Origin of the sequence: Clostridium sp. (assembly GCF_051650885.1) — a bacterium.
Lineage (GTDB): Bacteria > Bacillota > Clostridia > Clostridiales > Clostridiaceae > Clostridium.
Genome location: NZ_JBOFRG010000141.1, coordinates 1 through 46969 on the forward strand (window position 1 = coordinate 1; position 46969 = coordinate 46969).

Annotated in this window: 42 protein-coding genes, 2 pseudogenes and 1 riboswitch; of the genes and pseudogenes, 4 read left to right on the forward strand and 40 right to left on the reverse strand. The window is 30.1% G+C overall.

The window, feature by feature from the left end; all coding sequences use genetic code 11:
* Positions 1-321: 321 nt before the first annotated feature.
* From ACRC28_RS06770 to malQ, 9 genes are all read right to left on the reverse strand, one after another.
* A complete protein-coding gene (locus ACRC28_RS06770; protein ID WP_438542689.1) occupies positions 322-1890 on the reverse strand; it encodes a nitrite/sulfite reductase in 1569 nt (522 codons plus the stop codon).
* 258 nt (positions 1891-2148) lie between these two features.
* Entirely contained in the window at positions 2149-3282 is a 1134-nt protein-coding gene (locus tag ACRC28_RS06775; RefSeq protein ID WP_438542690.1) for a trans-sulfuration enzyme family protein, read from the reverse strand.
* A gap of 12 nt (positions 3283-3294) precedes the next feature.
* The gene (locus tag ACRC28_RS06780; protein ID WP_438542691.1) at positions 3295-4431 is read right to left on the reverse strand and encodes a trans-sulfuration enzyme family protein; all 1137 of its coding nucleotides are present in this window, start codon (positions 4429-4431) and stop codon (positions 3295-3297) included.
* A gap of 149 nt (positions 4432-4580) precedes the next feature.
* Positions 4581-5411 carry a cysteine ABC transporter substrate-binding protein gene (locus tag ACRC28_RS06785; protein ID WP_438542692.1) on the reverse strand — a complete coding sequence of 277 codons (831 nt, stop codon included), beginning with the start codon at positions 5409-5411 and terminating at the stop codon, positions 4581-4583.
* A 21-nt stretch (positions 5412-5432) separates the two neighbouring features.
* The gene (locus ACRC28_RS06790; protein WP_438542693.1) at positions 5433-6170 is read right to left on the reverse strand and encodes an amino acid ABC transporter ATP-binding protein; all 738 of its coding nucleotides are present in this window, start codon (positions 6168-6170) and stop codon (positions 5433-5435) included.
* 13 nt (positions 6171-6183) lie between these two features.
* Positions 6184-6861: an amino acid ABC transporter permease gene (locus ACRC28_RS06795; RefSeq protein ID WP_438542694.1), complete on the reverse strand. Its 678-nt coding sequence runs from the start codon at positions 6859-6861 to the stop codon at positions 6184-6186.
* Complete coding sequence (locus ACRC28_RS06800) at positions 6854-7501, reverse strand: amino acid ABC transporter permease (RefSeq protein WP_438542695.1); 648 nt, start codon at positions 7499-7501, stop codon at positions 6854-6856. The genes ACRC28_RS06795 and ACRC28_RS06800 overlap by 8 nt, the downstream gene beginning before the upstream one ends.
* 315 nt (positions 7502-7816) lie before the next feature.
* A complete protein-coding gene (locus ACRC28_RS06805; protein ID WP_438542696.1) occupies positions 7817-8791 on the reverse strand; it encodes an ROK family protein in 975 nt (324 codons plus the stop codon).
* A gap of 140 nt (positions 8792-8931) precedes the next feature.
* Positions 8932-10383, reverse strand: coding sequence for a 4-alpha-glucanotransferase (gene malQ, locus ACRC28_RS06810; protein ID WP_438542697.1), 1452 nt, complete (start codon positions 10381-10383; stop codon positions 8932-8934).
* A gap of 158 nt (positions 10384-10541) precedes the next feature.
* On the opposite strand from malQ, the gene ACRC28_RS06815 reads away from it, so the two are divergent.
* Entirely contained in the window at positions 10542-11498 is a 957-nt protein-coding gene (locus ACRC28_RS06815) for a DUF4003 family protein (protein WP_438542698.1), read from the forward strand.
* A 41-nt stretch (positions 11499-11539) separates the two neighbouring features.
* Here the strand turns inward: ACRC28_RS06815 and iadA are convergent, their stop codons facing one another.
* The 5 genes from iadA to ptsP form a co-directional block, all read right to left on the reverse strand.
* Positions 11540-12712: a beta-aspartyl-peptidase gene (iadA, locus tag ACRC28_RS06820; RefSeq protein WP_438542699.1), complete on the reverse strand. Its 1173-nt coding sequence runs from the start codon at positions 12710-12712 to the stop codon at positions 11540-11542.
* A gap of 18 nt (positions 12713-12730) precedes the next feature.
* Positions 12731-13933 carry a tetratricopeptide repeat protein gene (locus ACRC28_RS06825; RefSeq protein ID WP_438542700.1) on the reverse strand — a complete coding sequence of 401 codons (1203 nt, stop codon included), beginning with the start codon at positions 13931-13933 and terminating at the stop codon, positions 12731-12733.
* Between the two features lie 5 nt (positions 13934-13938).
* Positions 13939-14469: a chromate transporter gene (locus tag ACRC28_RS06830; RefSeq protein ID WP_438542701.1), complete on the reverse strand. Its 531-nt coding sequence runs from the start codon at positions 14467-14469 to the stop codon at positions 13939-13941.
* Between the two features lie 3 nt (positions 14470-14472).
* Positions 14473-15003, reverse strand: a complete 531-nt coding sequence (locus ACRC28_RS06835) for a chromate transporter (protein ID WP_438542702.1) — start codon at positions 15001-15003, stop codon at positions 14473-14475.
* 119 nt (positions 15004-15122) lie between these two features.
* Positions 15123-16739: a phosphoenolpyruvate--protein phosphotransferase gene (ptsP, locus tag ACRC28_RS06840; protein ID WP_438542703.1), complete on the reverse strand. Its 1617-nt coding sequence runs from the start codon at positions 16737-16739 to the stop codon at positions 15123-15125.
* Positions 16740-17258: 519 nt separating this feature from the next.
* On the opposite strand from ptsP, the gene nadA reads away from it, so the two are divergent.
* Genes nadA through nadC form a run of 3 tightly spaced genes read left to right on the forward strand, consistent with a single transcriptional unit; the run spans position 17259 to position 20279 of the window.
* Positions 17259-18167, forward strand: a complete 909-nt coding sequence (gene nadA / locus ACRC28_RS06845) for a quinolinate synthase NadA (RefSeq protein WP_438542704.1) — start codon at positions 17259-17261, stop codon at positions 18165-18167.
* 8 nt (positions 18168-18175) lie between these two features.
* Positions 18176-19450, forward strand: coding sequence for an L-aspartate oxidase (locus ACRC28_RS06850; protein WP_438542705.1), 1275 nt, complete (start codon positions 18176-18178; stop codon positions 19448-19450).
* Positions 19428-20279 (forward strand): carboxylating nicotinate-nucleotide diphosphorylase, encoded by an 852-nt coding sequence (gene nadC, locus ACRC28_RS06855; RefSeq protein ID WP_438542706.1) that lies wholly within the window; start codon positions 19428-19430, stop codon positions 20277-20279. Before ACRC28_RS06850 ends, nadC begins: the two co-directional genes overlap by 23 nt.
* Positions 20280-20310: 31 nt before the next feature.
* Here the strand turns inward: nadC and ACRC28_RS06860 are convergent.
* From ACRC28_RS06860 to ACRC28_RS06985, 26 genes and pseudogenes are all read right to left on the reverse strand, one after another.
* A pseudogene (locus ACRC28_RS06860) lies at positions 20311-20754 on the reverse strand (ribonucleotide-diphosphate reductase subunit beta); the annotation flags it as partial.
* A 29-nt stretch (positions 20755-20783) separates the two neighbouring features.
* Entirely contained in the window at positions 20784-21473 is a 690-nt protein-coding gene (locus tag ACRC28_RS06865; RefSeq protein WP_438542707.1) for an ECF transporter S component, read from the reverse strand.
* Positions 21452-23137: an ABC transporter ATP-binding protein gene (locus ACRC28_RS06870; protein WP_438542708.1), complete on the reverse strand. Its 1686-nt coding sequence runs from the start codon at positions 23135-23137 to the stop codon at positions 21452-21454. The genes ACRC28_RS06865 and ACRC28_RS06870 overlap by 22 nt, the downstream gene beginning before the upstream one ends.
* A gap of 1 nt (position 23138) precedes the next feature.
* Positions 23139-23999 carry an energy-coupling factor transporter transmembrane component T gene (locus ACRC28_RS06875; RefSeq protein ID WP_438542730.1) on the reverse strand — a complete coding sequence of 287 codons (861 nt, stop codon included), beginning with the start codon at positions 23997-23999 and terminating at the stop codon, positions 23139-23141.
* Positions 24000-24129: 130 nt separating this feature from the next.
* Positions 24130-24888, reverse strand: coding sequence for a DUF4430 domain-containing protein (locus ACRC28_RS06880; protein ID WP_438542709.1), 759 nt, complete (start codon positions 24886-24888; stop codon positions 24130-24132).
* A 3-nt stretch (positions 24889-24891) separates the two neighbouring features.
* Positions 24892-29862, reverse strand: a complete 4971-nt coding sequence (locus ACRC28_RS06885) for a DUF4430 domain-containing protein (protein ID WP_438542710.1) — start codon at positions 29860-29862, stop codon at positions 24892-24894.
* A 167-nt stretch (positions 29863-30029) separates the two neighbouring features.
* Positions 30030-30207: riboswitch (cobalamin riboswitch) on the reverse strand.
* A gap of 7 nt (positions 30208-30214) precedes the next feature.
* Entirely contained in the window at positions 30215-30688 is a 474-nt protein-coding gene (locus tag ACRC28_RS06890) for a cupin domain-containing protein (protein ID WP_438542711.1), read from the reverse strand.
* A gap of 2 nt (positions 30689-30690) precedes the next feature.
* The gene (gene eutH / locus ACRC28_RS06895) at positions 30691-31785 is read right to left on the reverse strand and encodes an ethanolamine utilization protein EutH (RefSeq protein ID WP_438542712.1); all 1095 of its coding nucleotides are present in this window, start codon (positions 31783-31785) and stop codon (positions 30691-30693) included.
* Between the two features lie 13 nt (positions 31786-31798).
* Positions 31799-32365, reverse strand: a complete 567-nt coding sequence (locus ACRC28_RS06900; protein WP_438542713.1) for a BMC domain-containing protein — start codon at positions 32363-32365, stop codon at positions 31799-31801.
* Entirely contained in the window at positions 32358-32621 is a 264-nt protein-coding gene (locus ACRC28_RS06905; RefSeq protein WP_438542714.1) for a EutN/CcmL family microcompartment protein, read from the reverse strand. The genes ACRC28_RS06900 and ACRC28_RS06905 overlap by 8 nt, the downstream gene beginning before the upstream one ends.
* 9 nt (positions 32622-32630) lie before the next feature.
* Positions 32631-33260, reverse strand: a complete 630-nt coding sequence (locus ACRC28_RS06910; RefSeq protein ID WP_438542715.1) for a TIGR02536 family ethanolamine utilization protein — start codon at positions 33258-33260, stop codon at positions 32631-32633.
* Between the two features lie 13 nt (positions 33261-33273).
* Positions 33274-33906, reverse strand: a complete 633-nt coding sequence (gene eutD, locus ACRC28_RS06915; RefSeq protein ID WP_438542716.1) for an ethanolamine utilization phosphate acetyltransferase EutD — start codon at positions 33904-33906, stop codon at positions 33274-33276.
* Positions 33907-33919: 13 nt separating this feature from the next.
* Complete coding sequence (locus tag ACRC28_RS06920) at positions 33920-34690, reverse strand: cobalamin adenosyltransferase (RefSeq protein WP_438542717.1); 771 nt, start codon at positions 34688-34690, stop codon at positions 33920-33922.
* 70 nt (positions 34691-34760) lie between these two features.
* Positions 34761-35048, reverse strand: a complete 288-nt coding sequence (gene eutM, locus ACRC28_RS06925; protein WP_438542718.1) for an ethanolamine utilization microcompartment protein EutM — start codon at positions 35046-35048, stop codon at positions 34761-34763.
* 59 nt (positions 35049-35107) lie between these two features.
* The gene (locus ACRC28_RS06930; protein ID WP_438542719.1) at positions 35108-36583 is read right to left on the reverse strand and encodes an acetaldehyde dehydrogenase (acetylating); all 1476 of its coding nucleotides are present in this window, start codon (positions 36581-36583) and stop codon (positions 35108-35110) included.
* The gene (locus tag ACRC28_RS06935; protein WP_438542720.1) at positions 36583-37164 is read right to left on the reverse strand and encodes a BMC domain-containing protein; all 582 of its coding nucleotides are present in this window, start codon (positions 37162-37164) and stop codon (positions 36583-36585) included. Before ACRC28_RS06935 ends, ACRC28_RS06930 begins: the two co-directional genes overlap by 1 nt.
* A gap of 6 nt (positions 37165-37170) precedes the next feature.
* On the reverse strand, positions 37171-37824 hold the full coding sequence (eutL, locus tag ACRC28_RS06940) for an ethanolamine utilization microcompartment protein EutL (protein ID WP_438542721.1): 654 nt from the start codon (positions 37822-37824) through the stop codon (positions 37171-37173).
* Positions 37825-37843: 19 nt separating this feature from the next.
* Complete coding sequence (gene eutC / locus ACRC28_RS06945) at positions 37844-38731, reverse strand: ethanolamine ammonia-lyase subunit EutC (protein ID WP_438542722.1); 888 nt, start codon at positions 38729-38731, stop codon at positions 37844-37846.
* 15 nt (positions 38732-38746) lie between these two features.
* Entirely contained in the window at positions 38747-40114 is a 1368-nt protein-coding gene (locus tag ACRC28_RS06950) for an ethanolamine ammonia-lyase subunit EutB (RefSeq protein WP_438542723.1), read from the reverse strand.
* Positions 40115-40131: 17 nt separating this feature from the next.
* Positions 40132-41565: an ethanolamine ammonia-lyase reactivating factor EutA gene (eutA, locus tag ACRC28_RS06955; RefSeq protein ID WP_438542724.1), complete on the reverse strand. Its 1434-nt coding sequence runs from the start codon at positions 41563-41565 to the stop codon at positions 40132-40134.
* A gap of 139 nt (positions 41566-41704) precedes the next feature.
* A complete protein-coding gene (locus tag ACRC28_RS06960) occupies positions 41705-43093 on the reverse strand; it encodes a histidine kinase N-terminal domain-containing protein (protein ID WP_438542725.1) in 1389 nt (462 codons plus the stop codon).
* A gap of 4 nt (positions 43094-43097) precedes the next feature.
* Entirely contained in the window at positions 43098-43673 is a 576-nt protein-coding gene (locus tag ACRC28_RS06965; protein WP_438542726.1) for an ANTAR domain-containing response regulator, read from the reverse strand.
* Positions 43674-43687: 14 nt separating this feature from the next.
* The gene (locus ACRC28_RS06970) at positions 43688-44122 is read right to left on the reverse strand and encodes a EutP/PduV family microcompartment system protein (protein WP_438542727.1); all 435 of its coding nucleotides are present in this window, start codon (positions 44120-44122) and stop codon (positions 43688-43690) included.
* A gap of 2 nt (positions 44123-44124) precedes the next feature.
* Positions 44125-44475, reverse strand: a complete 351-nt coding sequence (gene eutS / locus ACRC28_RS06975; RefSeq protein WP_438542728.1) for an ethanolamine utilization microcompartment protein EutS — start codon at positions 44473-44475, stop codon at positions 44125-44127.
* A 186-nt stretch (positions 44476-44661) separates the two neighbouring features.
* On the reverse strand, positions 44662-45792 hold the full coding sequence (locus tag ACRC28_RS06980; protein ID WP_438542729.1) for a 1-propanol dehydrogenase PduQ: 1131 nt from the start codon (positions 45790-45792) through the stop codon (positions 44662-44664).
* Between the two features lie 124 nt (positions 45793-45916).
* Positions 45917-46831: pseudogene (locus ACRC28_RS06985) on the reverse strand (ribonucleotide-diphosphate reductase subunit beta); the annotation flags it as partial.
* Positions 46832-46969: the final 138 nt, after the last annotated feature.

Below are 46969 nucleotides of genomic sequence, written 5' to 3' on the forward strand. Positions count from 1 at the left end.
CTCACCATTTATTGGTGATTTTATATCTATTAAATTTTCTTTGCTTATAATCCATTCTCCATCTAAAAGGTTTCCATAAACCTTTTCATCAGTACAAAACATCTCTACACCTCCGACATTAATTATTATTTAATTATTATTATACACTAATATTAAAAAAAATCCACACAATTCTGATAATTTAACTCAACTTTAATTTTTTATATCTAAACTTATCTTTTATCATTTTTATTTATATATACGCTTATTCAAAAAAAAAGTTATCTATCATTCTTAAATATATAAAATAAGTGATTGCCGTACAGACAATCACTTATTATTTTAAACTAAATATTTATTTGCTACTTCAGCAAATTTTTCTTTGTTATTTGCATACCATACTTTAAATGTTTCATTTACAGCTTCTAATTCTTTGTATAAATCAAATATGAAGTTTGGTATTTCCTCTTCTAACATATCTCCATATACTGTTCCTAATGCTGTATTTTCAACTTCAAATTTTCCACCAACATGTAATTCAAAACATTTTCTTGGTGCATCATTAACTCTTTTTGTTTTTCCAGTATAACCAATTTCACCTATTTCATGTACTCCACATGAGTTTCCACATCCTGATACATGTACTTTTGGTAATAAATCTTTAGTTATTCCTTCTTCTTTTAACTTTTTGATTATCATTTCTACTAATCCTTGGCTGTTTCCAATTCCTAATTGACATATTGGAACTCCAATACAAGAAACACTTTGCATAACTTCAAGTTCTCCACCTTTACCTTTAGTAAATGCTAAAACTTTATCTGCTTCTTCTCCATTTAAGTTTAAGATATATAATCCTTCATTCATTGTTATTCTGAATGATACTTCTTCCATTGGGTTAGTTAATTTTAATAACTCTCCTAAAACTTCAGTATCTAACATTCCTCTTTCAGGGTGGAAGTATACTGCATATAATCCATCCTGTTTTTGTTCTACTAATCTGCTATCTACAGTTGTAGTTTTAACTCCAGCCTTATTAACTTTTTTCTCTTCTATTGTTATGTCTAAGTTTAAGTTAGCTTTTACATCTGCAAAATGTTTTTTATAACATTCTATAAATGCTTCTTCTCCCATTCTTTCAACAATGTATCTTATTCTAGCTTTGTTATGATTTTCGTAATCACCTTCGGCTATAAACATTCTTGTAAGTCCTTCAACATGATAAACTACATCCATAGGGTCTACTAACTCTGGAAATTCAACTCCAACTCTTGGATTTCTTCCAAGTCCCCCTCCTATGAATAATCTAAACATATCTTTACCATTTTCTTTTACTGCAACAAATCCTAAATCAGTTGTTGTACAGTGTGGCTCATCATTAAAATCTGATGCCATAGCTATTTTTATTTTTCTTGGTAACTTGTATTGATTAACTTTTGCCATTATGTGCTCATTTACTTTTTCTGCATAAGGTCTTACGTCAAAAGCTTCATTTTTACTTACTCCTGCAAGTGGTGACATTGCAACGTTTCTTGGATAGTTTCCACCTGAACCTCTTGAATATATTCCGTAATCTAAAGCTTCTTCCATTAAATCACAAACCTCATCAATAGTCATTCCATGGAATTGTATTGCTTCTCTTGTTGTTGGATGAATCCATTCTCTTTTGTATTTTACTGCCCAGTCATATATTTGATTGAAATCTTCCTTTGATATAACTCCTGATGGTGTTTTTAATCTTATCATGAATTCTTTTCCGCCTCTGTGTGCATATGAACCCATTCCACCTGATAGCTTTTTAAATTGTGGTACTGTTAATTCTTTATTTAAGAATTTATGCCCATTTTCTCTGTACTCTCTTATTTCTTCTCTTAATACTTCTTTAAGCTCTTTGCTTACTAATTCTTTTTTCAAAACAATCACCTCTATATAAAATTTTATCCTTTTGGTTTTTATTAGTAAAATATATATCCCTTATATTAACAATATCTATTTACCTATTGATTTATCTTTCGTCTTTCTATAATTTTACCTATTCGTATTCTTAGATTATATAACATTTATCACACTATTATTTTTCAGAATTTTAAATCTTTTATAAAATAAGGAAATATTTTTATAGTTTTATAACATTCTTCTTTATTTTCTCTTCTGACTTAGCATTTTATCCCTTTAATTTATCGCTTTCTCAAAATTTTCAATTATATCATTAATATCTTCAAGCCCTAAAGAAACTCTAATTAAAGTATCTTTTATTCCAAGCTTTTCTCTTTCTTCTTTAGGAATTGCTGCATGGCTCATTTTTGCTGGATATGAAACTATTGTTTCAACACCACCAAGGCTTACCGCTACTACTATCTCCTCTATTGAGCTTAAAAACTTCTTTGTCTTTTCTATACTTTTAAATTCAAATGATAAAACAGCTCCTCCACCTGTTGCTTGTTCTATATGAATTTCTCTTCCATTATGTCCTTTTAAGGTTGGATAATAAACTTTTTCCACCTCTTCATTTTTTGATAACCATTCAGCTAATATATTTGCATTCTTTTGACTTTCTTCCATTCTTACCTTTAACGTCTTTATCCCTCTAATTACTAAAAAACAATCTTGTGGTCCAAGCACTGCTCCAAAAGTATTTTGTATTCCATAAATCTCTTTAGCTAAAGCTTCATCATTTGTTACAGCAAAGCCTGCAATAACATCACTATGTCCATTTAAAAATTTAGTTCCACTATGAACTACTATATCAATTCCAAGCTCTAAAGGTCTTTGAAAATATGGCGACATAAATGTATTATCTACTATACTTATTAAATTATTTTCTTTTGCAATTTTAACGCCTTCTTTTAAGTCAGTTATTTTTAAAAGTGGATTAGACGGTGTTTCTAAATATATTCCCTTTGTATTTTCTTTTATCGCTTCTCTTATTTTTTCACTATCTTCTTCATCTACAAAGGTAAACTCAATATTATATCTTGAAAATAATTTTGTAACTGCTCTATAAGTTCCACCATAAACATCTGCTGCAACTATAATATGGTCTCCACTTTTAAAAATACTTAGTACAGAACTTATTGCTGCCATTCCTGATGAAAAAGCATATCCATATTTTCCTCCCTCTATTTCTGCAATTAAACTTTCTAATGCCTTTCTTGTTGGATTTCCTGACCTTGCATAATCATATTCTCCAAAGTTTTCTATATCAAACTGATGAAATGTTGATGTTTGATATATTGGTGTATTTATTGCACCTGTTTCTTTGTCTAACAATCCATCTCCATGTAATAATTTACTTCCAAATCTCATAATTTTCTCCTCCTACAACACTCTTTTTAAATCATTTATTAAATCATTTATATCTTCAATTCCTATAGAAAGTCTTAAAAGACTTTCATCTACCCCAACTCTATTTTTTATATCTTCTGGAATATCTGTATGAGTTTGAGTAAATGGATAAGTTATTAAACTTTCAGTTCCTCCTAAGCTTTCTGCAAAAGATATTACTTTTAACTCTTCTAATATTTTAGGTACTAATCCTTTATCTACCTTAAATGAAATCATTGAACCAAAGCCTCTGCTTTGACTTTTATTTATCCCATATCCCTTATGACTTTCTAATCCTACATAATATACCTTCTCTACATTTTCATTATTTTGTAGCCATTTTGCTATTTCAAGAGCATTTTCCTGTGCTTTTAAAACTCTTATATGAAGAGTTTTTAAGCTTCTTAATAAAAGCCACGAATCCATAGGTGATAAAATTGCACCTGTCGACATTTGTATCATCCTTAAAGCTTCTTCTAATTTCTCATCTTTAACTATAATGAACCCTGCAAGAACATCATTATGCCCTCCTATAAACTTTGTACCACTATGAACTACTATATCTGCTCCAAGCTCTAATGGGTTTTGAAAATATGGTGTTAAAAATGTATTATCTACTATTAAAAGAATCCCCTTCTCTTTACATATCTCACTTATCTTTCTTATATCTGCCACTCTCATAAGAGGATTAGATGGTGTTTCTATAAAAATCGCCTTTGTATTTTCTTTTATATTTTTCTTAATAAGATTTATATCACAAGTATCTAAAAATGTGCTTTGAATATTAAAACCTTTAAAAGTATCATTAAATAATCTAAAAGTTCCTCCATATAAATCCTCTGAAATAATAAAATGGTCATTAGCTTTAAATAAATTTATACAGGCTGTTATTGCTGCAACTCCACTTGAAAAAGCTAAACTTCCACAACCTTTTTCTAATATTGCAATTGTTTTTTCTAATTCCTCTCTTGTAGGATTTTGTGCTCTAGAATACTCATATCCTGTACTCTTATATAATCCTGGATGCTTAAAGGTTGCACTTTGGTATATTGGATAACTTATTGCCCCTGTCCTTTCATCACCTAAGCTTGCACCTCTCACTAAATATGTTTCAATATTAAACTTTTCCATAATATTTTCCCCCTTATATAAAAATAAAGCATTGTCTCTTTTTAGGTCTTTGACAATGCTTTTATATTAATTATTTTCTCCATAGCAAACAAAACCTTTGTGTGCATATAGATTCTTCAGGCTAGTCCCTCATCTATTTAAAGTTTTATTTACTTATATATAACATCTTCTGGTTTTACATCATCACCATAAGCAGGCTTTAATGTTTTATCATAAGCTTCATTTAAGAATCCTTCTTTTGTTAACTTATCTAAATCTTCATTTATCCATTTTAAAAGTTCTTCATTACCTTTTTTAACTGCTGGTGCTATAGTATCTTGTCCTCCGAGCTCTTTTACTCCAACTTGGAATCCTTTATTTTCTCTTGCCCATGCAAATAATAATGTATTATCATGTGCAAGTGCATCACCTCTACCATCTTTTAATGCTTCAAAAGCTTCTGTATTATGGTCAAATTTTAAAAGTTCTATTTCTGGATAATTCTTAGTTAAGAAAGCATCTGCTGTTGTTCCTTTATTTACAATTACTTTCTTTCCTTTTAACTGCTCTACATCTGTAACCTTACCATCTTTTGACACAATTCCTAAAGAAACCTTCATATATGGATTTGTAAAATCTACTTTTTCTTTTCTTTCATCTGTTACTGTAAAGTTTGCTAATATAACGTCCACCTTATCTGATTGTAAATATTCAACTCTACTTGCTGCATCCACTAAAACAAATTCAACCTTTTCTTCATCTCCTAAAAGGTCTTTTGCAAGTCTTTTTCCTAAATAAACATCAAAGCCATCATTTTCACCTTTTTCATTTACATATCCAAAAGGTGGCTTATCACTAAACACTCCTATTTTTATTTTTCCATTTTCTTCTATCTTATCAATTGTGGACATCTCCTTGCTTTCACTTCCACATCCTGCAAACATTGCTGCTCCTAATAGAACTGTTGCTCCAATTGCCACTAATTTTTTTAACCTCTTCATTTTTAAATTCCCCCTTTTATTTTAAAATTTAAATATATTAAGAAACTCCCTTGCCCTTTCAGTTTTAGGATTTTCAAAAAATTCTTTCCCAGTTCCCTCTTCTGTTATCTTACCTTCATCAATAAATATTATTTTATCTCCCACAGCCTTTGCAAAATCCATTTCATGAGTAACTATAACCATAGTCATTCCTTCCTTTGCAAGCTCTAAAATAACATCTAAAACCTCTCTAACCATTTCAGGGTCAAGTGCCGCTGTTACTTCATCAAATAACATTAACTTAGGCTTCATACATAAAGCCCTAACTATTGCAACTCTTTGCTTTTGCCCTCCTGATAACTCTCTTGGCATACTATCTCTTTTTTCATAAAGACCAATTCTCTTTAATAATTCGTCAGCCTCCTTAATTACCTCAACTTTATCTCTTCCCTGTCCTTTAACTGGTCCTAAAATAATATTATCAATAACCTTCATATGAGGAAAAAGCTCATAACTTTGAAAAACCATACCTATTTTCCCTCTTATTTTAGCCCAATTTTCTATTTTCTCTAGTCCATTATCATCATCAAAAAAGATTTCTCCTTCCTGTATCTCCTCTAATCCATTTAAACATCTTAAAAAAGTACTCTTTCCACATCCTGAAGGACCCAGTATAACTACTACTTCACCTTTATTAACCTCTAAATCAATACCCTTTAAAACTTCAAGATTTTTAAAACTCTTCTTTAAGCCTTTTACCTTTAAAATCAGTTTACTCATACTCAATCTCCTATTAATAACTTAACTTTTTACTTACTTTCTTTGCTATTATGGATAATGGATAACAAACAATAAAATATAGAATAAATATAAATCCATATACAAAGAAGGATGCCGTTGGTGCATTTAAAAGTGATACTTCAATTATTTGTTGTCCCACTTTAACAACCTCCACTACACCTATCAAAACTACTAAGGAAGTTGTCTTAATCATTCTTGTAGATAAATTTATTCCTCCTGGTATTACAACTCTTATTGCTTGTGGAATCAAAATATATCTATAAATTTTAGCCTTACTTAACCCTAAGCTAACTCCTGCTTCTAATTGATTTTTAGGAATAGACTCTATTGCACCACGAACCAAATCACCCATTTCTGCTATTCCCCAAAGTGAAAATATAATTATTGAAACTGTCTTCGCTTCAAAATGAACATTTAATATATTAGCTACTCCAAAGTACCCAATAAAAAGCCATACTAAAATAGGGATTATTCTCATAGCCTCTAAATAAATTCGCCCTATCCCTCTTATTATTTTTGATTTAAGAGTTAATAAGCATCCAAATAAAGTTCCAATTATAATTGCTATTATTACAGAAACAAAAGCAATCTGTATAGTTACAAGTAGCCCTTCAAAAATTCTTTCTAAATTATTCCCTGCAAATAAAACCTTATAATCATCATTAAACATACTTCATCCTCCTTTCAATCAAGCTTGCTCCTATTGAAATTGGAAGAAGAATTATAAGATAAAAGAAAACTAACATTGTTAATGCTTCACTTGTCTTATAGTACATTCCAATAATATCCTTTGTTAAAAACATTAAATCTGCAACTGCAATACATCCAACAATAGATGTCTCTTTAATTAAAAATAATATATTTGCAAGAAGACCTGGTATTGCTAAAGATAAAGCTTGTGGAAAAACAATATATCTATATATTTTAAACTTACTCAAACCTATACTTAAACCAGCTTCCTCCTGTTCCTTTCTAACTCCCTCCAAAGCTCCTCTAAAAACTTCAGTCATATAACTTCCCCCTAAAAAAGTTAATCCAATCACTCCACACATAAATCCACTAATAGTTAAGCCAACCTTAGTCAATCCATAGTAAAGAAAAAATAGCTGAATCAACAAAGGTGTGTTTCTTGAAACTTCTACATACATCTTTACAACTCTGCTAAATCCCTTAACCTTAAAAAATAAAATATTACTAAATATAATTCCTATAACAACAGAAAATATAATTCCTAAAACACCAAGCTCCAAGGTTATAACAGTTGCATCAATAAACTTCGGTATCTGCTCAACCATAAAATCAATATCCAAAACCTCACCCTCCTTATCCGACTATTCTGATAAACTTTCTTTAGATAATTATATTTATATCCTACAAAACAACCAATTTCCATTTAATACCATTAAAAAGAAATGTAATTATTTTCTTTCCAAAATCCTCTCACTACCTTTCATTTACTCACTTTCTAAAACTTACAAAATAAAAACAATTTTAAAAATTTGTCTCTGAAACTCCCACGCCTTTTAGCGATGGGCTTTCCGCACACTTCTGTAAAATTGAATATAAAAAAACTGGCCTAAGCCAGTTTCTACTAAAATTTTCAATTCTTAATTTTTCATTATTAATTAATTATAAATTCTTCCTTCTCTTTCAAAATGCTCAAGCTCTGTTATTGCAAGTGCAGCTGCTCCAAGCACTCCTGCTCTTCCTCCAAGCTCTGCTTTCTTTACAACGCAGTGCTCTCTTACAGGTTTTAATGCTCTTCTTTGAATTTCTTCGTTTATTTTTTCAAATACGATGTCTCCACCATTTGAAACTCCTCCACCTAATATTAAAACATCTGGGTCATATGAGTTTGCTAAGTTTGCGAAAAGAATTCCTAAGTATGATAAAGCTTCATCTAAAATTTCTTTTGAAACCTTGTCCCCTTTAGCTGCTTCTTCAAATACTTCTTTAGCTGTTACAACTTCATGATTTTTAAGTGATGTTATTGCATTACTTTTTATTGCTTCATTTGCAGTTCTTGCTATAGCAGTTCCTGATGAAAGACCTTCTACACATCCTCTGTTTCCACATCCACATCTTCTTCCATGAATGTTTACAGTAGTATGTCCTATTTCTACTGCATTTGATGTGCTTCCTCTAAATATTCTTCCATTTAGAACAGCTCCACCACCAACACCAGTACTTGCTGTTACATATACCATATTAGTTGTTAATTTTCCTGCTCCAAATAAGAACTCTCCAAGTGTTGCTGCATTTGCATCATTATCTAAAAATACATTTGTATCATACACATCTTTTACGGCTTTAACTATATTAAAGTTCTTAAATGGTAAATTTGGTGTCTCAACAATAAGTCCATTTTTAACATCTAATGGTCCTGGTGAACCTATTCCAATTGCTAATATATCTTTTATATCCATATCTCCTAAAACTGCACTTATAGTTCCATTTATATTTTCAACTATTTTATCTACACCTTTTTCGGCTTCTGTTTTAACTTCTTTTTCTTTAAATATTTTTCCTTCTTCATTCACTAATGCAGTGTAAATTTTAGTTCCCCCTAAATCTACTCCAATATAGTATCCTTTTTTCATTACTTTCACCTCATATAATAGAATTTATTTTTTAATTTTTAAAACGACTACATACCTTTACTTATTTATTATAAACTACAATTTGACTTTTAAAAACATACTTCTATTAATTTCTGAAATCTTTATAATTTTCAAACATTTTATTCCACTCTTATTCTTCCATATAACTTTGTTAATAGATAAATTTCTTCACTTAATTCTTCAGTTAAGCTTCCTTTCTCTATTCTCCATTTCCAATTTCCTTCTGCCTTTGCTGGTGTATTCATTCTTCCTTCAGCTCCAACTTCTAAAAAATCTTGCATCATCCCTATTACTAAATCACATTTCGAGCTCCATAATCCTTTTACAAATCCCTTAACATCTCCATTTTTTATATTAAAATAATTACAAGCTTTATTTACTTCATCTTTATTCCATGTATCAAACCATTCTTTTGTAGTTCCGTTATCATGTGTGCCTATATAACCAACACTATTTTTCTCATGATTATATGGTAAATAAACATTATCCTCTCCTCCAAAGGCAAACTGTAAAACCTTCATTCCTGGAAATCCTGATTCTTCTAAAAGTATTCTAACCTCATCAGTTAACGTTCCTAAATCTTCTGCAATAATATTAACCTCTCCAAGCTCTTCTCTTATCGCCTTAAATAATTCTATTCCTGGTCCCTTTCTCCATACTCCATTTACTGCACTCTTTTCCTCTTCTAATATTTCATAATAACTTTCAAAGCCTCTAAAATGGTCTATTCTTACTATGTCATACATTTTAAAGCTTCTTTTTATTCTATTTATCCACCACTTAAACTTATCCCGCTTCATTTCTTCCCAATCATAAATAGGATTGCCCCAAAGTTGTCCTAGCTCTGAAAATGCATCTGGTGGACATCCTGCTACTACGCCCTTTTTGAACATATTAACATTACTCCACATATCAGCACTATCACTTGCTACATATATAGGCAAATCCCCCATTATTTCAATGCCTCTTGCATTTGCATATTCCTTTAACTCCATCCATTGCTCAAAAAATTTATATTGTAGAAAAATATAATATTCTATATCTTCCTTTAATTTTTCTTTATAAAATTTCATCTCTTCTTTTTCACGCTTCTTTATCCCTTCATCCCATTCTTTCCATCCCTTTAAATTAAAATGTTTTTTTACTGCCATATATAAGCTATATTCTTCTATCCAATCTTTATTTTCTTCTTTAAATTCTATTAGTTTATCTCTATCTTTAAAGCCTTTAAAAGCCTTCCTCAATAGCTTTTCTCTCTCTACAAATATTTTCCCATAATCTATAGATTCTTCATCCTGTCCAAAATCTATACCTATAAAATCACTTTGCTTTAATAGTTTTTCTTCTTGTAATCTTTCTAAACTTATTAAATTAGGATTACCTGCAAAGGCTGAAAAACATTGATATGGTGAATCTCCATACCCTGTATGCCCTAAGGGTAATATTTGCCAAACCTTTTGCCCACTATCTGCTAAAAAATCTATAAAGCCAAAAGCCTCATCTCCCATAGACCCTATTCCAAAATTATTTTGTAATGAAGATATGTGCATTAGTATTCCACTTCTTCTCATAAATCTTCTCCTTTTATCTTTTCTTTTACTTTATTAATATTCATTGACTATATATAATTTCATAAATTCCCCATTCTAATATTTTATTTTTAAAATGGATATAATATTTCTTACAGAAACTTTTATTTCTTAAATTTTATTTATACAGGAGTGATTTTATGATAACTAATAACTTTGTAGATTTATTTTTAAAAAACATGTTCACACTTGATGATGCCTACGGCTTTGCAAGTCATAATACTACTATTAAATTTTCTGCTTTAATCTCTACATTAAAAAATGTAACTTTATCACAATCTACTATTGATAAAAATCTTCATTCTATAAAAACATCCTTTGATATTGATTCACCTTTCCAAAAGGAACACGCTTTAATTTTAGCTACTCTTTTAAATATAAACTCTAACCTTTCATTGGAAAATGTTAATACTACCTTTAATCAACTAGAATCAACTTTTTCAACAAACAACTTTTTAGCTCTTTCCTCTGAAATTTTAAATTTTTATTGTGACAATTCAAAAATATCAAATTCAATTCCTAAAATAAAATCTACCTATGATTTATTTAAAAAGAGACATTGGTTTATAACAGGCCCTGAAGATATTAGCATCTGCACCCTATTTTCAATAACCTTTGATGACACACTTCCTAAAATTACTGAAACTGAAAAATGTTATAACTATCTAGAAAAAGTAAAATATTTTCCTAGCAGTTACGTTCAATCCCTTTCCCAAGCACTTGTCTTTAGTAATTCAGACATAGATACTCGTTGTCTTTCTGCAATCAAGCTTCAAGGGCTTTTTGAAAGGCAAAATTATATTATACGAAATGAAGCACTACCTATCTTAGGCTTTGCCTCAATTAGTACAGACAACTTTGACGAATTTATCAATCACTTTATCGCCATTCATACAACTTTAAACAATAATACTCGTTTTAAGACTTACAAGTTAAAAGAAGAAATTAACTATATCATCTCACTCTCTTTAACTATTTTAGATTTCACAAATAATGCTTCTATTTTAGACCCCTTAATAGTATTTTTATTAAACATCTGTACCCATGAAACAAATTCTTTTACTGAAAATATAATCAACAAACTTTTTTTAGATTAAAAAAATCCATTTGATAAAATTTTTTATCAAATGGATTTTCTTTATTCAAAAGTTCCTTTAACTAAAACTTCTTTATTTTCTATCATTTTTTTACCTAATGCTATTACAGTATCTATTTCTAAAGTTTCCTTATCTAATAAAACTATATCTGCATCTTTAGCTACATCTATTCTACCTTTATCTCCAAGCTTTAAAACTTTTGCTGGATTTTCTGTAATAACTTTTATGGCTTTTTCTAGTGGTATCTTTTGTGTTAAAACAGCTTTTCTTACTTCATCATATAAGCTTTCAACACTACATATCCCAAGTCCTACAAGCTTTCCTTCATCATCAAATACTGGCATACTTCCATTCCCATCTGATGTAAAAGTAATATTATCTATAGATACTCCTTTATCTAATAAATATTTCAACCCTTCTGATGCTAGTACTTCTCCTTCTTCTAAATGCTCTGGGTCTGCACTAGTTGTTAAGTCCACATATCCTCCAGCTTTTGCCCAATCTATTCCTGCCTCTAAAAGTTCCTTTGTTCTACACATATGTGTTGGCGAAACTTGACTTGCTGGTATTTCACTTTTTTCAAGCATTTGAAATAAATATTCAAGTTTTCTAGCTCCTCCACCTAAATGTACATTTACAATTCCTGCTTTTCCTGAAAGAAGTCCTCCAACTCTTGTTTGAGCCACTGTATTTATAAATTGGTCTAAAGTTGGAGCAGAACTTCTATGATCTGATAAAGCTATTTCTCCTACACCTATAACTTCTTCTATAAGTAATAAGTCCCCCTTTATGCTATCTGTCATTGTTTTTACTGGTATATCATAAGAACCAGTATAACAATATGCTGTAATCCCTTCAGCTTTTAAAGCTTTCACTTTAGCTAAAAGACTTCTCATACTTCTACATACACCATCTGTTCCTAAGCATCCAACTGCTGTGGTTATTCCTGCATTTGTTAATTTACTTAATGAAAGTTCTGGTGTTCTTGTTCTGTAACCACCTTCACCACCACCACCAAGAAGATGAACGTGTGCATCTATAAATCCTGGCACTAAGATTTTCCCATTACCTTCTATAACCTCAACTGTTAAAAACTCTTTTGGTACTTCTAAATTTTCATAAATTCCTTCTATTTTATCACTAACTATACATACATCCTTTTTTCCTAAATATTCTGGAGCATAAACCTCAACATTTTTTATAATTTTTATCATTCCTACACTTCCTTAAGTTTACTTCTCCATTATTTTGCTCATATTTGTATTATTATATATAGATGATGTAAAATTTGTTTTTAATTTTTTTGCATAACCTTTGGCATTAGTTAAGTTTCCTTTTTTATCATTAAGTAAAGCTAATCTATATAAAACTTCTTCTGCATAGGCTCCCTCTGCAAACTCTTTTTCATATATTGATAAATTTTCTATTGCATCATCTATGTTTTCCAAGCCTTCTTCTGTTAATGCTAGGTAATACAGTATGTGCTCATATACGTATATTTCTTTTCCATATATGCTTCCTTTTATCAACTCTTCTCTTGCCTCTTTAAGATTTTTATCATTATAAAGTTCTTGCCCTCTTTTATAAAACTCTACTGCACCATCTTTTTTTAATAATTTTAGTCCTTCTTCAAAAGCCTTTTTTTCTTCTTCGCTTTTTAATTCTTCAATTTTTATATCTTTTATTTTTTCTCTTATCTCATCAAAGTTTTTTCTTTCAATATCCTTCTTTAATTCTTTTACATCTATTTTTTTTTCTATTTTTTCTTCTACTTTTTCAGTAACTACTTTTTTTTCTGTTTGCTCTACACTCTGATTCTTTTGATTTTTACCTATTAAATTAACACTTACTATGCAAATAAAAATTATAGCTACTCCACTTAAAGTTATCCCCATTTTTCTTTTATCAAATCTAAACTTATCCCCATTTTTATAAACAGAGTTTAACTCTTTTCTTATTTTTAATACCTCTGAGCAATTTTTATCCACATCTAAAACTTTATTTATGTACTTTCTGCACATTTCATATTCACCTTTTTTTAGAAAGCAAAATGCTATTGCAGTATTTACTCTTATGCAATTGAAATCACTTTCTTTACATTCTAATAAAAGCTCTATTGCATCTGAAATTTCCAATCTCTCTAAACATTTTTTTGCTTTTATATAAGCTTCTAACCTTTGTTCATCTCCAATGGAATCTTTAATATAATTTTTAGCTAAATTATCATCATTAACTTCTTTATTAATTTTCCAAGCAGTTATAGCTTCTTCAAGCTTCCCTTGTTGGTATAAAATTAACCCTTTTAAATTCAATACTGGTGCAAACTTCAAGCTTTCACTAATGCACTCTTCACATACCTGTAAAGCTTTATTTAACTCTCCACTTATATATAACTTTAATGCTTTATTATAATTTTCCTTTACCCTTTTACTCATTTTCCCTATATTCCTCCATAAATTAAAAGCCCTAATATCCCTGAAATACCTATACATAAAATAGGATTTACCTTCTTATAAATCACTAAAAATCCTATTATTACCCCAATAAATATACTTGTCCCACTCATATATGAAACTTTAGCTAAATCTAAAAATGCTTTCACAATAAGTGCCACTAATACTGGTCTCATTCCAATTAATGCACCTTTTATAAACTCATTTTCTTTAAACTTCTTTAAAAATTTTGATACTATTAGTACTAATATTAAAGAAGCAGTAACTACTCCTACTGTTGCAAAAACAGCTCCAAGTATTCCTTGTACTTTTACCCCAACAAAGGTTGCTGAATTTATTGCTATTGGTCCCGGTGTCATTTGTGAAATTCCAACTATATCTAAAAATTCTCCAATTCCTATGAACCCATTGTTTTCTATTATTTCTTTTTGCATAAAAGGTAGCATTGCATATCCACCACCAAAACTAAATGCTCCAATTTTAAAAAACACTAAAAAAAGCTTAATTAAAATCTCCATATGCTACCCCCTATTTTTATAAGTTATTCCACCATAAATTGCAAAAACACCTAAAACAATTATTGGATTTATATCAATTATTAATAAACCTATTGCTATTAAAAAAATAACTATATTTTCTTTATTCTTTTCAACATTTTTAGAAATACTTAAAACCCCTGCAAGTACTAATACTGGAACTCCTGAATTTATCCCATTAAAAATTGCATTTACATATACATTATCTCTTATACTCATAAATAAAGTAGCAACTAACAAAATAATTAAAAAAGATGGAAGTGCTACTCCAAGAAGTGCTGCAACTGCTCCCTTAACTCCATAAAGATTATTTCCTACAAATAAAGAACAATTAACAGAAATTGCACCTGGCAAACTTTGTGATACTGTTAATATATCTAAAAAATCTTCCTTATCTACCCAACATCTTTTATTTACCACTTCATCTTCAATCAATGGAATCATTGCATATCCTCCACCAAAAGTGAAAGCTCCTATTTTAAAAAAACTACTAAATACATCTAATAAATCTTTCATCCGTCCTCCTATATAATATTATTTTATCACTTATACATATTTTATTCACCCTTTAGACATATATAGAATAAAAAAAACTCGTTTTATTACTAAAACGAGTTTTTTCCTATATTTAAATCTTATTCTTGTTCTAACATTATTTTTTTAGCACCTAAGATTGATGATGCACTCATTGAGAATTCATCTAATCCATAAGAAACTAATGTAGCTATAGCTGCTTCATCTCCAGCCATTTCTCCACACATTCCACACCATTTTCCGTGCTTGTGTGCTCCATCAATAGTCATTTTTATTAATCTTAATACTGCTGGATGCATTGGGTTGTAAAGGTATGATACCTTTTCACTCATTCTGTCTGCAGCTAAAGTATATTGGATTAAGTCATTTGTTCCTATTGAGAAGAAATCAACGTGTTTAGCTAATTCATCAGCCATTACTGCTGCTGCTGGAATTTCAACCATGATACCCCATTGAATAGCATCTGAGTATTCTTTTCCTTCAGCTTTTAATTCAGCTTTACATTCTTCAACAACTTCTTTTGCTTGTTCAAATTCTTGAATTCCTGAAATCATTGGGAACATTACTGCTAATTTTCCATAAACTGATGCTCTTAATAAAGCTCTTAATTGAACCTTGAATAATTCTTTTTTATCTAAACAAAGTCTTATTGCTCTGTATCCTAAGAATGGATTCATTTCCTCTGGTAATGGTAAGTAAGGTAAAGTCTTATCTCCACCAATATCAAGAGTTCTTATAACAACTTGACCTTTCATATTTTCTAAAACATATTTATAACTTTCAAATTGCTCATCTTCAGTTGGAGCATTATCTCTATCCATGTATAAGAATTCTGTTCTGAAAAGTCCTACTCCGTCTCCACCGTTAGCTATAACTGCTTTAACGTCTTCTGGCTTTCCTATGTTTCCACAAACTTCAATTCTCTTACCTGATTTTGTAGTTGTTTTAACATCTATAAGTTTCTTTAATTCTTCTTGCTCTGCCATGAATTTTTCTTTTTTAGCTGTATACTCTTCAATAGTAGCTTGGTCTGGGTTAACTATTGCTACACCTTCAATACCATCAACTATAATCATGTCTCCAGTTTTAACAGCTTCTGTTATGTTTCCTAAACCTACGATTGCAGGAATTTCTAAAGTTCTAGCCATGATAGCTGAGTGTGAAGTTCTTCCTCCAATGTTTGTTAAGAAAGCAACAACTTTGCTTCTATCTAATTGTGCTGTATCAGAAGGAGTTAAGTCAACTGCAACTACAATAGTGTTGTTTTCAGTTATAGAGAATGCATCTCCACCTTTTCCTGCTAAGTTTGCAATTATTCTTTTTGATACGTCTTTTATGTCTGCTGCTCTTTCTCTCATGTAAGCATCATCCATTGATTCAAAAATCATTACAAATGTATTAGTAACAGTGTCAACTGCTTTCATAGCATTTAATGAATTGTTTTCTATTTCCATAGCCATTTGACCAGTGAATTCTGGATCATCTAAAAGTGTAATGTGTGCTTCGAAAACTTCTGCCTTTTCAGCTCCCATTTCTTTCATAGCTTTTTCTTTAATTTTTTCTAATTGTACTCTTGATGCGTCTAAAGAAGCTTGTAATTTCGCTTTTTCGCCTTCTACATCTGTTATTTTCTCATCTGTTATTATAATTTCTTCATGCTCTTGTAAGAATACCTTTCCTATTGCATATCCTTTTGAAGCTGCGATACCTTTAATCATAGTTTAAATCCTCCTCTAATTATGGATCTTACTGCAAGTCCATAAAACATCTCACTTTTACCTTGTTCGTAAAACTTTATTAATATTTCATTGATAACTTTTACACGCCCAAGTGAACCTAATTAATTATAACATAAATCTTTGTTTTGTTAACACCTTATGAAATTTTTTTCTTTATTATTTTTATCATTTAGTCTTTTTTTTAGACTTTTATTTCTTTTTTTCGACTTTTTCTCTTTTTTTAACTTGATGAAAAATATACTAATTTTATTTCTTTTTTTTAGACTTTTTAATATATCTCTCATTCTTTTCATAACTTTATTAAAATTTTATCTTATATAACTATGAATTTATATCAACTTCTTAATTTAATATTTTTGAACGCCTTTTTAATTTTTATAACATTTTAAGATATTTTTTTAATCTCACTCTATTGTATTTTTTTGCCAAAAGTGATATCTTCTGTATATACACTTGTAAACTTTCTATGTTTACACTTATTAAAAAGGAGTTGTTTTTATGAATATAGATTTTAAAAGTCAAATAACTAAATTAAAAAAAGAAAAAAACTTTCTTATTTTAGCTCATTATTATGTTTCAGATGAAATTCAAGAATTAGCTGATTTTGTAGGTGATTCATATTATTTAAGTAAACTTTGTATGGATAGACCTGAAGAAAAAATCTTATTTTGTGGTGTTTCTTTTATGGGTGAAAGTGCTAAAATTTTATCTCCTGAAAAATCTATTCATCTTCCAGATTTAGATTCTAGATGCCCTATGGCAGACATGTCTTCTGTTGATGAGATTTTAGAAGCTAGAGAAAAAATACCTGATTTAGCAGTAGTTACTTATATTAATTCAACCTCTGAGGTAAAGCAGTACTCTGATGTTTGTGTTACTTCTTCTAATGCAGTGCACGTTATTTCTAAATTAAAAGAAAAAAACATATTTTTTATTCCTGATAAAAATTTAGGATACCATTTAAGCACCCTGATAAAAGATAAAAATTTTCATTTTAATCGTGGCTTCTGCCCTGTTCATAACTATATGTGTGGTGATGATGTATTAAAAGCAAAGGAACAGTTTCCACAATCTGAAGTTGTTTCACACCCTGAATGTCCTAAAGATGTACTAGGTCTTTCTGATTTTATTGGTAGCACTTCTGAAATAATTGATTTTTGTACAAATTCATCCTCAACTGATTTCATAGTTTGTACTGAAATTGGAGTATTTTATGAATTAAAACTTAAAAATCCTAGTAAAAATTTTTATTCAATTAATGATATGCAAATTTGTCCTAATATGAAAAGAATAACACTTGAGAAAGTTTATAATACTTTGCTTTTAGAAAATAATGAAGTTATCCTATCCCCTTCTATTATCAATAAATCTAAACGTGCATTAACTCTTATGCATACTTTAGCTTAGAGGCTTTTATGGAGTATGATGTTGTAATAGTTGGTTCTGGAATTTCAGGCTTATACTCAGCGCTTTGCTTATCTTCTGATTTAAATATACTGCTCATTACCAAATCAAATATTAGAGACAGTAATTCTTTTTTAGCTCAAGGTGGAATTTCTGTCTTACGTAACTCATTAGATTTCGATTTGTTTTTAGAAGATACTTTAAAAGCTGGGCATTTTAAAAACGACTTAAATGCAGTTTCAAAACTTATAAGTTCTTCTACTTCTGAAATAAGTAACTTACTTAATTTAGGTGTCTCTTTCAATAAAAATTCTGATAGCTTTGATTTTGCAAAAGAAGGGGGGCATAGCATTAATAGAATACTTCACTTTAAAGATTCTACTGGTGAAGAAATTATAAATAAGCTTATTTATAAAGTAACCTCAAGAAATAACATTCAAATTCTAGAACATACTACGGTCATTGATTTAATTATTAAAAATAATACTTGCTTTGGAGTAACTATCAATAGATTTAATGAAAATGATTTTATATTTTCTAAAGCTACTATTTTAGCAACTGGTGGAATTGGTGGGATTTTTAATGCTAGTACAAACTTTCAGACTTTGACTGGCGATTCTTTAGCATTTTCTTTAAAATACAATATTTCTCTTAAAGATATTTCCTATATACAAATTCATCCCACAGCTTTGCATTATGAATCTAAAGAAAATCGTAGATTTCTAATATCAGAAGCACTTCGTGGCAAAGGTGCTTATCTTCTAAATTCCAATTTAGAAAGATTTGCAGATGAACTGCTCCCAAGAGATATTCTTTCTGATTTAATTTTTAAAGAAATGCAGTTAACCAATTCCGACTTTGTTTATTTAGATGCTACTCATTTAGATGCCGATTTATTGAAAAATCATTTTTCTACCATATATAAAACTTGTTTATCTTATGGCTTTGATTTAACAAAAGACTTAATACCAGTTTCTCCAACACAGCATTATTTTATGGGTGGTTTAAAGGTTGACTTAAACTGTAAAACTTCTACTACAAACCTATTTGCTTGTGGTGAAACAGCTTGTACTGGAGTTCATGGCAAAAATAGACTTGCAAGTAACTCTTTACTTGAGGCTATAGTCTTTTCTCACTCTTTAGCTAACTATTTAAATACACATATAAATAACATTCCACTTACTAAAATTAAATATGAATTTAATAACTCTATAGATGTACACTCTGTGATTAATCTTATAAAAAAGGAGGCTCCTAATTTAAATGAACAACTTTTTAGATTTTAACACTATTGACCCTTATCTTAAATTAGCTTTAAAAGAGGATATTCCTAATCTTGATATATCATCTCACTCTATTTTAGATAACCATACTTTAGCTTCTTGTGATTTAATTTGTAAAGAAGACGGAATTCTTTGTGGACTTTCTGTTTTTCAACGTGTTTTTGAATTGTTTGGTAATGTATCTTTTGAGAAATTCTTTTCTGACGGTGATACCATAAATTCTGGCGATCTTATTTGCAAAATTGAGGCTACTGCTTTAAATATTCTTTCAGCTGAAAGAACAGCCTTAAATTACCTTCAACGTATGAGTGGAATCTCGACTTTAACTAATAAATTCATTCTTTCTATGAATAAAGAATCTAAAACAAAGCTTTTAGATACAAGAAAAACCACTCCAAATATGCGTATTTTTGAAAAGTATGCTGTAAGAGTTGGTGGTGGTAAAAATCATAGATTTAATTTGTCAGACGGTGTGATGCTTAAGGACAATCATATCCAAGCCGCTGGTGGGATTTCAAATGCAATTACACTTGCTAAGAAACACGTAGATATAACTAAAAAAATAGAAGTTGAAGTTGAATCTTTAGATATGGTTGTAGAAGCTTTAGATGCAAAAGCAGATATAATTATGCTTGATAATATGGATATTCCTACTATAAAAGCTGCTATAAAGTTAATACAGGATAAAGCTCTCATAGAGATTTCAGGAAATGTTTCATTAGATACTATCTATGAACTTTCTTCCTTAAATGCCGACTTTATTTCCTGTGGTGCATTAACTCATTCAGCTAAAATTTTAGATTTTTCACTAAAAAACTTAAAATTATTATAAAAAAAGAAACTGACATAGTCAGTTTCTTTTTTTATAAGTCATCTATTAATGTTGCAGCTTTTGCATAAGCTGTTGATTTTGCTTCAAAGAAGTCAGTTTTTACTGAGTTTGCATCTGATTGTCTATCAACCCACTCTGCAGGATTATTTTCATATCCTCTATATAACTTTTGAAGCCCTATAGCTTCTAATCTCATATTTCCAAGGTATTTTATATAATCTTCGATAAGCTTTTTATTTATCCCTTGAACTCTATCACCAATTACGTAGTGTCCCCATTCAATTTCATTATCTACACCAGTTTTCATCATTTGTCTTAGTTCTTCTTTTAATTCTTCTGTAAATAATTCTGGTTCTTCTTTTTGAAGCTCTCTTATAATACTTCTGAATAACCAAAGTTGTGTATTTTCATCTCTGTTTATATATCTTATCTCTTGTGCTGAACCTGGCATTTTACCATTTCTCTCTAGGTTATAAAGAACCTATTTTTTAATTACTCCACTTTTTAAAATTTAACTTTAACTCTTTGTAATTTACTTCTCCAAGGTTTCCATAAAAAATATAGAAATATTATAGTTGCTATACTATGTACTAAATCAAATATAAAGCTTGATATATACAATCCTAAGAATGATTGTACTGTAACGTCATATATATAAGAAATAGCCGTAAAAATATTCATTATCCATCCAAATAAAAACCCGCTTACTCCACCTAATATACAAGCTTGTTCTTTTGTTTTATTCTGTCCTTTAAGTAAACTTCCACTAATAAATCCAACTGCTCCCCACGCAAACATTTGCCATGGAGTCCAAGGTCCTTGTCCAAAAAATAAATTTGATGCTAATGCCGAAATTATTCCTGTTAAAAAGCCTGCCTCTGCTCCAAAAACACTTGCTGTTATTATAATTATTGCCGATGTCGGTTTAAAACTTGGAATGGGTGCAAATATAACTCTTCCAATAGCTGCAATTGATGCCATAACTGCAATTGGTACCCACTCTCTCGCCTTAGGCTTTTTCATTTCATATTTCATTAGAAATGGAAATATGGCTAATAATATAAAAATTATACTTAAAACACCATAACTTCTATTATCATACGCACTATGTACTGCTAACATTATCGGATAAATACAAGCAAGTACTACTATACATATTATTTTTCTATTTTTTACACTATATTTTTTCTGCATAATTCAACCACATCTCCACAACTTATTGCTTCAATAAAAAATTCTCTACTAATTTTATTTGCCACTGTTGTATAAAAACTATTCCCACCAAAAAATTCTTTCGGATTACTTTCTGAAACTATTTCTCCATCAAAAAACATTCCGCATCTATCACTATATTTTGCTGCAAATTCTATATCATGCGTAACCATAACAATAGTTATGCCCTCATTCTTTAATTCATTTAAGAGTTCTCCTATTTCTTCTTTTGCGTCTACATCCAATCCTTTTGTGGGTTCATCTAATAATATTATTTTAGGATTTAATAATAGCACTTTGCATAAAGCAGCTCTTTGAGTTTCTCCACCACTTAAATCATAAGGATGTTGCTTTAATAGCTTACTTATATTTAGTCTTTCACTTAAAGTTTCAATCTTCTTTTCAGCTTCTATTAAATCAACTTTATCTCTCATCATTCCTTCTAAAAAATCTTCTTTTAATGTATCCATAACAAATAATGCTTGTGGATTTTGTGGTAGAAAAACTAATGTTTCTTTGTATAGTAAATTCCCTTTATATTTTTTTATATTTTTCCCATCAATAACTACTTTTCCTTTATTAGGTTTTAAATAATTTGCTATAATTCCTAATGTTGTACTTTTTCCTGTACCATTACCTCCTAAAATACAATAAACCTCTCCCTTTCCTATATTAAGAGAGACACTATTTAATATCTGCTTTGAATTCTTTTCATACTTAAAACAAACATCTCTTAATTCAATAATAGGATTTTCCACACTCTTTTTCTGTGTTTCTAATTTAGTCTTTACATCTTCTAATTTTTCTATATATCTTTTTTCAATTCTTTTTCTCACATACCGCTTTCCTTCTCTAACAGTTAATGGAATATGATTTTCTATATTTGTTTCTATCTCTTTATATATTTGTGCTGCTGTCGGTAATGATTTTACAAATGAAACTTTTCTATCTATTAAATACTTTGCAACTTCTTGAGCATTTCCTATTTTTCCAATCATTCCATCTTCTATGTATATTACTTTGTCCACTTCTGAATATATAGACTCAAGATTATGCTCCGTTATAATTATAGTAATCCCAAGCTCTTTGTTTATTCTTGCTATATTATCTAAAAACTCTTTTGCTGCGATAGGATCTAATTGTGAAGTCGGCTCATCTAATATAATCACTTTTGGTTGCATTACTATTATACTAGCTAAGTTAAGAAGCTGTTTCTGTCCTCCTGACAATTCATTTACATTTTTTCTAAACCAATTTTCAATTCCAAAAAAACTACTCATCTCTGCTACTCTTCGTCTGATAATTTGAGTATCCACCCCTAAATTCTCCAAACCAAATGCTAATTCATGATAAACCTTTTCTGTAACTATCTGCGTATCTGGATTTTGGAATACATATCCTATACCTTCTGCTGTTTCAAGTAAAGACCAGTCTAAAATATTTTTATTTTTAAAAATCACTTCTCCCTCTCGCTCTCCATTTACCCATAACTCTGGCTTAAAGTGTCTTAGTAGTGTACTCTTTCCACATCCTGATTTTCCACATACTAAAACAAACTCACCTTCCTCTATATCTAAGTTTATATTATTCAAAACTTTCTCTTCTGAATTCGGATAACTAAAACTTAACCCATTTACTTTAATCATCTTATCTTCTCCCTTTTGTTAACTCTAATATACTTGGTAAAATCCCCATTAATAAAAAACTTGTATATGTCATAATTGAATTAATTTTAAAAACTATTTTTTCTATCTGTGGATAAAATTCTAAACTCGTTACACCACTTTTATATCCTAAAACTAAAATAACTACATTTATTATTAAAACCGCTAACATAATCTTATCTCTTCTTCTTATCTTAAATAATGAAAATCGACTTCTTTTTTTAACTCCATATCCTCTTGCCCTCATAGAATTAGTAGTTTCTACTGCATCTTCTAAAGCCCATGTTACTAATATAGATACTATCCTCATACAACTTTTTGCTCTATTAATTAAACTACCATTTTTACAATCAATTCCTACACTTTTCTGTGCCCTACTTATTACTTTAGTTTGATTTATCAATTTAGGCATTAATCTTAATGCCATATTAACCATCAATGCTACTGATGGTAATATTCCACCAAAAATATATAAAAACTTTTCAGATGTTATTACTTCATTATACGAACAGAACCAAAGCATTATAGCTAATATCATTCCTCCAGAACAAACTCCATACAATAATGCTTCAACGGTTATAGGATTACCCTTTAAATAAAAAAGTACTGTCATTCCTCTGTGGGTAAATAATGCATTTACTAAAATTATACCTATAGCTGAAACCATTCCTATTTTAAATAATTCTAATGCTTTTTCTTCATTTAATATTGTTGCATAAACAATGCTTGATATAAGCGATATTCCAACAAATATCGGATGCATAAAAAACATTGTTCCACCTATCATTACTATAAAATATAAAAAGCTTACACTTGGATGATAACTCCCTAATTCACTTTCCATTTTCACAACATTTCCTCCTCTGTAGCATAAAAATATTTTTATCAATTAACCTTCTATTTCTATATTTAAAAAGCTAATATATAAAAATATTTAAAAGGGAATTATAAAAATCATAATTCCCTTTTATGTTTTATCTTACTGGTGCACCTAAATCTCTTCCTAAATCGCAAGTATAATTAAAAGTAATTTTATCTCCATCCTTTACCTTATACGCTCCTACACCATAGTTTGGATATACTCCATTTACTGAATACATCCATCCACTAAATTTTCCACAATCAAATTCATAAAGATTATCTATACCTTCTATATAAATAGCACTTCCACCCCCCGTATATTCCATGTGTAATTTTGTTTTTTGTATAACTTTCATCAATATATCAAAAACTGTTTCGCCTTCTTTAATTTCCACTTTTTGTTCTCCTAAAAGAACTCCATTTGCCGGTATATGTGTAAATCCACTTTCTTTGTTAATCCCATATTCAACTGCTTTTTGTGCATTTATGCTAATGCTTACTTCCTTCTTTTTTGGCACTTCTACTTTTTGCTCATTTTCTTGATTATTCTCTTTTGATGTTTCTTCATCATCTTTTTTTGCAACTTCTTTTTCATCGTTAACTTTAATTTCATTCTCATTGTTAACTTTAATTTCTTTTTCTGCTTCTTTATTTTTCTCGCCCTTCTCTGTGTCTCCTATCTTCTCTACCTTCTCTACCTTGTCCTGAGCACCAATGTTCTCCGTATCTTTTTGTTTATCTATTTCGTCTTTATTTTCTCTTTCTAAAATAATCTTTTCATTTTCAGTGCTCATTTGACTGTTTTGATTCAACCCAAATGCTATCCCTACACATGCTATAGCACATACTAAAAATAATATTATTTTTTTCATTATTTACCCCTTTTTATTCTCTTCTTTTTTCTTTGCTTTTAAAACTATTTCCTTAATAGCTAATAAACCAAAAATCCCTGCTAATGCCATAAATATTATTTGCATATTTCCTTGATTATTCTTTTCACTTGCTAATTTAAGATTTTCCTCTTCTTTTAATAGCTCTTTTAAACTATTTATCTCATCTCTTAATGCAGAAATCTCTTCTTTCATTTCTTTTAAATCTGTTGTTTCTGCCTCATTGTCCTTATCATTTTTTAATTCTATATTATCTGTTATTTCCTCTTTTTTATTACTAGGTTTGCTACTACTTGTCTCTGTTATAACCGGTCTATTTACCTGTGGTTTCTCTGTTTGCGGTTTTTCAGTTTGTGGCTTTTCTGTTTGCGGCTTCTCTATTTCTGGCTTTTCTGTTTGCGGTTTCTCTATTTCTGGTTTATCTATGTCAGGATTTGGAACACTAGGATTTCCCCCTTCACCCTCTGGTTTCTCGATACCTGCTTCCACATCATTCATATCATAAATGCTATTTTTTTTCTCTATAAATCTTTTATATGATACCAAGCCTATTAACGCTTGTTCTGTTGCCATATCATTTGCTTCATTTAATCCTCTTTCATGATTAAACCCACCTTTTTTATTAGCAAAACTCATTATATTAGAAATTATCCAATTCTTATTTTTTATAAATCTTTCATCTTTTAAATCAATTCCTACATTAGTTAATGCAATGGCAGTTTGTGCTGATGCTTCGACATTTTCAATTCCATCTGTCTTATATCCACCATTATCTAATTGAGCTTTTGATAAAAAGTTTACTGCTTTATCTATCGTATTTTTAACTTCTGGTCTTTCTCTATAACGACTTAATGCTTGAATAGCCATTGCCGTTACATCAACATTTCCTGTATTTCCTACTAATGCAAATCCACCATCTACTAATTGTTCTTTTAAAATATCATTAATCATTTTTTCTCTACTATTAGTTGCTGTTTTAGGAATTTCATAGTTCTTTGAATCTAAAGCAATTAATGCAAATATAGTTCCATTCAATCCCTGTTTAGATACATTTTTATAATCATATAACTTTTCAAGCAAATTATATCCGCCAATATTCTCTGGATTTTTCCCAATAGCAACTGATGCTAAAACAACTCTCGAATATTCTGTATATTTATTTTTAGTTAAGTTCCCTTTTTTCTCTTTCACAACTTTTTCTAAATTATTATAATACTTTTCTATATAATCTTTATTATTAAGTTCCCCTGACCTTACTATTCCAAGTATGTCCCATTCATCACCAAATGTAGGATTTGGAGTGTTTTTCTTTATCCAATCTATTGCGTGTTTTATTCCCTCATCCACTGTCATACTTGGTTCTATCACATCACCTATATCAGGTATTTCTTCTTCCTCTTCATCTTTTACCTCTATTTCTATTGCTGGAATTTCTCCTTTATAAAATTCTTTTTCATCATAAAGTGCCCCTCCATCCCATTCTTTAAATACTCTTCCATTGGTAATGGTATATTTACCTGGCTTAATATCCCCTGGTAACTTAAATTTTAAGGTCTTTAAATTTTCAAATTTATCTTTTCCATCTTCTGATGTAATTTCCTCTACCCCTGAAATATTTGTATTAAATTTTGTGTATGCTTGTAATATTTTCCCTCTATCTGCTTCTGGCATTTCAAGATTTTCTATCTTTAGTACAACCTCATCTCCTGCCTTTAATTCTTCTTTATTTTCTAATACAGTATTTATTTTATCTTTGTAATTTTTATTTTCTTTTACTTCAATTTTAAAACTTGGAAGTGTTGAAAACTCTTTTACAAACTCAGGTGCTGCTATATTAGGACCTTCTCCTGTAATGTCTCTTTCACTAAACAAATCATTTCCCCACCAAGCTTCATTTATAGTTCCTTCTGTAAATTCAAAACTTCCAACTTCTGTGGCAATAAATTCAATCATATTATTTGTTGCAATATCATATTGTGTTCCTGCCCCAAATATAGTTTCTATCCTTGGAATTGTAGTTTTATAGCTCACTCTTGTCCTAATAGGATTAAATACTCTTAAAAACTTTGGTACTGGAGTTTCTAACCCCTTAAATTTAACTCCAACTTTATCACCTTGAATTATTTCTTTTCCTGGATTTGTTAAATTCAAAATCTCTATATTTGTTTTTTTAGCTTTTAAATTGTATGTTTTATAAATTGTTTTTCCATTATTAGCAACTGCTATATTTATAAAATTATGTCCTTCTATTAACTTAGCAGTATATTTTCCGTCTTTATTTTTTTCTATTACTTCATTGTTAACTTTAACTACGGCATAACTATTTACGTCTACTGTAAAATCATAATCATAACTGTCCCCTTCAAAATAAATGGTGTCATATTTAGTTTCTTTTATAGAAGTTTTGATAGGCATATTACTATTTTCGTCTTTTACATTCACATAAATAATTTCTGGTCTTGATAGACCTGGGTATTTTACGCTTACCTTTGCCAATCCTGCTTCTAATGCTTTAAGTTGACCTCTTCCATCTACAGATGCAACATTGCTGCCTTCAATGACCTCATATTTCATATAAGCTGTTTCATCATCTGAATTACTTCTTCTATCTGGTGTATCTACTGCAATAATTTGATGCGTATCCCCTTTTTTCATTTCTAAATTATTTGTATTTAATATAATCCCTGAACCTTCTCTTAATTTTATTTTTAAATTCACATTATATTTTTCTACTGCCTTATTTCCTGAAAGGTCTGTTGCTTCAATAACAATTTCATTTTTACCTTCCTCTAAAATAGTCTTATAGTTTCCTGCTTCTTCCTTTATAACTTGTCCATTAACTTTTACAATAGGTATAATTCCATTATCTACATTGTCTGAAACTACAACTTTAAATTGATATGTTGATGTTTCAACTGTACTATCATTTTCAATAGTCGTAGAAATACTTGGTTTTACTCCGTCTTCTTCAGCAGTTTCTCTTACATTAAAATTAATCTCTGGTAAAATTGAGAAATCCTTCTGTAATGACCCTTCTGGTCCTCCAACTGCTCCATCTACTGAAATACCACCAAACCAAGACTGCCATACTCTTCCGCTTGTTAATTTATAAGTTCCTGGCTTTGCATCACTTGGTATAGTAAAAGTTATTTTATTTAAAACTTCTCTTTCTACATTTGAATATTTACCTGTTCTTTCTGATTCCACTACTTCTAATCCACTTAAATTAGTGTTGTATCTTGTGTGCGCTCCATTAGGGTTTACTCTTCCTGATTCCTTTTGTACACTTTCCTCTATTCCACTAAGTTGAACTTCCACCTTAGAACCTGGAGTAATTTTATTTTTATTTAATACGTCATAACTTACTTTTTTTACTGTTAATTCTTTTTCTTTGCCATCTACTGACACTTTATTTTGCCCTAGTGATAATTCAAATACATATTTTCCACCAATTGGATTTACTACTTCTGAATTTACTTTTACGTCTCTTTTTTCTTCTATATCACTTAATTTAATCTGAATTTTATCTTCTAATATAAAAACTTTATCATAGTTACTCCACTTTTCAAATTCTATTTCTTTAGCTTTTGATGTATCAACACCCTTTGTTATATTAAGTTTTATTTCTGGTAATTTTGAAAAATATCCGTGTGTATACCCACCTAACGATACTCCAAACCAATCTTGATAAATGGTACCATTTTTTAAAGTATACTCTCCTATTTCAGTTTCTTTAGGAATTGTAAAAGTTAATTTTGATAACTTTTCTAAATCAACTGTGCTACCATTTATTATTTCAGATTCTATTTTCTTTAATCCCACAATGTCTGAACTATATTCTAAATTTGTTCTTTCCAATTCATAGTTTCCCTGAACATGCTTAATTGGCACATCTAATCCATCAAATTTTATTGTTATTGTTTCTCCTGGATGCACATTACCGATTACTTGATACGATATTTTTCTAACTGTTATTGTTGTTACATATTCTGATCCCCATCTTGTTACACCTAACTTATTTATACCTTGATTTAATTTAACTACATATTTACCATTTACAGGTTCTACTTTTTCTCCATTAAGTTTTAAATTATGTGCTTCAGTCATCTTTTTAAGTAAAATATTTTTTGTTTCTTCATCCTTATTTAAGTAAATAGTATTAAAGTCATTTTCCGACCATGGTCCACTAAATATATCTATTTCAAAATCCGGCTTTAACTCCGGCTGTTCAGGTCTTTTTTGCAAATTATTTACTTTCTCTACTAAAGAACTATACAAATCTTCCATCTCTTTTTTATAAGTATATGTGTTACAATCTCCTTTGCCTAAAGTAACTGACATCATTTCACCAATTTCTTTATCCGTAGGTATCTTGGTATTTGTTTGCTCTATAACTTTTTTTAATTCCCCAAAACTTTCTGTTGTATATTCACTTTCATTAAGCTTTTTAATTTCTTCTAATTTTTCTCTTATTTCAAAAATTTTATCTACTATCTCTATGTCTTTTCCCATATCCTTAGCAGTATATACTATTCTTACTACATCACCAGCATTAAATTTATAATCTGATAATCCTACACTTGGAAAAATTCCATTTACACTATATTTCCATCCACTTACAGCCCCATGTCCAAACTCTTCTAATTTCTCCCCTTCATTTATTTCAATACTAGAAATATAAAAATTTTTCTCCAAGGTTCCTGTATTTTCATATTTTAAATTCAGTTCCTTCATTAATTTATCAAAAGTTACTGATGCTTGTTCTTCAACATTTATACTTTTAACAGTAGGTCCTACTATGTCGCTCTTTCCTAAAACTCTCTGTTCTACTGAAAATGTTATTGTATTATTAGTTTTATTTTCTATGGCTAACACAATAATAGGATTAAAAAAATCTATTAATATTACGATTAAGGTAGCTATAGCTAGCATTCTTTGTTTTTTTATTTTTTTCATTATTATTTCTCCTTACCTTAAAATTAAAAATAGATATTCATATTCATGAATATCTATCTACTGAGAAAATGCAAGCTTTATAAAATCACACTAAAATTTCATTTTAATATAATCCCATTATTTCATTAACTTAAAACTTTATCACTTGCCCCTTTCTCCCAGAAAGATAGTAATTTCAGAAATAGGCAGGTCTCCTGGCTCATAACTATATCTATTAAACCCTTCCCATAGACATCTACAGTGGCATTTTTTAATAGAAGTTATTTACAGTTGCTGGGGCAGCTTTAGCTTTGCACTAAATTCCCTTTTAAATACATTTTATATACCTACTTCCTATGATTTACTTTTTATTCTATGCTTGGCTTGCCCAATCTGCTGGATACGTTACATATAAATATCTTGCATAGTCTTTAACTGAAAACTCTATTTTAGAACCCTTTGGTATTAAATATAATTCCCCTGGTCCTATAGAAACTTTTCTATCATCTATTAGAATATCTAGATTCCCCTCAATAACATAACCAACTTCATCATAATTTAATGTCCATTCAAAAGTTGTAGCTTTCATCTCCATGATTCCAGCTCCCATTCTTGGACTTTCTTCTAAAGTGAATATATCTTTTGTATATACTACATCTCCATTTTTCCCTGTATCCATTCTGTTAGTTTCATCAACTTTTACAGTTGGTAATTTTACTGACATTACTCCACTAACATCTTTTTGTCTTTCAAAATCAACTGCACTATTTTGTGATACACCTGATATTTTTTCCTCAATTATTTGTCTTACTAATTTCTCTAATAAAGCTCTATCCATATTTTCCATAATTATTTAACCTCTTTTTTTCCTAATGTTTTATTTGCAATAAGCATAGCTAATAGAACTGCTGTTATTCCACCTACTAATTTTGCAACTATCATTGGGAATATCATCGCCTCATTTACTCCTGCAGTAAATCCTAGATGGTCTCCAAATACAAATGATGCTGATACTGCAAATGCTATATTTATTATTTTCCCTCTATTATCCATATCCTTTAACATTCCAAACATCGGAATGTTGTTAGCTAAACTTGCTACCATTCCAGCCGCTGCTACTTCATTCATTCCTAATACTTTTCCTAATCCCATTAAAGGCTTTTTGAATACTTTAGTAATTATAAATACTAATGGGAATGCTCCTGCTAAAACTATTGCAATACTTCCTACAACTGATATACCTTCAGTTATTGGTGCCATTCCTGGAATAATAACTATTCCTGTTAATGCTTCAACAATTGCTGCTGCTAATCCTAGAGTTATTATTATTACTACACCTTTTCCAAAAATTGCAAATCCTTTAATCATTGCATTTTCAGCTTTCCATAATCCAATGGCAATTATTACTGCAAATAGTATAATTGGAACTAAGTTTTTTAATACCATCACAACTGGGAATCCTGCTACTACTCCTCCAACAAAAGCTCCAACTGGAATAGTAATTATCCCTGCTAAAATTCCTGTTGCTAAAAATTTATGATCTTCTTTTTCTATAATTCCTAATGATACTGGAATAGTAAATACTATTGTTGCTCCCATCATTGCTCCAATTATTAATCCACTAAATAATCCAGCTTGTGGGTCTTGTGCTAAACTAGCTGCAAGAGATGCTCCTCCCATATCATTTGCTAAGATTGAACCTGCAAACATAGCTGGATCTGCTCCTAATGCATTGAATACTGGTGTTACTATTGGACCTAATACTGATGCAATAACTGGTGCTAGACAAATAACTCCAATCATTGCAACTGCTAATGATCCCATTGCCATTATTCCTTCTTCAAACTGCTCTCCAATTCCAAATTTATTTCCTAAACATTTATCTATTGCACCTAATACCATACATGCAACCATTATATAGATAATAATTTCATTTATACTCATCGCTTTTACCTCTCTAATATCTAATTAATCCTTTTAATATACTTTCATGAACTACTGGCATAATTGATTTCCCTATAATACCTTTATTATTTAAAAATCTTTCGCTTTCATTAATTCCATATTCGATATCAGATAATTCACCTGAAATTATATAAACAAGCTTTCCACCAATTCCAAATCCAATCTTCAAACTAATTAATTCTACACTACTACTCTTTAAAGTTTTATCTAAAGCTACTAACCCTCTTGATACTTTACTAACTTCCAATATTCCAACGGCTGCATATCCAATATCATTTTTCTTAACAGTTCCTTTTAATGCCTCTAATATATTTTTGTGTACATTATTTATTTGAAATTGTTCCATCAAAACTGCTTCTCCTAGTTCTCCACCTAACTTAATAGCTTCCGTTATTTCACCCTCATCGCCATTTGCAATGAAAACAAATTTCCCAGGACAAGTACTTCTAAAATATAAAATTTCTATATTCACTTTTTTAATAATCTCATTTGAAATCTCAATACCTTTAGCTATAGTTTTAAACTCTAATATACAAATGCTCCTATTTTCTTTACACATCAATAGAATCCACTATTCCAACTATTGTTGCATCTACTGGAACCTCATGTTTTTCAATAGAACACCTAGCTGCGCTTCCCTTAGTTATTAAAACTATATCTCCAACTCCTGCACCAGCGTTATCTGCTGCTACAAACAGTTCATCTTTAAGTTCATTTTTATTGATAAAAATCTTTACAACTAAAAACTTCTGTCCATTTAATTTTTCATCTTTTCTCGTAGCCCATACATTCCCAATAACCTTACCTAATACCATAACTTCCTCCTAAGAAAATTTAATATTTATGTTATTTATACGTATATAATCTTTTGCTAATGGTGTTATTATCGTTTTTTTATTGATAATAATATCCCTTACTCCATTTATATATGGTTTTCTTAAATCACTTTCTGAAATTAGTTTTTTAGTTAAAGTGATTTGCTTTTCTTCACTACTAGCTTTTTCAGTCGTATAATTTTTCTCTTTTTCTATTTCTGTGGAATGATTAATTAATTTTACTCCATAGCTTACTAGGCTTTCTTCATCTTCAACATACTTTCTATATAAAAGCTTTGGAGCTGTTTTTTTATACTCTTTATATTCCATTCCATCACTTAATACGTAAACGTCTCTTCCTGACATAATATATTTTAAAATATATTCTTCTATCTCAGAACTAGCCATACCTAAAGATAAATTGCTTAATTCTCTTATACTTAAATTTGTTAGAAATAATGCTTCTGCCATTTCCATATTAGCTTCATACTTCACAACAGAATATTTTTCTTCAAACTCTTTAAGTTTTTCACACTCTCTATTTCCTATGACTATCATTCTTTCCTTGATTGGTTCCTTAGAATTTATTTTTAGATATATTTCATCAACTAACACTTTAATTAACTGATTATAGTCCATTCTAGTTCCCCCTCTAATCTTGATTTTTAATTATCCTTGCCATAGTATCTTTAGCAAATCCACATGCATTTGCTTCATCATAGTCAATATGCATAAAAGTTCTATACTTATCACTAACCCTTACAACTACATCATCAAATATTAAAGGTCTCTCTCCAAAAACTTTTACTTTGACAACTTCATTATTTAAAACTTCAAATTTTTCAGCATCTTCTGCACTAACATGTATGTGCCTTTGAGCTACAATTAATCCTTTATCTAATATAATTGATGTATTATCAGTTGATACAATCAATCCATCAGTTCCAAATAAATCACCACTCTGTTTAATAGATGGTTTTTCTCCTAAAACTGCTGAATCTGTCATTGAAATTTCTACTTGTGTTTCTTCTCTAACTGGTCCTAATACAATTACATTTTTAATGCTTCCTTTTTTTCCTGTAAGAGTAACTCTTTCCTTGCAGGCATATTGTCCCGGTTGTGATAAGTCCTTAATTTTAGTTAATTCATATCCTTTTCCAAATAGTTCATCAATATGTTTTTGACTTAAATGAATATGTCTTCCTGATGCTTCTACTTTAATAAAGGCTTTTTCTTTAACTCTTCTAATTACTTCATCTACAATATCATTTAATAGATTTTTCATCTTTTCCTCCTAATCACTGCTTGTATTCTTCAGTTCTAACTTTAAAAATCATAATCCAAAATACTGAGGATAATCTATTTAATGCTGTTATTAAATCTTCTCTTGTTACTGCTCCATACTCACTTTTAAAAGCTTCATATGCAGCTAACTCAACCTCTCTAGTCTTCGTTCTCAAGCTATTAAGTCCAACAACAACTTCACCCATATCATATTTAGGCATTTCATGCCCTATTCCAAAATATTTCTGAGGATTATGTGATTTTTCCCTTAACTCACTTTCAGTCATTCCTTGAATATTAAAACTTTCTAGTTTTTCATCTAAAACTTCACATCTCAATATTTTTCTAACAAATTCTAATATCTCTTGTAAATCATCAACTAATTTATTCATTCCTAATTTAAAACAAATAATCTGAACCTCTAGTATTTTTGCTTCAAGAGAGTCTACTTTCCCTCTAAAAATAATTCTTTTGTGATCTTTAAATACAAGTAAATTCCCTACTAAGTGTGTCATATGTTCTGGTTTTATTTCTAATTCAGCACCAAAAACAGTGTTATATTTATATACTTTTTCTTTTTGTACTTCTACAATTTTGATTTCTTCTTTAATCTCTTCTTTTTCTACATCTTTATCTACATAAACCAACTTTATACTATGTTCTGCTAAATAGGATTTTGCTGAAGGAGTTATAATATCTCCTCTTTTTATCTTGAATTCTTTTAACTGCTTTAAGTTTTCACGCCCTAATAAACTTCTTATACTACTCTCTGTTAAAACACTCATATTCACCCTCCCCTATTAGATGTATAAAATGTGCTATCCATTTTAGATAGCACATTTATGCAAAGTATTATTATTCAGCTTTAGCTGATGGTAATATAGCATCAACTTCAAAATGTGGTCTTGGAATTACATGTACTGACACTAACTCCCCAACTCTTTCTGCTGCTGCAGCTCCAGCATCAGTTGCAGCTTTAACCGCTCCGACATCTCCTCTAACCATTACAGTTACTAATCCTCCACCAACTTGTTCTTTTCCTACTAATTGAACATTTGCAGCTTTAACCATTGCATCTGCTGCTTCTATTGCCCCTACTAATCCTTTAGTTTCAATCATTCCTAATGCGTTTGCGTTTGCCATAATAAATTCCTCCTAAAATATCTCTTTAATTTTTATCTATAATTAATTTTAATTATTGACTATCTTAACTCTTTTACAATTTTTTGTACTAATAAATTGATTAATTCTTCTTTCTCTGAAAGGTCTATTCCACTTACTGTACTTATATTTTGATTTGCAACTTTTTTTATATCCTCAAGTTCTTTTGTTCCATAAGCTATGTTTCTTACATTCATTAAATCCATTGGACCTATATTGTTTGAAGTTGAACTTCCACCAATTGCTCCACATCCTAACGTAAGTGCTGGCACTATGTTATTTACTGCTCCTATTCCAGCTAAAGCAGATGGTGAATTTACAACCATTCTTGATACTGGCATTTCTAATGCAAATCTTTTTACTAAACTTTCATCATTAGCATGCATACTAAATGTATGTCCTGCTCCTTCATTTAGTAATATTGATCTACATTTCTCTAATACTTCATCAATATTTTTTTCAACATAGAATGTTAAAATAGTTGTTAACTTCTCTCTTGAGAATGGATAGCTATGCCCTACTTTTGTTTCTCTAGGTATTAATACTCTAGCTGTACTTGGTACATTTTCAAGACCTGCTAATTTAGCAATATCTTGTGGACTTTTTCCAACAATTTGTGGATTCATAGTTCCATTAGCTCTCATTACAAACTTTGATAGTTTTTTAGCCTCACACTCTGATAAGAAGTATGCTCCTTGACTCTCTAACTCTCTTACCACTTCTGCTTCAATACTTTCTTCTACAACTACTGATTGCTCTGATGCACAAATAGTTCCATTATCAAATGTTTTAGAATCTAAAATTCTTTTTACTGCTAACTTTATATCTGCACTCTTATCAATAAATGCTGGTCCATTTCCTGGTCCAACTCCTATTGCAGGTGTTCCTGATGAATATGCAGCTCTAACCATTGCTTCTCCACCAGTTGCTAAAATTAATGATGTATTTTTATTAGTCATTAATTCGTTTGTTCCTTGCATTGATGGTGTATTTATACAAGCTATTGCTCCTTTTGGACATCCAGCCTTTTCAGCAGCTTCAATTATTAAGTTTGCAGTTTCAATTATTGATTTCTTAGCACTCGGATGTGGTGAAACAACTATTGAATTTCTTGATTTTATTGAAATCATAATTTTATAAATAGTTGTTGATGTTGGGTTAGTTGATGGAATTAATCCAGCCACAACTCCTACTGGTACCATTACTTTTAAAGTTTGTTTTGCAGTATCTTCTTCAACAATTCCAACTGTCTTTATATCTTTAATTGACTCATAAACACTTTGAGATGCAAAAATATTTTTTAATACTTTGTCTTCCCACTTCCCAAAACCTGTTTCCTCATGTGCCATTTTTGCAAGCTTTTCTGCGTTGTTAAAAGCAACATCTGAAATTACCTTAACAATCTTATTAATTTCTTCTTGATTAAGGTTTTCTAATTCTTTTTGTGCCATTTTAGCATTATTTATTAATAACCTTGTTTCTTGTATTGAAACTAGATCTTTATCTAAAAGTCCCACTAATTTTCACCTTCTTTGTAATATTTAAATAGTATATCTACTAACTCATTTTTCTTAAGGTACTTTAATTTACCTGCTTCAACTTTTACCTTTAAAGTTCTCGCTTTTTTTCTTAAGTCTTTTACACTCATTTCATTTAAGCTTTTTTTATATAACTCATCTTCAGTATTAATTAGCTTCTTTTCTATTTCTGAAATTTCTTTTTTAGGCTCTTCCACTATCTCTTCAATAATTTCTTTTTGCTTCGTTTCTATCTCTTCAATAGTCTCTCTCACTAAAATACTTTCTCTCTCTAGTTGTTCTTCATTTATTTCATCAACTAACATTTTATTAACTTCATCATCAATCCTTGCAATTACATGCGCTGCTCTAAGATTTCTAGCTCTTCCAATCGAATTTTCAGCACACTCTACGGCTGCTTGTACTGCATCTACTTCGCCTGTTAATTTAACAGTTACAATCCCACCTGTTACTTTTTCTATTCCCATTAATTCAACATTTGCTGCTTTTAAAGCATCATCTGCTGCACATACTGCTGGCACATATCCTATAAATTCGATTAAGCCTAATGCTTTTCCCATAACTTACTAAAAGCCTAACGGATTATTAGCTACTGATGCTATTGCCTCTGCAAAAGCATCACACGCTGCTTTACATGCTGATTGTGAACCTGTAAGTAATGCTCCTCCAAAGTTTGTTTCTGTTGGTGGTGCAAAGAAATCACACATTTCTACATCAGCAGCTTTTAATGCTGCATCTAATCCATAGATAGCTTCTAATGGTGGAGCTACTAAATATGCAATAGCTTCTCCTTCTCTTACTCCCGCAACTTTTGAAAGATAAGTTCCAGTTCTTGAAATACATTGTGCATAATAAACTATTGTATTATCTTCATTTGCGCTTATAAATCCAACTCCACTATTGATAAAATCTAAAGTTGCATTTAATCCACTTCTAACTTCTGCTGGACTTGGTCCTGCTAAAATCCCAATAACTTCTCCAGCTAATTTAGTTGATGCATTTCCTGCACCTGCATACATTGACTTTGCATAAACAACATCAACTTCTGCCGCTTTTGTAGCTTCATCTAACGCTGTATATGTTACATCATCACAGTCTGCTGTTATAATTCCTAAGCTTTTGTGGTGTGGTTCTAAATCAAATTTTTTAGCCATCTCTGGACTAACATTTGATATAATTTTCACACCTAAAACTGTTGTGCTAAGTACTTCATTCCTCATTTCTTAATCCTCCAAACTTTTATTTTAAATCTATTCCTGATGCTTTTTTATCTAACATCTCTTTAATTAATTCTGCTATATGTGCTCCAGCTTCAACTGCTGTAGTTCCACCATTGTGGATGTTTGAAATTACAGTTCTTTTTGCTTCTGGCATTCCAACTGTTGGCTTATAAGCTATATATGCCGACATTGATTCTGCTGTAACTAATCCTGGTCTTTCTCCAACTAATAGACAAACTACATCTGCTCCAGTTGCTTCTCCCACTGCATCCATTGAAGGAACCCTACAATATTTGACAAAAAGTATTGGTCCTGCTTCTAATCCATACATTTTTAATCCTTGCTTTATAGCTGGAACTACATTTTCTAAATTAGCCTCTATCGCTGCTGAACTTAATCCATCTCCAACCATAATTTGAACCTTTGGTGCTTTATCACATCTGTTTTTAATTACTTCTATAGTTTCTAGTTCAAACTTTCTTCCTAAATCAGGACGAGTAACATACTCATCTTTGTCAGTACAAGCTGTTTTAACTGCTACTAAATTATTCTTAACTATAAACTCTTCTGCAACATCTGAGAAAACAGAGTCTTGTGCTGCCGCATGGTCTGCTCTAACTCTTAATGCTGTTATAGTTTTGTATCTAGTTCCTGCTCGTCCACACCCTAGTCTAGCTGGTGTTTTAGCTTTCATTTCTAAATAAGCTTCTGCATCTACAGGATTTTTAACTAGTAATTGCTTTTTTATATCTATTTCTGTAATATCTGGTATTATTTCATCACTATTTGTATTTAATTTAGCTCCCGCCATTTCTTTTACAATTTTCTCTATTGATTCTGTATCAATATCGTCAACCATTTTACTTACTAGTCCTTCAACTAGTGATTTTAAATCTTTCTCATTCATTTCTATCTCTCCCTCCTATTTTAAAAGTACTGATGCATCTCCAGCTTTTTCAGTAAGCTTACCATTTTCATCAATGAATCCCATTTCAATCATCCAGTCATTAAATTCTTTAATTGCTGTTAATTTAAACATCTCTCTTAAAGAAGCTGTTTCATGATATCCAGTTGTTTGGTAATTAAGCATTACATCGTCTCCATGAGGAATTCCCATAAAATAAGTACATCCTGCTGCACTTAACAGCACTGCTAAATTCTCTATATCATTTTGATCTGCTTTCATATGGTTTGTATAACAAGCATCACATCCCATTGGAATTCCTGTTAATTTACCCATAAAGTGATCTTCTAATCCAGCTCTTATAACTTGCTTTGAATCATATAAATACTCAGGACCTATAAATCCAACAACCGTGTTAACTAAGAATGGTTGGAATCTCTTTGCAAATCCATAACATCTTGCTTCCATTGTTACTTGGTCTACATCATAATGTGCATCTGATGATAATTCCGAACCTTGTCCTGTTTCAAAATACATAACATTTGGTCCTGTTGCAGTTCCGTGCTTTAAAGCTAATTGTCTAGCTTCTTCAATTGTTTCTGCATTAAATCCAAATGCTTCATTTCCTTTTTCTGAACCTGCAATAGATTGGAATATAAGGTCAGTTGGTGCTCCTTGTCTTATAGCTTCCATTTGAGTTGTAACATGTGCTAATACACAAGTTTGTGTTGGTATTTTAAACTTTTGTTTAACTTCTTCAAATCGTTTTAATACCTTAGTAACACTCTCAACTGAATCATCAACTGGATTTAATCCTAATACTGCATCTCCAATACCAAAAGTTAAACCTTCTAATAATGAAGCCATTATTCCATCTGGATCATCTGTTGGATGGTTTGGTTGTAATCTTGCTGATAATGTTCCCGGTTCACCTATTGTTGTATTACAATGTGCTAAAACAACAATTTTTTTAGCTCCTGTAATTAAGTCCATGTTAGACATTAACTTAGTAACAGCTGCTACCATTTCAGAAGTTAAACCTCTTGATACTCTTCTAATATCTCTTCCTGTAGTGTTTTCATCTAAAATCCACTCTCTAAACTCTGATACATTCCAATCTTTTATCTCATCATAAATTTTTTCATTTACATCATCTTGAATTATTCTTGTAACCTCATCCATTTCATATGGAACTGCTGGGTTCTCCCTTAACTCTTTCAAAGTAATATGTGATAATACCACCTTTGCTGCTACTCTCTCTTCTGATGACTCAGCAGCTAATCCTGCTAATCTATCACCTGACTTTTCTTCATTTGCTTTTGCCATAACTTCATTTAAAGTTTTGAATTCATAAATTTTCCCAAATAGTTTAGTTTTTAAAATCATTTCTTTACCCCTTTCAATTAATTGAAAACCAACGTTTTTATAACTACCGGTAACACCTTGCCATCAGCTATTGGTGCACCTAAATCTATATAATCTCCATCCTCAACCTTAATTCCATCAATACATACTATCTTTCTTTTAAAGTTGAATCTTGAGCATATTGCTTGTCCTAATACTTTAGCCATATCATTTTCTACAATAATAACTAATTGGTCATCTATTTTTACTAACTCTTCCATACCTGCAACTATTCCAGTTGCATACTCTTGAATATTATCAAAAGTTGGATTCTTTATCCCATCAACTGCTATTGCAATATTTTGAACTTCATTATCCACTTTAAACCATTCAATTTTCTTTTTTATAGTGTTTCCTAAATGAGCACTTCCTAGAATTTCATCTTTATTATTAATTTTTAGCACCGGAAGATTTTTAATCGGAAACTTATCTTCAGTATAAGTTATCGTACTTCCACTTATTTCAGTAGTATGAGACCCTGCTCCTACTACAGTTGCTCTTATAGTTTCTAATGCTTCTACTACGCCTAAACTATTGCAAAGCTTTGAATCTTTAATTGCTCTTCCTAAAAGAATTCCTATGTCTCCATATTTAAACCAATCCTCTTCTTCTTCATTACCATAAATGTAATCTGCTACTCCACCAGAAAAAGAAATATTCTTTATCTCTACACCTAACCCTATAGTTTTATTAGTTATTAGATATTCAAAATATTTCCCCTTTTCTCTTAATCCAATACTTTCCTCTAAAGCCTTTACCATAATATCAATAATCGGGGATAACGCTTCAGTATTTGCTATATCTCCTACTTTAATATCAAACTTTTCTTCTTCAATAATTTTTTTAATCTTCTTTGAAATATAAGTTATTCTTTTGGTTTCTTTGTCTATTTTAATTAATCTTCCACCAATATCCATACAACCTGTTTCCTTAACATCACCTCTTAGAAATAAAGCTAAGTTGCTAGTTCCACCACCGATGTCAATATTAACTACACTAGTAGAATGTTCTTTTGCATAAATATGTGCTCCTGCACCTTTTCCAGCTATAATACTTTCAAGGTCTGGTCCTGCTGTTGCCACTACAAAATCTCCTGCAAATCCACTTAACGTATGTAAAACTTCATTTGCATTTTCTTTTCTTGCAGTCTCACCGGTTATAATTATTGCTCCAATTTGAATTTCATCTTTTTGTATTCCTGATTTCTTATATTCAATTTCTATGATTTCTTTTATTTTTTCTCCATCTATTTCTTGATTTGAAACCAATGGTGTAAAAAATACATTACTTCTATAAACAACTTCTTTTCCTACTATACTTATTCTCGGTACAGTAAATGCTGATGCCTCATTTTCTACTATAAGTTTTGAAAATATAAGCTGCGTTGTGCTTGTTCCTATATCGATTCCTACACTTATCAACTCTTCTCTCACATTTTCCCCTCCTCTCTAAACTATAAAAACTAAAAAGGCTTAAAGTTACAGATGCAAACCAAACATAATGTTTAGTCTTTTTTCCACAACCTTAAGCCTCATTGCTTAATTCAAACCACTACAGCGCGGTCCATAGTTTTTAATCTATTCTAAATTTCAATATTGTTTGAGTACCTTTTTCATTGGATATAACTTCAAAATTTCCTTTTAAGCTATCTATCATATAGCTTTTAATTATCTTTAGTCCTAAGCTATTTTTTTCTTTAGCACCCTCTATATTGTATCCGTTTCCATCATCAACCACAGCAATAGTTTTTTCTTCTTCATTACTTTGAATAAGTATTCTAATTGTGCCATTCTCTTTGTCTTTGAATGCATGGTCATAACAATTCTGTATAACTTCATTTATAACTAAAAGCAAACTACTTAACTTCTGCCCTGTAATATAAAAATTATCACCATTGATATATATATTACTTTCTTTATTGCTAATGCTCTTATTTATATTCTCAACTAAAATTCCAATAGCTTCTTTAACTTTTACTTTTTCACCTTCTGATTTAGCTAATAAATCATGAGTCGTTGATACTGCAAATATTCTATCTACAGCCTCTTTTAAATATTTTTTTGCCTCATTACTTTCGCTTTTTCTACTTTGGCTTCTAAGTAATGATGCTACTGTCTGTAAACTATTTTTTATTCTATGATGGGCTTCTTTTATAGCAACTGACCTTAAAATTAATTCTATTTCATTTTGTTTCATTTCAGTAATGTCTTCTAGAATTTCTATTACTCTCACTTTTGCGCTATAAAAAATTATTCTACTTATTTTAAAATATAGATTTCCTCTTCTTACTTCTACTATTTCTTTTTCTTTCATTTTAGTTACTTCTGTAAAAGTTTTATTCCCCAATGATATCTCATTAAAATGTTGTCTATCATTAATAACATTTCCAAGTTTCTCATATATTTTACTAGCTTTGTTATTATTAATGATAAGTGTTCCTTTTTCATCATAAACTAAAATTGCTTCATGAAGATTATCAGTAATAATATTACTATCTTTTATTAATTCTAAGAAGTCTTTTGAGTTTTTATCTTTTAAACTCATATCAACTTTGAATTCGCTTTCTAATTCTTCACTTATATCTTTTTCTACAATCACTACTCCAACTACTTTATTACCATTTAAAATTGGTTGTATATTTTGCCTAACTAATTTCTCTTCCTGAGTAAGTGCTTTAATATCACGCTTAACGTTACCAATTTTTAATGTTTCTAAAACTGCTGGCTCATTCTGTTCTAATGCAACTTTTCCAACAACCTTATCTATATACAAACTTTCTACTTTATCTGGCTTTGCATGTGCTATAACCATTGCATTATTATTATCCTTGCATAACACATCTATAAACACATCACTTTCATAAAAGTTTGCCATAATTTTTAGTGATTTTGATATCTCTTGTATTTTAATTATGTCATCTTCATTTAAGTCTGTATAGCTTCCACATAACACCTCTATCATTGATTTATCCCTCATACCCAATAATAATAATTTTAGCTATTTCAACCATAGTTGTGCGCTTGTCCATACTTAATTTTCTAATACTATCAAAAGCTTCTTTTTCACCTATATCTAGTTTTTTTATAAGAATCCCTTTTGCTTTTTCTATTAATTTTCTATCGTTTAATTTATTATTTAACTTATCAAATTCTTTTCTTAACTTTTCAAATTCTATAACTTTTGATAGGCACATTTCAATAGTTGGAATTAACACCTTTTCATTTATCGGTTTTATTACATATCCATATGCTCCAACTTCCTTCGCCATATCCCTATACTTTTTGTCTTCAAAAGCAGTTAATAAAACAACTCCACCAGCCAAATTTTCTTTTATTATTACTTTACTAGCCTTAATCCCATCTAAAAGTGGCATATCTACATCCATCACCACTAAATTTGGTTTATATTTTTTACAAATATCTATTGCCTCAAACCCATCAGAAGCCTCTGCTACCACTTCGTATCCCTCTGCTTCTAACATTTCTACAGTGTCTATTCTTATAATAGGTTCATCATCGACAACTACTATAGTCTTTTTCATCTTGTCCACCTCGATTAATTTTCCTCTAGGTAATCAAACAATTCTTTTATTCCAATTTCATCCACTGTATCTACTTTAAATATTTTTTCTGCTCCAGTTAAAGCTAATCTCTCTTCAGCTATTTCAACTTTCTTATTACTATCAACTTTATTAATCTTTGTTATGATTCCAATAACTTTTTTACAGAATGCACTTGCAAATCCTGGTGCTATATAATTTTCATCCGACGTACAATCGTATACAAACGCTATTATATCTGCATCTACAGCTGTTACTATTAATGCATTATAAAAACCTCTATTTTCTATATACTCCCCTGGCGTATCTATCGCTTTATCATATACCTCTATTGCTTGTGTTTTTTTATATTTAATTTCCAACTTATCTAATGCTTGGCACAAAGTTGTTTTACCACAACCTGTTTTTCCCATAAAAATTACTTTTCCCATTTTTATGTCCTCGTTATTGTAGTAGATGAAAAATTAAGAAGATTTCCTAAAACATCTACTGCCTCATCTAATGCTGATTCTACAGAACTTATATCTCCAGTTATTACAACTGACCCACTAAATCTATCTATAAATCCTAATGCTACTCCTGAAGCTTTTGTAGCTACATCTGCTGCTATTATCGACGCTTCACTTGGTGTTATAGTCATTATTCCTATAGCATCTCTATGCTCACTAACTAAACCTAATTTTTTATAAATATCTTCACTAGGATTAGCTATTATATGTGCAAGGGTTACCTGTTTACCTGGTACATATTCCTGTATAATTCTTTGTTTTGAATCATCACTCATATTACCCCTCTTTTCTTTATATAATTTAATAAAAAAACTCCTTAAAGGTTCAATTATAAAAATTATGAAAACCTTTAAGAAGCATCGTTGCTTGAATCAAATCACTCCGTTGTGATAATTTAATTATAAAAAAATAGTCTTAAATTGTCAACTTTTTTTAAATTTTATTTCTTTTTATTTAATTTTTTATTTTATCTTATTCAAAATATTCCTTATATCCTGTTCTTTAGCTTCTCTTGGATTCGTAGCTGTACAAGCATCAAGCATTGCTAACTCTGCTATAGATGCACTTTCTTTATCAACATCCTTCTTGTCTACTTTACACATAGTTAAAGTTGTTGGCATATTCATTAATTTTTGTAATTCTCTAATTCTATCTATAAGCTTTTTAACTAACACCCTAGTGTTATTTCCTTCTAACCCTATTAATTTAGCTAATTTCGCATATTTTTGTGCAGCTCTTGAATACTCTCTAGCTGTGTATCCTTGTATATCTGCATTAAACTCAATTATATGTGGTAATAGTAATGCATTTGTCCTACCATGAGGTATATGAAATTTCCCACCAATAACATGAGCTATTCCATGATTTAATCCTAATGAAGTTTTATTAAATGCAAGCCCTGCTAAACAAGATGCATTATGCATTTTTTCTCTAGCTTCAATGTTATTTCCATTTTTATAAGCTTCTAATAAATACGCAAATGCTAATTCAACTGCTTTTTCTGCTAGAGCATCACTAAAATCATCTGCTTTAATTGAAACATATGCCTCAATAGCATGGGTTAATACGTCCATTCCCGTATCAGCCGTTATAAAGTTTGGTACTGTCCTTACTAATTCTGGCTCTAATAATGCTATATCTGGCAATAAGGAGTCTGCTACTAGTGGATATTTAACTCCTTTTTCTTTATCTGTTATTACTGCAAAAGATGTTACTTCTGAACCTGTTCCACTAGTTGTTGGAATCGCTATCATTTTAACGTCTTCTAAATTCATTATTTTCTTTGAAAAATCCATTATTGCTTTAGTTGCATCAATTGCAGATCCTCCACCTAATGCAATAATTACTTCTGGTTTAAATTTTTTAATTTTTTCTATTCCTAATACAACTACATCTATTGGTGGATCTGGGACTATTCCATCAAAAACATATATCTCTTTTCCAATTAAATAACTTTTAATTTTATCTACTCCACCACTTTTGACCATAAATGGGTCTGTAACTAAAAATATTTTTTTACTTTCTAGTGTTTCTAAATATGCTAATGACCCTTCACCAAACACTACTTCTGTTTTAATTTTGAATGTATCCATAATTTCTCCCTTCCTTATTATAAAAAAAGAAGCTCCATAGTTTTACTATGGAGCTTCTTTGCTCTATTTACACCACATTGTGTATTTAAAATATACTACAATATTCTATAAATTGTCAATTCTTTTATAAATCATCTATTAATGTTGCAGCCTTTGCATAAGCTGTTGATTTTGCTTCAAAGAAGTCAGTTTTTACTGAGTTTGCATCTGATTGTCTATCAACCCACTCTGCAGGATTATTTTCATATCCTCTATATAATTTTTGAAGCCCTATAGCTTCTAATCTCATATTTCCAAGGTATTTTATATAATCTTCGATAAGCTTTTTATTTATCCCTTGAACTCTGTCACCAATTACGTAGTGTCCCCATTCAATTTCATTATCTACACCAGTTTTCATCATTTGTCTTAGTTCTTCTTTTAATTCTTCTGTAAATAATTCTGGTTCTTCTTTTTGAAGCTCTCTTATAATACTTCTAAATAACCAAAGGTGCGTATTCTCATCTCTGTTTATATATCTTATCTCTTGTGCTGAACCTGGCATTTTACCATTTCTCTCTAGGTTATAGAAGAACATAAATCCTGAATAGAAGTATATTCCTTCTAATATATAGTTTGCCATTATAGTTTTCACAAGGTTTTGTTTATTTGGAGTCTCTAAGAAATTATTGTAAAGCTCTCCTATAAACTTATTTCTATTTAAAAGAATTTGGTCATCTTTCCATTGGTAAAGAATTTCATTTCTTTTTTCTGGCGAACAAATTGTATCAAGCATATAACTATAACTTTGTGAGTGTACTGCCTCTTGGAATGCTTGTATTGTAAGACAAAGATTTACTTCACTTGCTGTTATATAATTGTTTATATTTCCTAAGTTAGCTGTTTGTATTGAATCTAGGAATATTAAAAATGAAAGTATCTTGTCATATGCCATTCTTTCTTCGTCAGTTAATCTTTTATAATCTTTTAAATCTTGTGCTAGATTTATTTCTTCTGGTATCCAGAAATTATTCATTCCTTGTCTGTACCAATCCGATACCGATACGAAAAATACATACATTTCTATCTAAATGTAGACATTTATACTGTGATACAACTTATGCTTTAGTTTTTCTCCAAAGCTTTTCGTATTATATCTTCCTGTTTCACCGAGTCTGATTTTGTGATGAATTAAATA

Bases quoted from the DNA above. Each gene is read 5' to 3' on its own strand.
- ACRC28_RS06775 (WP_438542690.1), bottom strand. From the start codon at position 3,282: ATGAGATTTGGAAGTAAATTATTACATGGAGATGGATTGTTAGACAAA.
- ACRC28_RS06780 (WP_438542691.1), bottom strand. From the start codon at position 4,431: ATGGAAAAGTTTAATATTGAAACATATTTAGTGAGAGGTGCAAGCTTA.
- ACRC28_RS06785 (WP_438542692.1), bottom strand. From the start codon at position 5,411: ATGAAGAGGTTAAAAAAATTAGTGGCAATTGGAGCAACAGTTCTATTA.
- ACRC28_RS06790 (WP_438542693.1), bottom strand. From the start codon at position 6,170: ATGAGTAAACTGATTTTAAAGGTAAAAGGCTTAAAGAAGAGTTTTAAA.
- ACRC28_RS06795 (WP_438542694.1), bottom strand. From the start codon at position 6,861: ATGTTTAATGATGATTATAAGGTTTTATTTGCAGGGAATAATTTAGAA.
- ACRC28_RS06805 (WP_438542696.1), bottom strand. From the start codon at position 8,791: ATGAAAAAAGGATACTATATTGGAGTAGATTTAGGGGGAACTAAAATT.
- malQ (WP_438542697.1), bottom strand. From the start codon at position 10,383: ATGAGAAGAAGTGGAATACTAATGCACATATCTTCATTACAAAATAAT.
- ACRC28_RS06815 (WP_438542698.1), top strand. From the start codon at position 10,542: ATGATAACTAATAACTTTGTAGATTTATTTTTAAAAAACATGTTCACA.
- iadA (WP_438542699.1), bottom strand. From the start codon at position 12,712: ATGATAAAAATTATAAAAAATGTTGAGGTTTATGCTCCAGAATATTTA.
- ACRC28_RS06825 (WP_438542700.1), bottom strand. From the start codon at position 13,933: ATGAGTAAAAGGGTAAAGGAAAATTATAATAAAGCATTAAAGTTATAT.
- ACRC28_RS06830 (WP_438542701.1), bottom strand. From the start codon at position 14,469: ATGGAGATTTTAATTAAGCTTTTTTTAGTGTTTTTTAAAATTGGAGCA.
- ACRC28_RS06835 (WP_438542702.1), bottom strand. From the start codon at position 15,003: ATGAAAGATTTATTAGATGTATTTAGTAGTTTTTTTAAAATAGGAGCT.
- ptsP (WP_438542703.1), bottom strand. From the start codon at position 16,739: ATGATTAAAGGTATCGCAGCTTCAAAAGGATATGCAATAGGAAAGGTA.
- nadA (WP_438542704.1), top strand. From the start codon at position 17,259: ATGAATATAGATTTTAAAAGTCAAATAACTAAATTAAAAAAAGAAAAA.
- ACRC28_RS06850 (WP_438542705.1), top strand. From the start codon at position 18,176: ATGGAGTATGATGTTGTAATAGTTGGTTCTGGAATTTCAGGCTTATAC.
- nadC (WP_438542706.1), top strand. From the start codon at position 19,428: ATGAACAACTTTTTAGATTTTAACACTATTGACCCTTATCTTAAATTA.
- ACRC28_RS06865 (WP_438542707.1), bottom strand. From the start codon at position 21,473: ATGCAGAAAAAATATAGTGTAAAAAATAGAAAAATAATATGTATAGTA.
- ACRC28_RS06870 (WP_438542708.1), bottom strand. From the start codon at position 23,137: ATGATTAAAGTAAATGGGTTAAGTTTTAGTTATCCGAATTCAGAAGAG.
- ACRC28_RS06875 (WP_438542730.1), bottom strand. From the start codon at position 23,999: ATGGAAAGTGAATTAGGGAGTTATCATCCAAGTGTAAGCTTTTTATAT.
- ACRC28_RS06880 (WP_438542709.1), bottom strand. From the start codon at position 24,888: ATGAAAAAAATAATATTATTTTTAGTATGTGCTATAGCATGTGTAGGG.
- ACRC28_RS06885 (WP_438542710.1), bottom strand. From the start codon at position 29,862: ATGAAAAAAATAAAAAAACAAAGAATGCTAGCTATAGCTACCTTAATC.
- ACRC28_RS06890 (WP_438542711.1), bottom strand. From the start codon at position 30,688: ATGGAAAATATGGATAGAGCTTTATTAGAGAAATTAGTAAGACAAATA.
- eutH (WP_438542712.1), bottom strand. From the start codon at position 31,785: ATGAGTATAAATGAAATTATTATCTATATAATGGTTGCATGTATGGTA.
- ACRC28_RS06900 (WP_438542713.1), bottom strand. From the start codon at position 32,365: ATGTGTAAAGAAAATAGGAGCATTTGTATATTAGAGTTTAAAACTATA.
- ACRC28_RS06905 (WP_438542714.1), bottom strand. From the start codon at position 32,621: ATGGTATTAGGTAAGGTTATTGGGAATGTATGGGCTACGAGAAAAGAT.
- ACRC28_RS06910 (WP_438542715.1), bottom strand. From the start codon at position 33,260: ATGGACTATAATCAGTTAATTAAAGTGTTAGTTGATGAAATATATCTA.
- eutD (WP_438542716.1), bottom strand. From the start codon at position 33,906: ATGAAAAATCTATTAAATGATATTGTAGATGAAGTAATTAGAAGAGTT.
- ACRC28_RS06920 (WP_438542717.1), bottom strand. From the start codon at position 34,690: ATGAGTGTTTTAACAGAGAGTAGTATAAGAAGTTTATTAGGGCGTGAA.
- eutM (WP_438542718.1), bottom strand. From the start codon at position 35,048: ATGGCAAACGCAAACGCATTAGGAATGATTGAAACTAAAGGATTAGTA.
- ACRC28_RS06935 (WP_438542720.1), bottom strand. From the start codon at position 37,164: ATGGGAAAAGCATTAGGCTTAATCGAATTTATAGGATATGTGCCAGCA.
- eutL (WP_438542721.1), bottom strand. From the start codon at position 37,824: ATGAGGAATGAAGTACTTAGCACAACAGTTTTAGGTGTGAAAATTATA.
- eutC (WP_438542722.1), bottom strand. From the start codon at position 38,731: ATGAATGAGAAAGATTTAAAATCACTAGTTGAAGGACTAGTAAGTAAA.
- ACRC28_RS06950 (WP_438542723.1), bottom strand. From the start codon at position 40,114: ATGATTTTAAAAACTAAACTATTTGGGAAAATTTATGAATTCAAAACT.
- ACRC28_RS06960 (WP_438542725.1), bottom strand. From the start codon at position 43,093: ATGATAGAGGTGTTATGTGGAAGCTATACAGACTTAAATGAAGATGAC.
- ACRC28_RS06965 (WP_438542726.1), bottom strand. From the start codon at position 43,673: ATGAAAAAGACTATAGTAGTTGTCGATGATGAACCTATTATAAGAATA.
- ACRC28_RS06970 (WP_438542727.1), bottom strand. From the start codon at position 44,122: ATGGGAAAAGTAATTTTTATGGGAAAAACAGGTTGTGGTAAAACAACT.
- eutS (WP_438542728.1), bottom strand. From the start codon at position 44,475: ATGAGTGATGATTCAAAACAAAGAATTATACAGGAATATGTACCAGGT.
- ACRC28_RS06980 (WP_438542729.1), bottom strand. From the start codon at position 45,792: ATGGATACATTCAAAATTAAAACAGAAGTAGTGTTTGGTGAAGGGTCA.